Here is a 52266-nt window from a genome sequence, read left to right on the forward strand (position 1 = left end):
TGCTCTTCCAGCTCCACAAAGCCGGGTCGTTCGGTCGAGAACAGCACCTTGCGGCCGAATTCAATGGCCGTGGGCGGGTTGTAGCCTTGCATGCTGGCGATCAGCGTGCACTTCACGCATTCCAGCTCCTTGGAGCCGTCCTGGAAAATCTGTTCGATCACGCCGGCCAGCGGTTCCACCAGCGCATAGGCCAGCAAGATACCGAGGAAGGTCCCCACCAGGGCGGAAGCGATCATGCCGCCCAGCACGGACGGGGGCTGGCCCACGGAGCCCATGGTGTTCACCACTCCCAGCACGGCGGCCACGATACCGAAGGCAGGCAGCGCACCCGCCAGGCGTTGCAAGGCTGCAACAGGGCGGTGGTTTTCCTGGTGGTGGGCCTCGATCTCGTTCTCCATCAGCGTCTCAATTTCGTGCGAATTGAGGTTGCCAGAGACCATCATCCGCAGGTAGTCGGTGATGAACTCCACCAGGTGGTGGTCGGCCAGGATGTCGGGGTACTTCTGGAACAGCGGCGATTCGTTGGGCTCTTCCACGTCGGATTCGATGGCCATCAGGCCTTCCTTGCGGGCCTTCTGCAGCAGGTCATACAGCAGGGCCAGCAGGCTCATGAACCGGGCCTTGGTGTACTTGGAGCCTTTGATGGCCAGCGGAATGGCGGCAGCCGTGGCCTTCAGCACCTTGGGCTGATTGCTCACGATGAAGGCGCCAAACGCCCCGCCACCAATGGTGGCCATTTCAAAAGGCAGCGCCTTGGCCAGCACGGACATATTGCCACCGTGCAGGGCGTAGACACCGAAGATGCAGCCGAAGGCCACGAGGTAACCGATGAGGACAAGCATGGGGAGGATTCTGTCAGTCAGCAGGCCGAGCTAAGGGGGAAGAAGCGGCGGAAAAATGCGCATCTTCGGCGCTTGGGGAGGATCTTATCGAGGGAGACTTGGCTAGGCTAGAAGTGTATTCTGGTCAACAGATATTTCGATTTCTTTCATCACTTGCTATATGACAACGCTTGACCAAGCTGTGGTTGCTTCCGAGCCGGCGCCGGCCCTCTCCCATGTGCTGCATGACATCAATGTCAGGCTGATCGGGCAGAACAAGTTCCTGCCGGCGCTGACCGAGCTCATGTGCCTGGCCAAGGACCATGTGATGAGTGCCCACCTGTGGGTAGCAATCGGTGTGGTTTATGTGCGGATGTCGAATTGGTCGGCTGCCATCGGGGCGCTGGAAACGGCGATTGCGCTGGATGAACGGGTGCCGGGCGCCCACCAGTTGCTGGCGCTGGCGGTGTTCAGCATTGGCCGGCGGGAGCAAGCCTGTCAGATGGTGGATGAGGCGTGCAAGCGCTCTTCCGAAAACAACGCGTGGCTGCTGCGCGCTTATATCCACTCCCATTCCTCCCGCAGTCCGGAGGTGGCACTGAAGGTGGCCCAGGATTGGGGGCGCCGCTTTGCCGATCCGCTTACACGCAAGGCCAAGCCCCTGGTGGTGCGGGATCGCAGTCCCCGGAAAAAGCTGAAGATCGGTTACGTCACTGCCGACTTCCGGGAGCATTCGGTAGCGTTTTTCATGCAGCCCGTACTGAAGTTTCATAACCATGAGGAGTATGAGATCCATGTGTACTCCAACGGGCCCTGGGACCACTTCACGCCGCAACTGCGAATGCATGTCCGGTATTGGGAAGACGTGATGGCGCTTTCCGACAAGGAGCTCCATCAAAAAATCCGGGATGATGAAATCGATGTGCTGGTCGATTTGTCAGGCTTTACACATGGGCACAGGTTGGGAGTGTTCGCGCAGAGAGCGGCTCCTGTCCAGGTGACATGGGTGGGCTATATCCAGCCATTGGGCATGAAGGCGATGGACTACCGCCTAGTGGCATCTGGTTTGGTACCCCCTTCCCTGGCTCCGTACTACTCGGAAACACTGTTTCAGCTGCAGGCGTCGGCCTGCTACGAGCCTCCCTCCTACTCGCCCTTGTGCGAAGTCCCGCCGATGGTGCGCAATGGCTATCCGACGCTGGTATCGCCCAACAGTTCGGCCAAGATCACCGACCAGATGTTGCGGCTGTGGGCCCGCATTCTCCATGAGCGCACGGATGCGCGGCTCATCATCATGGTCAAGGAGGGGGATGCCGATGCCGCCCAGGCCGATATGCAGCCGCGTGTGGAAGCGGCGGGATTTCCGCTGGACCGGGTATCGGTGATGCACCAACAGCCACTGCACCATTTCATGGAAGTGGGGCATATTGCCGACATCATGCTGGATACGGCTCCCATATCCGGCGGTACGACCACCTTGCATTCCTTGTGGATGGGGATGCCTGTCGTTACCCTGGACGCTGAACGGGGGGTGGACGCCTGCAGTGCCTATGTGCTGCGTGAGTTGGGGCTGGAGGCGGAGATTGCACAGACCGAAGAGGAGTATGTGCAGATTGCCATGCGTTTGATGGCTGACCCGGAGCGGTTGTACGTACAGCGTGAAAACATTCGCGCACATATGGGCTCCAGCATTTTCATGGACTACGCCGCTTATGCGGCCGACGTGGAGAAAAGCTTCCGCATCATGTGGCTCAACTGGTTGCGCGGAGACAAGCGCGATTTGAGCCTGGATGTGGACGTCGACGCCGAGATGGCCCTTGCCGAAGGACGTGCCCCATGACTGCGGCGCATGCCGTTCCCACAGGAGTAGATATGCCTGAGCCAATTCCTCTGCTGGTGCCTTGTGTGCCCGCACCGCATGAGCTTCTTCCTTGGCTGGAGCGCATGCATGCTGCGCGCCATTACTCCAATTTCGGGCCATTGGTGTGCGAGCTGGAAGCGACATTTGCAACGCAATTTCAAGTCGCGGGCGCACAGGTCACCACAGTCGCCAATGCCACCCTGGGGTTGGAGCTGGTGCTGCAGGCCCTGGATCTTCCTGCAGGGTCGCGGATTTTGCTGCCGTCCTTCACTTTTGTCGCAACGGCCACCGCCGTGCTGCGTGCAGGCCATGTCCCTGTGTTGGCCGATGTGGATGCAGACAGCTGGATGCTGACCCCTGATATTGCCAGTGCCGCCCATGCCTCCATGCCGGTCGCTGCGGTGGTGCCTGTGGCGACCTTTGGCATGCCGCATGACATGCAGGCATGGCAGCAGTTTGAAGCGCAGACCGGTTTGCCCGTGGTGATCGACGCCGCTGCTGCCTACGGAAGCCAGTGGTTGCACAACGGAGAGGGTACGCTGGTTTTCAGCCTCCACACCACGAAAAGCATGCCGGCGATCGAAGGCGGCCTGGTGGTTTCCTCCCGACCTGGGCTTACGACCAAGGTGCGGCAGCTTTCCAATTTCGGTATCAACCTGGAGCCGACGGCAGGGGTGCCTGTCGGCACATTGGCCGGCGCAGGAACCAATGCCAAGATGAGCGAGTACCATGCTGCGGTAGGCTTGGCTTCGCTGCAGCAGTGGGAGCGCCATGCGCAGGATCGCAAGGCGCTCCAGGCCGATTTAATGCAATTCCTGAACCAGTGCAGCGGTCACAACCTGCAGTGGCAGGGCGATGGTACGGGTGGGCCGCTGAAGGCGCCCACATTGTTGTGCCCGCGGCTGCCCAGCGCACACATTCGCAGCCAACTGGAGCAGATCTGCGCACAGGAAAAAATCACCGTGCGCCGGTGGTACCAGCCTTTGCTGGAGCATATGCCGGCACTGCATTCGCGTTGTCTGGCACTGCCGACGCCCGTGGCCCACCAACTGGCCGATACCTTGCTGGGATTGCCCTTCTTCTTAGGGATGACGGCAGCACAGCGTGAACGCGTGGGCAATGCCGTGGCCCGTGTGCAGTGGTCGCGGCCTGCAGGGCGCCTGACGGCATGCGTTGCCCACCCCGTACCGTTGGCCGCGTGATGCCTAGCGGCTGCCGCGCTCGCACACCAGCATGATGCTGGAACAGAGATCGGGGTACTGCTGGCCAAGCTGGTAGCAGCCTTCCAGGTATTCCTTGGAAATAATGTCGGTTTGCAACAGGCGGTCCCACTGGAAGTTGGCCAGAGCCTTGAAGAAGATGCCCGACCGATGGACGACACGCAGTCCGGCGCGAGAGGCGTCGCGCTCCAGCGTATCCAGCGCGTAGGTAATCCGGTGGCCGTGCTCGGCTTCGGCCGGGGTCACTGCCGCATTGTGCGAGATCAGCCCCATCTTGACGGCAATCTGGCGCGAGGGCGCATTGGCATTGGGGCAGACCAGGAAAAACCGCCCTGTTTCACTGAGCCATTCATGGTTCACCCGCTGCAAGACCTGGACCGGATCATCGAGGTGTTCCAGTACATGGGTCATCACGATATTGTCGTACTGGCGTGGCAGGTCGATATTTTCAAACATGCCCTCGAATTGCTGGATCCGATTTCCCAGACGCTCTTGGGCAATCGCAATTGCATCGGAGGATGCCTCCACGCAGGTCACATCCTCAAAATGCTGCAGCAGGCGCTCGGTAAATTGCCCCTGGTAGCTACCGAGTTCAAGGAGATTGCCCTTCTTGAAATAGGGCGAGAAAGCCTTGATCATGTAAGGGTGCATGACATCAAAGTCAAAGCTGTACGCATATTTCTCATGCGTCGCATTGTTCTTGTCATTCAACTCACGGTTGTAATCGCGCACATTCGTCATTTTCAATTCTCCAGTACAGCCAGGCCAAATCCTCGACGGCCAAATTCATTGCCGTTGTAGATGAGGTATATTTTCCCATCGCATTCGAAAAGATGTGGGTAGCACTGCATTTCTGAATCCCAGCCTTCGTCGGAAAGATCAATGCCAGCATTGGCATCGTCACGCACCCAGTGGATCAGATCCAAGGAGTACGCGTAACCCAGGCGATAGCCGCGGCCGCTCTCCTTGCGAAAGCCATGGGCTTCGCGGTAACAGAAATACATATGGTATTTCCCCGCATGAAATATCACGGTGGGCAGCGCCTGGCATTCATTTTCATCCAACTTGGATTCAATGATGTGTTTTCCGTCTCGGTTCCAATGCAGTCCGTCGGGTGAGGTGGCCTGCGCTATTTTGTAGACGCGTTCATGTTGGCCGCTGTCAGCAAACTTCAGCCATTTCGTGCCATAGATGTACCACATGTAGAAGGTATCACCGTAGCGCTGCACAAAGGCATCTGCGACCAGAAACGGCTCATGCAGTGTCGCTGCAACAATGGGGCCGCCCAGCCCAATGCGCGAAAAAGTCTGCCCCTCATCATGGCTGATGGCTAATCCGATGGCCGCGTCGACAGGAACGGATGATTTACGGTTGCATCCCGTGGTGTAGGCAAGAACACGGTCTCCATCCTTTAATACATTGAATGGAAAAATACCATGCTCATCGAAGCACCCCAACTTCCCCAGTGGGATGACGGTATGCTGTGAGGTGCCAATAATATCCTTCATGTCCCGAGAGAAATCCACATATGCCACATGGCTGAGGTATTTTCCCGATGCATCCTTCTCCCTGGTGGAATAATAAATGCGGACCCTGTCCTGCAGAACAAGAGATTGCGGAGCCTGCGAAAATTCAACGCAGTTGTTGGGTATTTGATGCTCGACGGGATCAAATATTTTCCCTAGTTTTTTCCAGCGCATGCTTAACTCCAGATGCTTTGTTTGTCGAGAACGGCCAATCCAAAGCCTGAGCGCCCCATGCCATTGCCTTGGTACAGCATGTAGATGGACCCATCCAGTTCGAACACATGGGGATAGTTGATCATTTCAGAATCCCAGCCTTCGTTGGATAGCGGGATATCGATCAGATCGTCATTCCGTGTCCAGGTTTCCATATCTGGCGACGAGGCATAACCTATGCGATAGCCGCCTTCACGGGATGTGTAGTTGTAGATGTCGCGATAGGAGAAAAACATGTGGTATTTGCCATCGCGGTATATCACATCAGGGCATGCCTGACATTCATGCTCCCCCAGTTTATTGGGGATGAGGTCCCGGCCCACCTTGTTCCATTGAATACCGTCAGTGGATGTGGCCATGCGTATCTTATAAATAGGCTCTTTTTTGCTGTTTTCTGTGATTCGCCATTCTTTACCGGCGACATACCATAACTGCCATTGCCCCTCGAAGCGGCGAATACGTGGGCTGCCCAATAAAAAAGGCTCGTCCGGTGTGTAGGGGAGGACTGGGCCTTCGCCGAGGCGGTGAAAGCTGTCGCCGCCATCCTGGCTGACGGCCAGGCCAATGGTGGCATTGAACGGGACGGACTCGCAACGCGAAATCCCAGCGTAGTAAGCGCGTATTTCGTTTTGGTGGGAAATGACGGAAACCGGGTAAGTGCCGTGCTCGTCAAAGGTCCCTACCTTGCCCAGTTCCAGTACGGGGGTTGCACTGATCTTGAGAATGTTCAGAAGATTTTTTCTGTCCAAATCAAGATAGGCGATGTGGCTTTGGTATTTCCCGTCGGCACTGGGTGCGGGGCGTGTGCAAAAGAATACCCGGACCGTATGCGGATTGATTATGGTAGCTGGAGATTGTGCAAACTCGTGCATCCAAGCCGGAGATGCCATGCATTGCGGATCAAATATCCTGCCTAGTTTCTTCCAGTGAAACATATTTCAATATTCTCTCTGATTGTGTGAATGGCGGAAATCAGGATAGTCGGTGGTACTTCAGCATGGCACTGACATCTTGAACAGGGTTGAACATCAGTACGTCGACGATACTCAGCCAAGGCACAAAATCGTGATGGTTCTGAGGGTAAGGATGCAGTTCAGATTGGATGAACTTCAATTGTATTCCGCGGGCTTCGAATGCATCCCGGGAATACAATTCCACGCCTCCAATGGGATTGATATAGGTGGTGGCGTGGGTGGCTTGGCACATCGCCAAGACCCTGTCCTGTGATTTCAGGTCGTGATCAATAGGCAGAGCCGATGAATCCTGTATGCGTGTCGGAATTCCTATATGCTTGCATACGGCCGTGATGGAGTTTTTCAAGAAATAAAAAAGATTGCTGGAGTCATACAAAAGAATATCTTGAATGAGTGCAATGGTTTCTTGAAAATAAGGTGCTTTGCCATAAGCTCCTATGAACTGATTGAGCAGCTTCTTCCTGTCGAAGCTCTCAGATAATTCACGATGCACAATGTCCAGTGCATCGGAGTCTTTGCGCAAAGGCAAGGAGAAGGTGGCGGCCTCTCCATTGGAGAGCAGTCGGTTTCTATTGATCCAGCCTTTTTTGGTGTATTTGATGTTGTCGTAGACAATAAACTCATCCACGGCCGCGATGAGCTGAAAATATCCAATATATGGAAGAAAGTACGGCTGCATGATTCCCAGTGTCATGCCGCCCACATGCTGGAGATAGGGCATGCCAGGGCGAGAAGAGGCGCTGTCAGGCATTCAGGTGCACCCTATGGCTATGGAAGTCATAGAACTATTTTTCTTGCAGTACATAAACGCCAAGCCAGGAAGCCGTGACCCCGCATCGTCCTCTGGAAAAGCGCCACATGCCATCCAGTGCTGCAACGGTGCAACGGGTGAGAAAGGACATGAGCCCTGTTTTCTTATAGAAGGAGCGCCAGTATCGAGGACGGTATGGATCTTTGAAGAAATAAATATCTTCTAACTGCAGGAGCTTGATTTCCTGGTAAGAATTGGGCATGCCTGTTGCACCAAATGCGTGGCGAAAACTCTGCGGGAGATACGGGCGGATATGGGTGAAGTCATGATAAAACCTCTCGCCGTGGGTGGGGCTGAGGACAATGAGCTTCCCGTGGGGCGATAATTTTTGGCAAAGCTTGGGAATGAGCCCATGCAGTTCATCTGGCGAGAGGTGCTCTATCAGGTGGCTGAGGAATATGATGTCGTACGGTGGAGTGTCGGTGCTGAAAAAGTATTCAGGGTCGTAGGCCGATTGACCTTTTTGCACGGCACGTTGAATATATTCAGGATTGATATCGACGCCGCTTGCATCCATGCCAAGGCTGCAAAACAGATCCAGAAATTTCCCTGTGCCACATCCGTAGTCCAGGATGCGCAATGTGGCGGATCCTTGCTTCTTGAAATCGTGCATCAACTGGGTGACGCGTGCGAATTCAAGGCTCTGATAGTGGGCCGGCGTGCGGAGGTTCATCGTGTGCTGCCTGGAACCAGCTGCTTGATCAGCAAACCGTGGCCGTTGAGGTTGTGGACGAAAAATGCATCCCGCTGATTCCGGGCAATGGAATTCACAAAATCCGTAATGCCCTCACAGCCGAAGAAGCCATAATCATCAAATACCACCACACCGCCAGGCTGGACTCTTGGCCAAATGACATCAAATGCCTCACTGGCGGAGCCGCGCGTGTCCACATCGATGTGAGCGAGGCTGATTTCTTTGGGGAGTTGATCGAATGTGTGGTCCGGGAATATGCCAGGATAAATGTCGCACTCCAGTTGCATGCTGCTGAACAGCGATTCGACCAAATTCTGGTGCGTATCAGAATGCTCGTTGCCGGTGTAAAGCGTGTCGTGCTGCGTGTCTGATTTGGCGACACCGGTAAATGTGTCGAAAAGCGCGATGCGCTTTTGCGCGCCAGCCGCCAGCAAGGCGCCTGTACCTCCCCGCCATACACCGATTTCCACCAGATCGCCAGGGATGTGAGCGCATTGCCTTGCCAGTGTGTACAGCTCGTGGCAACGGTAAATGTCCACCATGGTGTGGCCCTTCACACGCTCGTGCAAGGCTGAAAAAACGGAATCATCCAGCCATGGTGAATAGCTGGCATATGGGATGACTTGGGTATGTGTCAACCCTGCTTTCAGTGAAGAAAATTTGGTTTTTCTCAGGCGATCCAGTACATCTTTGCGTTCCTGACGCAGAACGGCAAGAAACTCTTCAGGACGGGTAAAAAGCTCAGACATAGGATCAATTAATTGATGAAAAATTCCAGTGCATCCACATCCAGAACGGGGATTGCCTGCTTCTTGGCGACGTCAAGCCGCTCCAGGAAGGCGTTGTCGATGAAAATGGAATGCGGCTCGATGAAGTCTGCTTTGGATTCTTCATTCTGGAGATGAATGATTTTCTTGAACAGACTGGGCGGAATATGTGTGCGCTGCAGCGTCGTTTCCACATCGCCTGCGTGGCGGGTGATGAGGAAAATCTCTTTTCCCTTGGCGTGTTCTTGATACACAAAGGCCATGGCACGCGGAACGGCGGCACCATCAATGATCAAGGTGTCATCGAGATCGATGAAGATCTTGTCGTAATGGAATTCCAAACGGGCCTTGGTGGTGATATTGCGATCGATCACTTGGACAAAGCGGTGATCGAGCGTCTGCAATCTGCGGCCCATGAAGTCCTGTACCGCCATCAAAGGCAGGTTGACACCCCGGGCACGGGCTGCGGCCGTGGTGCTGGCAACGCGGCAGGAGACTTCCAGCAACTTCCAGTGTCCTGACAGATCCTTTTTGACTTGAAAGAACCAGGGGCCGCGCATGGACAGCCGTGCGTTGATGCCGTGGGCAATCTCACGCAGTTCTGCACTGGCCTCCAGTAGCTCGGAGCGCATGGTGATGCCGGCTCGCACACGCTCTCGGGTGCGTGGCCCGATCCAGATCAGTTCCTTGGTGAAGCTGGTGAAGCAGTCGACAGAAAGTTCTTGCCCCGGGAGATATTCCACCAGCAAAGGGTCTTCGATCCTCGCCATTGCGGCCTGGGCCTCGGAGGCCGTGTGGGCAATGCTGAAGCCTTGTCCACCTTGCCCGCAATCGGGCTTGATGGCCGCGGGCCAATGTGCTACATCGGCGGGGTCGGCGTAGACCGAGGGGGTGGCTGGCAGGTCTGCGAGGGCCTGGTAGGTCAGGCTCTTGCGGCGGGTGACACGGCTGGTATCCGGATCGCCGTTGACCAGGTGAAAACCCATGGTCGCGGCACGCTCCGACAAATAGGTGTGCACGGTGTCATGGGTGGCAAATACCAGATCTATTTGGAGATCTGAGAGCAGCTGGCTCCAGGCCGCATCAAATGCTGGGTCTGCAATATTGGGGAGATCGCCAAAATAGTTGGCGAATAGAAATCGTCCATGGTCGTCAATACTGGATGCGCCATATAAATCGACGTGGAGCGAGTAACGAAGCGCTTGGTGTATTTCAGATGCACCCTCTGAGCCACAAGGAAAAACAAGTACACGGATTTTTTTCATGGTTCAGAGTGCATCCATTTGCATCCCATGAGATTCAACTTCCAATGGTTTGGGCACTGGTAAAAATAAACCGCAATGCCCAGCAATCACGCTGAGAACATTGCGGCCTAGGCATTCAATCTCAGAGAAGGATTGCTTGCTTTTTATTTTTGCAGCAATTGCAGAACGTTCTGCGGGATCTGGTTGGCTTGCGACACCATGGCAGTGCCCGCTTGCTGCAGGATCTGGGTGCGGCTCAGATTGGCTGTTTCCTTGGCGAAGTCGGCATCCATGATACGGCCGCGGGCAGCGGACAGATTTTCGACCTGGATGTCGATGTTGTTCACTGCGTTTTCGAAGCGGGTCTGCACCGCACCCAGGGTAGCGCGTGCGCCATTGACCTGATCGACGGCGCTGTCGATCTTCTTCAGGGCCACCCAGGCGCCGGCTTGGGTGGTGACATCGATTTGCTCAATGCCCTTGTCGTTGATGACCGACGTTGCCGCGGCCGTGCCGCCTGCCATGTCGAAGTCTGCCTTGACGATGCCTGTCGCTGCGGCAGAGAAATTCGCAGACAGAGTGACTGCCACGGGTTCGCCGTTGGAGTCCAGCTTGCCGGACATCAATTCCACCTTGTAGGTTTCCGTGCCCTCGATCTTGGTCAGGTAGGCGGTCACGCCGGTGTCGGCCGTCTTGTTGTTGATGGCCGTCACCACCTGGCCCAGGCGCTCTTGCGGATTCTGGGCGGCCTTGATCGTTTCCAGGGTGACGGTGGTCGCATTCGGAGCAGTTCCCACCGTGATGGAGGCGAAGTCTGCAGCGCTCGCGGTGGCAGGGTTTGCCGGGATGGAGGTGCTGATGTCGGTGATGGAGGCCAGATCCACGACCGAGTTCGTGGCGGCGTAAGACGTGGTGGACAGCTGCGAAGCGCGGGTGTCTGCCAGTGCGCCCAGGGTCACGTTGTCACCGGAGTTGGCGCCCACTTGGAACACGGCGCCTGCAAACGAGCCGTCCAGAATCTTCTGGCCGTTGAAGTTGGTCTGCTTGGCCACACGGTCAATTTCAGCCGACAGCTGGCTGACTTCGGCCTGCAGGGCCTTGCGGTCGCTGTCGCTGTTGGTGGCGTTGGAGGCTTGCACGGCCAGCTCACGCATGCGCTGCAGCATATCGCCCACCTTGCCCAGCGCACCTTCTGCCGTCTGTGCCAGCGAGATGCCGTCGTTGGCATTGCGCGAGGCCACGCTCAGGCCGCGGACCTGGGTGTTCATGCGTTCGGCGATGGCCAGACCGGCGGCATCGTCCTTGGCGCTGTTGACACGCAGGCCTGAGGACAGACGTTGCATGGTGGTGTTCAGCGAGCTACCCGAGAGGGTCAGGTTTCGCTGCGCATTGATCGAAGCAATATTGGTGTTGATAGTTGCGGCCATTGCTGTTCCTCTAGTGAAAGGGCGGGTTGCATCGCATCGCTACTGAAACCGTGGGCACAAATAAGCGACAGGCAACGCTAGCGATGGGGGAATTCTTCTATGGAGGGCGGCTCGGTATAGCGGGAATAAACGCAGCAATCACCGCGCTTCTCGGTCTTTCGTGGCGGAGGCGGGGCAGAAGAGGGGGCGGGGGCTCTAGAGGGAGCAAAGCGGCCTTCGCAGGCGGATGCGAAAAAAAGCTAAAGAAATTTCCAGGGGGCCCGATAACAGTTTTGTACGGAGCAAGCACGCAGCCTCAAGGGGGTGCAAAGGTCCACAGAGACAACCGCAAGCACCGGCAAAAGCAAACGTTCATCAACTATCGCCTGGATAAAAGGAATCGCATCATGGCCATGACCATCAACACCAACACCGTTTCGATCAACGCCCAACGCAACCTGGGCCTGTCCGGCAGCTCGCTCGGCACCGCCATGCAACGTCTGTCCTCGGGCCTGCGTGTCAACAGCGCCAAGGACGATGCCGCCGGTCTGGCCATTTCCCAGCGTATGAGCACCCAGGTGCGTGGCCTGACCGTGGCTGCCCGCAATGCCAACGACGGCATCTCGCTGGCCCAGACGGCTGAAGGTGCACTGGGCAAGGTGGGTGACATGCTGCAACGGATGCGCGACCTGGCTGTGCAGTCCAGCAACGCGACCAACAGCAAGAGCGACCGCGAAGCCCTGCAGGCCGAGCTGAGCCAACTGCGTGACGAAGTGGATCGCGTGGCCAAGACCACGACCTTCAACGGCGCCAAGCTGCTGGACGGCAGCTTCACCGGCGGCGTGTTCCAGGTGGGGGCCAATTCCGGCGACAACATCACCGTGGGTGCCCTGAGCAACACCAAGGTGACCGAGCTGGGCAATTCGGTGTACGGCTCCGGCTCCACCACTGCAGCGACCGCAGAGGCTCTGCAAACCACCTTGGCGGGTAACGGTACGGTTGCTGCCGCAGACGTGACGATTGGTATCCGAGGTGCCGATTCGACCACGGTGCACACAATCACCATCAAGGCCGATGCCAACATGACCAAGGAGCAGGCGCTGGGCAAGACGATCGAGGCGATCAACTCCAAGACGGCTGACACCGGCGTGACGGCTTTCCTGGAAGAGGATGCTGCTGGTGTCATGCAGATCCAGATCCGTGCGACCGCGGAACAGGCTGGTAATGCCACGGGCGTTGCCATCACCTACAGCACGGGGACCAATGTGACCGGTACCGGTGCGAACTTGGTGGCCGCTGCAAGCGTGACCGATGCAGGCGACAAGGGTATCGACCAGCTGGACATCAGCACCCAGTCGGGCTCTTGGGAAGCGCTGCAGCGTATCGACGGTGCCATCGACTCCGTGAGTTCCGCCCGGGCCGGTCTGGGTGCCATCCAGACCCGCTTTGAGAAGTCGATCGAGAACATCGAGTCGATGAACGAAAACCTGACAGCTGCCCGTGGTCGCATCATCGATGCCGACTTCGCCAGCGAAACCGCTGCCCTGAGCCGCGCTCAGATCCTGCAGCAAGCGGGTACCGCCATGGTGTCCCAGGCCAACCAGCTGCCCCAGCAAGTGCTGAGCCTGCTGAAGTAAGAGGCACCGTACCCAGGGACACGCGAACCGCGGAACTCTGGGTACAGCGTTTGAATGAATAACCCCGTGCCCTGCACTCCCCTCTCTCGCAGGGCATGGATCCGGAATTACGGGCAGACCAACTGCCTGAAAACAAGGTGTCAATCGTTCTTGGGCTTGAGCAAGTGAGACCGTTTGGCGCTATCCATCACTGTGTGAGCGTTAGAAAAGAAGGGGAAATCAAATGGCAATGACCATTAACACCAATGTTGTGTCCATCAATGCACAACGTAACCTGGGTCTGTCGGGCAATTCGCTGTCGACCTCCATGCAACGCCTGTCCTCGGGTCTGCGTGTGAACAGTGCCAAGGACGATGCCGCTGGTCTGGCCATCTCCGAACGCATGAGCACCCAGGTTCGTGGCCTGACCGTGGCTGCCCGCAATGCCAACGATGGCATCTCGCTGGCCCAAACCGCAGAAGGTGCGCTGGGCAAGGTGGGCGACATGCTGCAGCGTATGCGTGACCTGGCTGTTCAGTCCAGCAACGCCACCAACAGCAAGAGCGACCGCGAAGCCCTGCAGGCCGAGCTGAGCCAGCTGCGTGACGAAGTGGACCGTGTGGCCAAGACCACGACCTTCAACGGCGCCAAGCTGTTGGACGGCAGCTTCACCGGCGGCGTGTTCCAGGTGGGTGCCAACTCCGGCGACAACATCACCGTGGGTGCCCTGAACAACACCAAGGTGACCGAGCTGGGCAATTCCATCTACGGTTCCGGTGCGACGGCCGCTACGGCGACCGATGCCCTGCAGACCATCCTGGCTGGTGGCGGCACTGTGGCTGCTGCAGACGTGACCATCGGTATCCGTGGCGCCAATTCGACCGCCGTGCAGACTGTCACGATCAAGGCCGATGCCAACATGACCAAGGAACAGGCTCTGGGCAAGGCGATCGAAGCGATCAACTCCAAGACTGCTGACACCGGCGTGACGGCTTTCCTGGAGGAAGATGCCGCTGGCGTGAAGCAGATCCAACTGCGTGCGACCGAAGACACCTCGGGAACCGCTACGGCCGTGGCAGTCACCTACAGCTCGGGCACCAACACGACCGGTACGGGCAACAACCTGGTGGCCGCTGGTACCCTGACGGAAGCCGGCGACAAGGGCATCGACCAGATCGACATCAGCACCCAGTCGGGTTCTTGGGAAGCCATGCAGCGTCTGGACAAGGCCATTGACAGCGTGAGCTCTGCACGTGGCCAGCTGGGCGCCCTGCAGACCCGCTTCGAGAAGGCTGTCGAAAACATCGACATCCAGAACGAAAACGTGACGGCTGCCCGTGGTCGCATCATCGATGCCGACTTCGCTTCCGAAACTGCCAACCTGAGCCGCGCTCAGATCCTGCAACAAGCCGGTACCGCCATGGTGGCCCAGGCCAACCAGCTGCCGCAGAACGTGCTGAGCCTGCTGCGTTAATCAGCCAGGCAGCAGCCATGACCTGTGATGGGCCATGGTTGCTGGCTGAATGAAAGTTTGCTTTGATGACCGCCATGGATTCATGGCGGTCTTTTTTTTGGCCAGCTGGGGCTGGCCGGTGCGTATGGCTCTTGTGGTGCCGGGATCCGACAAACGGCAGTCGAAGGCCCTCAACTATCGGAAAAACCGGCCGATATCTCAAATAGGCAAGGTGTAGGGGCTGCGGGTCAGACGTACTGTCCGGTGCTCTCCGTTTAATTCGGCCTTTTGTATTCCGGCAAGAGGTTACACAATACGGGCAGTTTCAGATCTGTGCAGACCGGCACGGATCAGCAAGGAGTATGCAATATGGGCGTTTCATCCGTAGGTATCGGCAGCGGGCTGAAGGTTGACGAGATCGTCTCTCAGCTGGTGGAGCTCGAGAAAAAACCACTGGAAACGCTGCAGTCGAAGGCGGAAATCATCAGCGCCAAGATCTCGTCCTATGGGCAGATCAAGTCGCTGATGGATGACCTCAATACCGCCGCCCGGGATTTGACCCTGGACCGCACCTGGGGTGCTTCCAAGGTGTCGTCCTCCGGTTCTGCTGCCACGGGTGCCATGACTGGGCTGGCCGCCGCCGGCTCCTACAACATCAATGTGCTGCAGCTCGCGCAGAGCCAGACCTCGGTGACCGCCAAGCTGGCCAAGGGCGCCACGATGGACGTGTCGGGGGTCATGCGTTTCAAGATTGGTAACCTGGAAACCAAGACCTTTGACCTGACCATCAATGCTTCGGATTCGCTGCAGAACGTGGCGGACAAGATCAACGGCGATACCAATATCAGCAAGTCCGTCGTGGCCACGGTTATCAAGGACAGCTCGGGCAAAGAGCAGCTGATGATCCGTTCGCGGGAAACCGGCCTGGACAGCAAGTTTGAGGTCAGCTTAGGCTCGGGCGTCGATGCCAATGGCGACTTGGAGGCGTTTGGTGCGTTGGATACCGGCAATCTGGTGACATTGGCGGGCGCAGGTGGCGTCACGACCACGCAGGCCGCCAAGAACGCCGAGATGGAACTCAACGGTGTGAAGCTGGAGTCGAACACCAACACCTTTGCCGAGACCATCCCGGGTCTGTCGATCTCGGTATCGGCAGTGGGAACCTCGCTGCTGACGATCGCGCCTGACAAGGATGCGGTGCAGGCCAGCATCCAGAAATTTGTGGATGCCTACAACGCGGTGAACGATCTGCTGTCGCAGTCGACCAAGAGCGTGCGTACCGCGGATGGCAAGACGGATGACGCCGCCATCAAGGATGGCAGCGGATTGCTGCAGGGAGATAGCAGCACGGTGAGCCTGCAGAACTCCTTGCGGATGATGCTGCAGCGCGTTTCCAGCAACGCGACAGGGGCCTACACGCGCCTGTCCGAAGTCGGCATGCAGATGCAGCAGGGCGGCAAGCTGACCGTGGATACGGAAAAGATGACTGCCGCGCTGAAAGATGTGGATTCGCTCAAGAGCCTGTTCACTGCCAAGGCCGATGCGCAGGGCGCGGGCGGCGGGGTGGCCACCAATTACAAGACGTTCACCGACGAGCTGCTGGCTTGGGAGGGGACGCTCAACAACAAGACCGACGCCTTGCAAAAACAGCTGGATAACAACGGTGACCAGCAGGACAAGGTGAATGCCCGGGCTTCGACGCTTGAGACCCGTCTGCGTGCACAGTACAGCGCGCTGGATGTGAAGATGGCATCGCTCAACGCTTTGGACTCCTACGTCAGCCAGATGGTGACGACGTGGAACAAGTCGAGTGATTGAGTTGGCTGGGCCAGCGGTTTTATTGCCAACAAATTAGGCGCACAAGGAATTACATGTTTTCGTCCACAGGTTTCAGCAAAGCGAATGCCTACCGCCAGGTAGGGGTGCACTCCGGCGTTGAAGATGCCTCCCCGCATATGCTGATTCAGATGCTGTTCGATGGCCTGTTCCAGTCGCTGAATGCGGCGCGCGGTGCCATAGAGCGCGGGGATATCGAGGAGAAGGGGCAGCTTATCTCCCGGTCCGTCCGCATCCTGCAGGAAGGGTTGATCATGGGCCTGGACATGGAAAAAGGCGGCGAACTGGCTGCAAATCTGCGCTTGCTCTATGACTACTGTGTGGCACAGTTGACCAAGGCCAATCTGCACAGCGATGCCTCGCTGGTGGAAGAGGTGATCGGTGTTTTGCAGCCTGTGGCACAGGGATGGAAAGAAATTGGTTCTCAGGTGGATACAGTCGCACGTGGAGACTGAGATGGAGATGCAGTTGTTGGATTACTACAAAGCAATCGAAGCGAAGAGCGCAGACATGCTGCAAGCAGCCCAGTCTCATGATTGGGATGCGGTGGTCGACTGCGAAAAAGCCTGTGGCGTGCTGATCAATGAACTGCGTGTCCAGGCCGAGCAGAACGTGCTGTCCGTCTTGGAGCGCAAGGAAAAGACGCGCATCATGCAGCGCATTCTGCGCAACGATGCGCAGATCCGCATCCTGGCCGAGCCCTGGTTGGCGCAGCTGGACCATCTGGGCAAGGTGCCGGCATCGGTGATGCACTGAGATCCTGTTTGATTCGACGAGCCGCAAGGCCCGCATGCCGAGAGGTCTGCGGGCCTTGTTGCATGGGCGCCAGGCTTGCTGTTGGTGGCCAGCTGCCTGGAAGAGGTGGTGGAATGTCGGCTGATGAATTGGCGAATTGGCGTGCCACGGGATGCCAGGGTGTGTGGCTGGGGTAAATAGCCGCGTGTTCTTTGCAGTGCGGCTTCCTGTGCCGCCACATCCGGGCTCTGGAAGATGCCTGTCCTTGGGTAGCCGGGATGGTGCAGTGCAGCAGGCGTTTTCCAAGGACAAAAAAAAGCCACAGATTGCTCCGTGGCTACTTGAAGTGTGAACTGTGAAGAGGAAAGGGGTGAATGCATGCGGTCGGCATGCATTCGAATGGGGTTATTACACCTGCATGTTCATTACATCGGTGTAGGCCTGGACCAGGCGATTGCGTACGTGTAGCGTGGCCTGGAAGCCGATTTGTGCTTTTTGCATGGCCACCATGGTTTCTTCCAGGCTGACCGACGGATTTTCCAGCTGCACTTCTTTTTGCAGGTGGGAAGAATGGTTCTGCGAGGCGCTGACTGAGCGCAGCGCGCTTTCCAGCTCCGTGCTGAAGCCGTTGCCCTGGGCTTCGGCCTTTTGCAGAGGTTTGGTCAGGCGGGCGGTCAGATCGCCGCCGGCAGAGACGGGTGAGGTCGCGCTATGAAGACGGAGGTCCATGGTGGGTTCCTGATGGTGACTTGAAGATGGGGCAATCGTAGGCGGGTGGGGAAAGTGCATCTGGGGGAATAAAGCGGGAAAGCCGCGCCTTATTGGGGGAACGCCGGCGGGGGGGATTTCGCATACTCGGCACCACGTTGGGCTCCGTGTCGGGCCCGCACTTTCTGTTTGTGGAAGAACCCATGTCCGCTGTCGCACAAGTCCCTGTTGCCGAGAACCCGCCTCCCGCAGTCACGCAGGCGCCTGCCAGTTGGCAGCAGCGCATCAGCGACATGGACCGCGGCCAGCGCCTGCGCTGGGGTGCGGTTGCCGCTGTGGCCGTGGCCGCTGTGGCTGCGGCCTTCTTCTTCAGCCGCCAGCCGGATTACCGGGTGCTGTTCTCCAACCTCAGCGACAAGGATGGCGGCGCCATCGTGGCGCAGCTGGCGGGCATGAACGTGCCTTACAAGTACACCGAAGGCGGTGGCGCCATCATGATTCCGGCCGACCGCGTGCATGACGTGCGCCTGAAGCTGGCCACGCAAGGCCTGCCCAAGGGTTCGGTGTCGGGCTTTGAGATCATGGAGGGCAGCAAGTTCGGCATCACCCAGTTCCAGGAGCGTGTGAACTACCAGCGTGCGCTGGAAGGCGAGCTGACACGTTCCATCCAAGGCCTGTCGGCGGTGCAGAACGCCCGTGTGCACCTGGCCCTGCCCAACCAGAATGGTTTTTTCCGTGAGCAGCAAAAGCCTTCGGCTTCGGTGCTGCTGACGTTGTACCCCGGCCGTGTGCTGGACCGCACCCAGATTGCCGGCATCGTGCACCTGGTCTCGTCCAGCGTGCCGGAGCTGCTGCCCACGGCGGTCAGCGTGCTGGATGACAGCGGCAAGCTGCTGTCGCAGGCACCGGATGGCAAGGACAGCCCGGTCGATCTGCAGCAGCTGATGTTCCAGCAGCAGCTGGAAAAGCAATACACCCAACGCATTCTGGACATCCTGGAGCCCGTGGTGGGCAAGGGCAATGTCAAAGCCCAGGTGACGGCCGAGCTGGACTTCTCGCAGTCCGAGTCCACCACCGAGCAGCACAACCCCAACCAGGGCCAGGCGCCCAGTGCGGTGCGCAGCCAGCAGGTGGTGGAGAGCACCGGTGAGCAAAAGCCCCAGCCACCGACTGGCGTGCCCGGCGCCACCAGCAACCAGCCGCCCCAGCAGAACCAGGCGCCTATCAACAGCAACAATGCTCCGGTGCTGCAGGCTGCCAATGGCACGCAAAAGGCCGATTTCATGACCATCCCCGGCAGCAAGCGCGAGTCGGTGACCAATTTTGAAGTGGACAAGACCGTCAGGGTCACCCGCAACAGCACCGGTGGCATCAAGCGCATGACGGCCGCAGTGGTGGTCAATTACCTGCCCGTGGCGGCCGCCGAAGGCGAAGGTGCTGCGGCACCGAAGGCGCTGCCGGCAGAGCAGCAAGCCCAGATGCTGGCCCTGGTGCGCGAGACCATTGGCTACAACGCCGATCGCGGGGACTCGGTCAACCTGATGAACGCACCTTTCCGTGTGGAGAAGGTGAATGTCGAAAACCTGCCGCTGTGGCGCCAGCCTGAAACCATTGAGCTGGCCAAGACCCTGGCCTGGCCTGTGGGTCTGGGTGTGGCCGCTGCCGTGGTCCTGCTGGGTCTGCTGCTGCGCCGCCGCAAGCAGAAGAAGCAGGAAGCGACTGCCGTGGATCTGCTGGCTGCCGAAGAGCTGGAACGCCCCGCATTGGCCGCGCCGCTGAAGCCGGGAGAGCCTTCGCCCGAGCAGATTCGACTCGAGCAGGCGCGTGCCCTGGCCAAGCAGAACCCGATTGCGGTGGCCAACATCGTCAAGACCTGGATCAGCGGCGAGGCGTCCTGAAGCGACTCCTTGATTCCACACCACATACAAAGAGAATCTTATGGATGACCGTGGCCTGAACGACGCCGCCATTTTGTTGATGTCCCTGGGCGAGGAGGAGGCGGCCGAGGTGTTCAAACACCTGTCTCCCAAGGAAGTGCAGAAGCTGGGTGAAACCATTGCCCGCATGCGCGCCGTGTCCAAGGAGAAAGTGGATTTCGTGATCGCCCGCTTCACGGACGATTGCGCAGCCCAAAGCCTGCTGGTGGAAGATGCCAGCGGCTATGTGAAGTCGGTGCTCCGGCGCGCGCTGGGCGACGACAAGGCCGCCCTGCTGCTGGACCGTATCCTGCAGGGTGGCGACGTCTCGGGCATTGAAAGCCTGAAGTGGATGGACCCGGTGTCCGTGGCCGAACTGCTGCGCAACGAACACCCGCAGATCGTGGCGGCCATCCTGGTCCACCTGGAGCATGAACAGGCGGCGGCCGTGCTGATGCAGCTGCCCGAACGCCTGCGCAGCGAAGTGATGCTGCGTGTGGCCACGCTGGAAGGTATCCAGCCCTCGGCCCTGAAGGACCTGAACGAGGTGCTCTACAAGGTGCTGGCAGGTGGCGACAAGATCCGCAAGACATCGCTGGGCGGTGTGAAGACCGCTGCCGAAATCATCAACCAGCTGGGCGGCAATGCCGATGTGGCGGTGCTGGACACCATCCGCAACTACGACGCCGACCTGGCGCAGAAGATCATGGACAAGATGTTCGTGTTCGACGACCTGGTCAAGCTGGACGACCGCTCGCTGCAGCTGGTGCTGCGCGAAGTGCCGTCCGAGACCCTGATCGTGTCGCTCAAGGGCGGCTCGATGGAGGTGCGCGACAAGATTCTGGCGAATATGTCCATGCGTGCTTCGGCAGCCCTCAAGGAAGACCTGGAGTCCCGCGGCCCCATGCGCCTATCGGAAGTGGAAGCGCAGCAGAAGGAAATCCTGAAGGTGGTGCGCCGTCTGGCCGAAGAGAACCAGATCACCATCGGCGGCGGTGCCGAAGACAGCTTCGTGTGAGGACGTGGCCATGACAAGTTCCACCCACCACTACGCACGTTTCATCCCCAGCGAAGAGATCGATGCCCAGTCTGTGCGCCACTGGCAGTTCGGCGATGTGCAGAAATCCGCGCCGGGCGCGGCGCTGCAGCCCCTGCACGAGCTGGCCACGCTGACGGACCTGCTGCCACCCCCTGCCCCGCAAGGCATTGCGGCGCAGGCACTGGCCGAAGACGCGGTGGTGGCGGAAGAGGAAAACGCCGTCCAGCTGCGCGAAGAAGAGGTGCATGCCCAGCTGGAGCAGGCACGCCAGGAGTCGCATGACGCAGGCTATGAGGCCGGCATGCAGGCTGGCCATGGGCTGGGGCTGGAAGAGGGCAAGCAGCAAGCGGGTGCCGAATGGCAGCACCGTTTTGATGATTACATGGCCCAGCAAGGCCGCCAGGCGGCCGAACAGCTGCAGGCCTTGCTCCAGGCTGCACAGCGTGACGTGCAAGGCATGCAGCAGCACATGGCACCTGACGTGTTGCAACTGGCCTGCGACATTGCGCGCCAAGTGGTGCGGCAGGAGTTGCGCAGCAATCCCCAGGCCTTGCTGCCGGTGGTGCGCGAGGCGCTGGACATGATGTCGGCTGAATCCAAGCCCGCCACGGTGCGCCTGAATCCCCAGGATTGGGAGCGCCTGCAGGAGCCGCTGAAGGCCGCACACCCGCAACCCAAGATCGAATGGCTGGCGGATGCCAGCGTGAAGCCGGGCGACTGCCTGGTGGAAAGCGCTGGCGCACAAGTGGATGGCAGCCTGGAGCGCCGCTGGCAGCGTGCCGTGGCCGCGCTGGGTCTGGTGTCTACCTGGTACGACGGAGCACCTGCCCATGGCCAATGACACCGATATGCCCGTGGCCGATCAGTTGCAGCGGTTCTTGCAACTGGGCCGTGAGCGGCTCAAGCAGCCATTGCCGCTGCACAGCCACGGCACCCTCACCCGCTTGACGGGCCTGGTGCTGGAAGCGTCGGGCCTGCGCGTGCCGGTGGGCTCGCAATGCCATCTGCAGATGCCCGGGCAGGAACCGGTGCTGGCCGAGGTGGTGGGTTTTGCCGGCGATCGCGCTTTTCTGATGCCGGCGGGGGACATCCAGGGTCTGTCTTGCGGTGCGACCGTGACACCGGCCGAGCCCTATGTGCCGCCGTTGCAGCTGAGCGACACCGAAGTGCCGGTGCTGGCCAAAGGCGTGCTGCGGCTGCCCATGGGGGATGGCCTGCTGGGGCGGGTGGTGGATTCGCAAGGCGTTCCGCTGGACCATGCCGGACCGCTGGCGAATGTGCAGGCCGAGACCCTGGACCGCGAACCCATCAATGCCATGGAACGTGCCCCGGTGCGCGAAAGCCTGGACACCGGTGTGCGGGCCATCAACGCCCTGCTGACCGTGGGGCGTGGACAGCGTTTGGGTCTGTTCGCCGGTTCGGGCGTCGGCAAATCGGTGCTGCTGGGCATGATGGCCCGCTATACCAAGGCCGATGTCATCGTGGTGGGCTTGATCGGCGAACGGGGCCGCGAAGTCAAGGAATTCGTGGAAGATATTCTGGGTGCGCAGGACCGCTCGCGCGCCGTGGTGGTGGCCGCGCCGGCCGATGCGCCGCCGCTGCTGCGCATGCAGGGCGCCAATTACGCCACCGCCATTGCCGAGCATTTCCGTGACAAGGGCCAGCATGTGCTGCTGCTGATGGATTCGCTCACCCGCTACGCCCAGGCGCAGCGTGAGATTGCCTTGGCGATTGGTGAGCCGCCGGCCACCAAGGGCTACCCTCCGTCGTGTTTTGCAAAGCTGCCCGGCCTGGTGGAGCGCAGCGGCAACGGTTTGCATGGCGTGGGCTCGATCACGGCGTTCTATACCGTGCTGTCCGAAGGCGACGATCAGCAGGATCCGATTGCCGATGCGTCGCGCGCCATTCTGGACGGACACTTTGTGCTGTCGCGTGCGCTGGCGGAACAGGGGCATTACCCGGCCATCGACATCGAGCAATCCGCGTCGCGGGTCATGCACAACGTGGTCACGCGTGAGCACTTCGATCTAGCTAGGCGGTTTAGGGCTGTCTATTCCTGCTATCAAAAGAGTAGGGATTTGATACAAGTAGGGGCTTATATGAGTGGTTCCGATCCCGCGGTGGATGAAGCCATTCGACTGCAGCCATCCATGGTGCAGTTTCTGCAGCAAACCATGTTTGAGGCGGCGCCCATGGAACAGAGTCTGGTGGACATGGCTGCGGTCCTGGAACAGCAGTGAGCAAATAAAGGGAGATGCTGATGTCATCACTTCACGCTTTGATGGTGGCCATTGAAATGGCCACGCGCAAACGCGATGAGGCCCGCCAGGCCTTGCGCGAGCGCCAGCGTGCGCATGCGGCTGCACAGTCCCAGATGGAGCAGCTGGAAAGTTACACGGAAGAAATGCGCCAGCGCTGGGCGCCGCAGGAAGGTGCTGAACTGAAGCTGGAGGTGATGTACCACCACGAGCAGTTCATGGCACGGCTGCAGCATGCGATCGGCTTGCAGACCCGGGTGATGCAGGACCAGGCGATCCGTCTGGAGGCTGCCCAGAAGGCCCTGATGGCCACCGAGCTGCGCCTGTCCAGCCTGAACAAGGTGGTGGAGACGCGCCGCCGTGACATTGCCCTGGCGCAGCTGCGCCGGGAACAGAAGCAGACGGACGAGCGGGCTGCGCTGCAGTTCATCGGCCGCACTTTCGGCATGCAGTTCCAGGAGGCCTGAGCATGGAGACATTGCCATCGACCCCGGCCCCCGGCAAACGCGCCACGGCCGCAGAAGGACTGGCGGCCCTGCAGCGCAAGCCACGGGCTGCAGAGGGTGACAGTGACAGCGCGGGGCAGACCTCTGCCGCCGGCTTTTCCCGGCTGCTGCGGGCGGCCGCGCAACCGGAAGCCAGCGATGCGGCGTTGACGGACTTGGGCGCAACAGGGGCGGACCCCAGCCTGGGACTGATGGTGCAGCAGACTTTGCCGCAACCGGAGGTCGCGGTGGAGGGAGATGCGACGTCCATGACCCTGATGGTGGGCGATGCGGCCTGGACGGTGCAAAGCCTGGTCGGGCAGACGGCCCGCATGGACCAGTCCGCCGATGTGGCCGTGCGCAATGGCTCCCACCTGCAGACGCGAATGGACGCGGGCGACCCCTTGGGTTTGATGCGCAGCGCGGCCCAGAGCGCGCAGGGTGCTGCGTCCCAGGTGCCGGTGGTGGCGCAGGGCGTGGCCCAGGCCTTGGGTGGCGGCGTGATGCAGGCGGTGGCACAAGGCGATGTGGCCGGGGCTGCCGCATGGAATGCCGTCAGCGATACTGCACAGTCCGTAGTGGATGCCATGGCCGATGCCGTGAAGTCTGACGACGGCGACGCGCTGTCGCGCGGCGAGCGTGGCAGCGAAGGGCGTGTCAGCCTGCAAGGCCAATGGACGGCCACCGACCGCCAGGCACAGCCTGCCGAGGTGATGCAGCGCCTGCTGGGACAGATGTCGCAATTCCTGTCGGCCACGGGCGCTACCGAGGCCGCGGGGCTGCGCCGTGCCGGCAGCAAATCGGTCGATGATGCGGCCGCTTCTGCCCAGGACGCCGCCGCCGTGCCTCCAGGCGCCGGGATTGGTGCTGGAACAGGGCGTTTGCAGGACAACGCCGTGGCGCAGGCCGCAGCCGGCCAGCAGACGTCCAACGGAGATGCGCAGGGTGCGCAGGCCGAGCCGGACATGGCGTTCTGGATGAATTCCCGCCAGCAACGCGCCGAAGTGGTGCTGGACCGGGACGGCGCGCCGGTCCGCGTGCAGGTCACCATGGAAGGCAGTACCGCCCATGTGACGTTCCGCAGCGACGAGCAGGCCACCCGGTCCATGCTGGATGCCAGTGTGGCCCAGCTGCGTGACATGCTGGCCGCCCAGGGGGTGGAGCTGGCAGGGGTGCAGGTGGGGGCACAGGGCAGTGGCAGCTCGCAAGGCGGTTCCTCTGGTGCGCAGGAGGCTTTCATGCCCGAGGGCGCCCGCCGCGTGCGCCTGCCGTCACAGGCGGGGGCCGAGCAGACGCCCGGCCTGCAGCGTGCGGGCAGTGGCAGCCGCCAGGGGGTCGATATTTTTGCGTGAACGGCAAAAAACACGCTCTGTATACAAGAGCGAAGCCACCAGGGGCGCCGAGTGCGCCCCTTGTCACGTCTGCTGCACTGCAAGGCCGCGGCAGCCAGGATTCACGGCGGCGCGGGTGCTGCAATGCAACAAAAAAGACGGTTTTCTGCCCATTGGTGCGGAACACCGGGCGTGAGCGGCAGGGATTGGGCGATGTTTCGGCGCTTTATTCTGGCTATGATTTCGACCGTGCCCGGAATAATTGGCACCCAAAGGCCCGTATCAGGCCTGAGCCAGCGTAGTGCGGCGCCCTGTCCAATGGCCGGATCAGTCTGACAAATCAGGCTGTGAAGTCCGCGCAGGGCGATGTCACCCGCCGGCTCGGCGCCGGGCAGTCCCATTTTCCACGCAAGGAATCACACGTGTCCGCCACTTCTTCTGCAGCATCTCCTGGCAAAGAACCTGCCAAGAGCAAAAAACTGATCGTGATCGGTGCCGTTGTCGCTTTGCTGGTGATCGTCGCGGCCGCGCTGGGCCTGTTTCTGGTGAACAAGCAACGCCATGCCGCCGATGATGATGCGCAGGAGTCGAAAGCCGCCGCCGTGCTGGTGCCGACTTTCCTGCCCATGGAAAACATGGTCGTGAATCTGGCCGATACCGGCGGTGACCGCTTTGCGCAGATCGGCATCACGCTGGAGCTGCAGGATGAAAAGACCTCGGCCTCCGTCAAGCAGTACATGCCCAGCATCCGCAATGGGGTGCTGATGCTGGTGTCGCAGCGCACGGCCGAAGAGCTGCTGCGCCGCGAAGGCAAGGAAAAGCTGGCGGCCGACATCCTGGCCGAAGTCTCGCGTCCGCTGGGCGTGCGCCCAAGTGCCGCACGCGTCGAGCATGACGCCGACGATGGCGAGGAAGAAGAGCGTCCCCGTCGCCGTGCCAATCCGGTGCGCCGCGTGCTGTTCTCCAGCTTCATCATTCAGTAAGCAAGCGCGGGAGTACAGGGCATGAGTGATTCTTTTCTCTCGCAAGAGGAAGTTGACGCCCTTCTGGAAGGGGTGACCGGCGAGAGCCAGAAGTCAGACGCTGGCGACGTCGATGAAGCCAACGTACGCAACTACGACATCTCCAGCCAGGAACGCATCGTCCGCGGACGCATGCCGACCATGGAAATCGTGAACGAGCGTTTTGCGCGCAACTTCCGTATCGGCCTGTTCAACTTCATCCGCCGCAGCCCCGAAGTTTCGGTGGGCACGGTGAGCGTGCAGCGTTACAGCGCTTTCCTGCGCCGTCTGGCGGTGCCGACCAATTTCAACATCGTGGCCATCCGCCCCTTGCGCGGCAATGGCCTGGTGGTCTGCGATCCCTCGCTGGTGTTCGGCATCATCGATACGCTGTATGGCGGCGCAGGCCGTCTGCAGACCCGTATCGAGGGCCGCGATTTCTCCGCCACCGAGCAGCGTGTGATCAACCGCCTGGTGGATGTGATCTGCGAGGAATACAAAAAGGCCTGGCACGGCATCTATCCGCTGGAGCTGGCCTACCAGCGCTCGGAAATGCAGCCGCAGTTCGCGAACATCGCCACGCCCAGCGAAATCGTGGTGTCCACCGCGTTCCAGCTGGAAATCGGCGACATCTCCGGCTCCATCCACATGTGCTATCCGTATGCCACATTGGAGCCGATTCGCGACATCCTGTATTCGTCCACGCAGGGCGACTCCATGGAAGTGGACCGCCGCTGGGTCAAGGTGCTGACGCGGGAAATCCAGTCGGCCGAAGTGACGCTGGTGGCCGAGCTGGCCCGCGCCGATGCGACCGTGGAGCAGCTGCTGGCCATGAAGCCGGGCGACTTTATCGAATTGGACCGTGAGCCACGTATCAAGGCATCGATCGGCGGTGTGCCGGTGTTCGATTGCCAGTACGGGACTTACAACAACAAATACGCCATCCGCGTGGAGCAATGCCTGCGCGGGGTGGATGCAAACTGGACGGGAGATAAGAATGGCAACTGACCAAAATACCGACGCCGCAGGCGCGGGCGCAGGCGATGATCCGTTTGCCGATTGGGCCGAAGCACTGGGCGAGCAGAAAAAGGTCGATGACCAGCAGTCCGTGCTGGATGCCGAACAAGGGGGCCCGCTGAGCGGCGAACCCGCTTTTGCCCGCGGCACGGAAGTGCCGGTCAACGACATCAACATGGTGCTGGACATCCCGGTCCAGCTGTCGGTGGAGCTGGGCCGCACCAAGGTGCCCATCAAATATATCCTGCAACTGGCCCAGGGGTCGGTGGTGGAACTGGACGCGCTGGCCGGTGAACCCATGGACGTGCTGGTCAATGGCTACCTGATCGCCCAGGGCGAAGTGGTGGTGGTGAACGACAAGTTCGGTATCCGCCTGACCGATGTGGTCACGCCGTCCGAACGCCTGCGCCGCGTCAGCCGTGGATAACTCGGCGACCGCGTCCGTCTCCAGCTTCCAGACCATTGCGGTGCTGGTGCTGTTCATCGGCGTGATGGCGGTGTTGCCCTGGTTGCTGCGCCGCTGGCAGCAGCGCCAGATGGTGGCGCGGGGCGGGCAGGGCGTGCAGACCCAGGTGCTGTCCTCGGTGGCACTATCCCCCGGCCAGCGCATTGTGGTGGTCGAGGTAGGCCAGGGCGGGCACAGCACGCGCCTGGTGCTGGGTGTCACGGCCCAGAACATCCACTGCCTGCATGTGCTGGGCAGCGCCGCGCCGGCGGGCGCAGCGGATGCGGCGGCGGCTTCCTCCGCCTCGTTTGCTGGCGCCATGGAACAACTTCAGCAGGCCAGCAGCCAGCCGGCTGCCAGCACACACCCTTGAAGCCCGCGGCGGCGCAGCCTGCGCTGCCGGGTGCACAACCTGATTTCTTTCTGGACCCCCTTCCATGTCTCGCACTTCCCTTTTGGCCAAGCTGGCAGCCTGCGCGCTGACCTGTGCGGTGGTGCCGCAGATGGCCTGGGCGCAGAACGCGCCCAGCCTGCCGCTGCTGGTGGGTTCGGGAGGTGGCGGCACCAATTTCTCGGTGCCCATCCAGACCCTGCTGTTCTTTACGGCACTGTCCTTTCTGCCGGCGATCCTGCTGATGATGACGGGCTTCACCCGCATCGTCATTGTGCTGAGCCTGCTGCGCCAAGCGCTGGGCACGCAGTCCTCACCGCCCAACCAGGTGATCATCGGCCTGTCGCTGTTCCTCACGCTGTTTGTAATGGGGCCCACGCTGGACCGGGTCTATGAGGATGCCTACAAGCCTTACAGCAGCGGCGCCATCACCTTCGAGGCGGCGGTGGGCAAGGCCGAGCTGCCGATGCGCGACTTCATGCAGCGCCAGACCCGCCAGTCCGACTATGCGCTGTTCGCCCGCCTGGCCAAGCTGCCGGCGGACACCAAGATTGAAGATGCGCCTTTCCGCGTGGTGGTGCCGTCGTTCGTGATCAGCGAGCTCAAGACCGCGTTCCAGATCGGGTTCATGATCTTCATTCCCTTTCTGATCATCGACATGGTGGTGTCTTCCATCCTGATGTCACTGGGCATGATGATGCTGTCGCCCGTGCTGGTGGCGCTGCCCTTCAAGATCATGCTGTTCGTGCTGGCGGATGGCTGGAATCTGCTGATCGGTTCGCTGGCTTCCAGCTTCGCCATCTAGAAGGAGCGTCCATGAATGCCCAGTCGGTACTGACCTTTGGCCGCGAAGCCCTGACCTTGCTGCTGATGATTTCCCTGCCCGTGCTGCTGACGGTGATGGCCGTAGGTCTGGTGGTGAGTATTTTCCAGGCGGTGACGCAGATCAACGAAAACACCTTGTCCTTCGTGCCCAAGCTGGTGGCGGCGGTGCTGGTGTTCCTGGTTGCCGGGCCGTGGATGCTGAGCACGGTGGTGGACTTCATCCGCCGCACCATCGAAAACATTCCGCTGGCGCTGGGCTGACGCGCAGCGGCTCCCGGTTTCGGCACATATTCACAGGCGGCACACGGTGTTTGGCTTTTCCGAGCAGCAGATCATGGCCTGGCTGTCGCCGATCATCTGGCCGTTTCTGCGCACGCTGGCCATGTTCTCGGTGGCGCCGGTCTTCTCGCAACGAGCCATCCCGGCGCGGGGCAAGGTGGCCATGGCCTTTGTGGTGGCGCTGGGCGCCCAGGCCACGCTGATCGACCAGCCGGTGGTCAGCGTCAATTCCCCGGATGCGCTGGGCACGGTGCTGCAGCAAGTCGGCGTGGGGCTGGCTATCGGTTTTGCCGCACGCCTGGCTATCGCGGCCGTGGAAGTGTCCGGTGAACTGGTGGGCCTGCAGATGGGCCTGAACTTTGCCTCTTTCTTCGATCCGGTCAGCAATGCGCAGCTCAGCGCCATCTCGCGTTTTCTGGTGCAGATCTTCACGCTGCTCTTCATTGCGATCAACGGCCACCTGGTGGTGCTGATGGCGGTGATCAAGAGCTTTGACGCCTTCCCGGTGAACGGGCATTTCATGCAGTCGGTCTCCCAGATGCGCATCCACGAGCTGGGCAGTGCCATTTTTTCCAGCGCGTTGTGGATCGCCTTGCCCATGATGGCGCTGCTGTTGTTCGTGAACCTGACCATGGGCATCATCTCGCGCATTGCGCCGCAGATGAATATTTTTGCCGTGGGCTTTCCCGTCACGCTGACGGTGGGCATGCTGGGCATCACTGCCACGCTGCCGATGATGGAGCAGCCGCTGCTGCGCATGTTCGAACAGGCCCTGGGCGTGTTTGGCGCGGTGTCGTTCTAGGCGTGGCGCAGCGCTGAGCGGCGCACGGCGGGACGCTATCAGCGCTGCGGGCGCGCGCCGAAACAGAACGGCATGCTTTTCTCATGCATCCGCAGTGCCTGCGGTGAGGCTGCCTGTTTTTTGAGCAGATCTGGCAGCGGGTGCGGGCCAGGTGCACCGCTGCAGCACTGTCGGCAGTGGCTCAGACCAGGTTGTTGCGGATGGCGTAGACCGTCAGCTCGGCATTGTTGGCCAGTTGCAGCTTTTCCAGCACGCGGGCGCGGTAGACGCTCACCGTCTTCGGGCTGAGCATCAGCTCTTCGGCGATATCGGTCAGCCGCCGGCCAGTGGCAATTTTCTGCAGCGTCTGCATCTCGCGTTCGGACAGGGTTTCGTGCAGCACCTCGGCCTGGGGCTGGGCCACGCTCTCGGCCAGCATCTGTGCGACTTCGGCTGTCAGGTATTTGCGCCCCTGCATGACCATGCGCACGGCCTCGATCAGCTGCACCGGATCGCCCGCCTTGTTGGCATAGCCCTGGGCCCCGGCCTTGAGGCTGCGCAGCGCGTACTGGTCTTCGGGGTACATGGAGACCATGATGACCTTGATCTCCGGGTGCGTCTCACGCACGCTGGCCAGCACTTCCAGTCCGTTGCGACCGGGCATGTTGATGTCCAGCAGCAGCACTTCACAGGCCGCGGTGCGCAGGGCCTCGCGCAGTTCGGTGTAGCTGGCGGCCTCGGCGGTGACGCGGATATCGGTGGCTTCTTGCAAGGTGTCCCGGATGCCGCGGCGCAGCACGGCATGGTCGTCGCATAGCACTACTTGGATCAAAGCATTTCCTTGGCAAATTCAGCACCAGACGCCGATGGTAGTGGGATGGAGACAATGATGCTGCTGCCTTTCCCTATTTGGCTGCTGACATCCAGCCATCCCCCCACGGTGCGGGCGCGTTCGGCCAGGCCGCGCAGGCCGAATGCCTTGGGCTTGTCGCGCTGGGCAGGAGCGATGCCGCAGCCGTTGTCGCGCACCTCGACCGTCAGCACGCCCTCGGCATCCGACATCTCGATGTGCACGGCCGTGGCCTGGGCGTACTTGGAGACATTGGTCAGCGCCTCCTGGGTGGTGCGGTAGGCGACCAGCTGGATGTTGGACGCCAGATTGTTGTGTAAAGGCGACAATCTCAGCGCCACGGGAATGCCGGTGCGGCGCTCGAACCCTTCAGCCAGCCACTGGATGGCGGCGGCCAGGCCCTGGTCCAGCACCGGGGGGCGCAGGTCCAGCATGATGCGCTGGCTGGCGCCCAGCGCATGCTGCAGCATCTCCAGTGCGGACTGGGCGTGCTGCACCACCTGGGGCTGGGTGGCGGTGTTGCGTGCAATCCATGACAGGTCGAACTTCACGGCGGTGAGCGCTCCACCGATGTCGTCATGAATTTCCCGGGCGATGGCGGTGCGCTCCTGCTCGATCGAGGTCTGCAGGTGCTCCGTCAGCTCTGCCAGACGCCGTTCCGAGGCGGCCAGCTCGGCGGCTGCCAGCTCGCGCGCGCGCCGGGCCTCGTGCACTTCCAGGGCCCGCTCCAGCACGTGGGGCAGCCGCGCCATATCGTCCTTGAGCAGGTAGTCGGAAATCCCCAGGCGGATGGCGTCGACAGCCGCCGCCTCGCCAATGGCCCCGGACAGCAGGACAAAAGGAGGGCAGGGTGATATCTGTTGTGCGCCTTCCCAGGCGTCGATGGCGGTAAACCCGGGGAGGTAGTAGTCCGCCAGTACCAGATCATAGGGACGGGCGGCCAGTGCCTCCAGGAAAGCCGAAAGCTGATCGACGCAATCGATCTGGCAGACCCGTTGCGCACGGCGCAAAGTCAGTGCTGCCAGACGTTGATCGGCTTGTGAATCCTCAAGGTGGAGGATCAGGAGGGGTCTATCTGTTGGATCAGGACCCAGAAGGGGCGCTATCATAGGATACATCTTGGAACAAACGTGCAGGCTGGCGGTACGCTACAGCTCTGAAGTTAGGGCTCATTCCCCTGCACGTCCACAGCAGAGCCACAAGGTGATGCGCCTGCGCAGGTGCCCACCGGGTGAACTCCTGTCCAAGCTTTGCACCTGCCCCTGAATGGAGAAACGATGCATTCAACGCTATCACCGACCGGAGAACCTGCTGTTCAGGTGCCTGTCATGGTTGCGGCGGAATTGCAGGATTCCCTGTTGGTCGTCATGCGCGACCTTCATCGACTGGAAGGGCTCCTCAATCATGCCACGTCCAATTTGCTGGAACGGTTTTCTGAAGCCAACGGCCTGCTCTCGGGTACCGGCGCAGTGGACCGCAACGAGCTCGAAGCCGCCCGCCATGCGTTGCGCAGTGCCGTCACGGAACTGCAATTCCATGACATGGCCACCCAGTTGATCTGGCACACCACCCAGGTGTTGCAGGGGTGTGCATTCCGGCTTGCGGCGGAAACCATGGGCGTGGAAGAAGGGGAACTGCCTTCGGAGCCTGCACAATCCATGATGCCGGAACGCCCTAACCCTGTGACCCAAAGCGAAATGGACGCGGGTTCGGTGGATTTGTTCTAAGACGCTGTCCTGTTTACTAATTCCAAAGTCAGTTGGAGCCCATACATGCAATCGATCCTCGCTGTAGATGACTCACCATCCATGCGCAAGATGGTGTCGTTCACCCTGTCCGGCGCAGGCTACAAAGTCGTCGAGGCCGTGGACGGCATGGACGCGCTGGAAAAAGCAGAAGCACAACAGATAGATCTTGTGTTGGCTGACCAGAACATGCCACGTCTGGATGGCATTGGCCTCACCAAGAAACTGCGCGAGCATCCGCGCTTCAAGAACACCCCGATTCTGATCCTGACCACCGAGTCCAGCGACCAGATGAAGCAGGCTGGGCGCGCAGCTGGCGCTACCGGCTGGCTGGTCAAGCCGTTCGATCCGAACCGCCTGATCGAAGTCATTCAAAAAGTAATCCGCTAAGCAGCGGCGCAGCAGGCGATCACAGGAGCCTACATGGTGGACACTCATACAGATGCTGGGGGCGGGGCGGATTTCGACCTGACCCAGTTCTATCAGATCTTTTTCGAAGAGGCCGGGGAAAACCTCGACCAGATGGAGCAGATGCTGCTCAACCTGGACTTGTCGGCCGCCAACGACGAAGAACTCAACGGCATCTTCCGTTGTGCGCATTCGATCAAAGGGGGCTCTGCCACCTTTGGCTTCTCCGATGTGGCCGAGCTGACCCACAAGATGGAGTCGCTGCTGGACCGCCTGCGCCGCCACGAAATCACGCCCATCCCCGAGATGGTGGATGTGTTGCTGGAATCGGCCGATGCCTCGCGCAGCCTGCTGGCTCGCCACCAGGCGGGCGGCGAGGGCGAAGCCCTGTCGACGTCCGATCTGGTGCGCCGCATCACGGAACTGGCCGCCGGCAACGGCGCGGTGCCCGCTCCGGTGGCAGCCCCTGTGGTGGCGGTCCCGGTGGCACCACCGCCTCCCGCGCCGGCCCCGGTGGCCGCCGTCCCGGTGGGCGGTACCCGTGCGCTGGAGATTCGCATCGGCCCCATGGACAATCTGGATCTGGCCGATGCCATCAAGGAGCTGTTCCGCGATATCCCGGGCCTGGGCACCATCGAAGACCTGCCTTGTACCGATGCCGGCTGTCGCCTGTTCGGTGTGCAGACCCAGTCCAGCGATGAGGACCTGCTGGACCTGTTCGCTTTCCACGTCGCCAAGGAGCAGGTGCAGATCCGCGGCCAGGCCTCCCAGGCGGCCCCGGTGGCTGCGGCTGCTTCGCCGCAGGCGGTGGCCGTGGAAGCAGCCTCTGCACCGGTGGAAGCCGCTGCGGCGCTGGCCGCCGACATGGTGAGTGGTAATTTCGGCATCTTCCCGGGTGCGCCCGGCGATCCGGAAACACGTCCCGCGCTGGCACCAGCCAAGGCCTCTGCCGCGGCCAAGCCGGCCGTGGCGGCCACCATGGAGTCCACCAGCATCCGCGTGGCCCTGGGCAAGGTCGACCAGCTGATCAACCTGGCCGGCGAGCTGGTGATCACCCAGGCCATGCTGGCGCAGAACAGCCGCACGCTGGACCCGGCCGCCAACCAGCAACTGCTGGCCGGTCTGGCGGATCTGGACCGCAACACGCGTGACCTGCAGGAATGCGTGATGTCGATCCGCATGATTCCCATGTCCACCGTCTTCAGCCGTTTCCCGCGCATGCTGCGGGACCTGGCCAACAAGATGGGCAAGAAGTTCGACCTGGTGTTGCAGGGCGAAGCCACTGAGCTGGACAAGGGCCTGGTGGAAAAGATCACCGACCCGCTGACCCACCTGGTGCGCAACTCGCTGGACCATGGCATCGAAATGCCCGAGCAGCGCATTGCGGCCGGCAAGTCCGAAGCGGGTACGCTGACCCTGGCGGCTTCCCACCAGGGCGGCTCCATCGTCATCGAAGTGCGCGATGACGGCCGTGGCATGAACCGCGAAAAGATTCTGCGCAAGGCCCGTGAGCGCGGCATGGATGTGTCGGACAGCCTGCCCGATGCCGATGTCTGGCAGCTGATCTTTGCCCCCGGCTTCTCCACCGCCGATGTCGTGACCGATGTGTCGGGCCGCGGCGTGGGCATGGACGTGGTGAAGAAGAACATCACCGCGCTGAACGGTACCGTGGAAATCGACTCGGCCGAAGGCGTGGGCATGCGTGTGGCGATTCGCCTGCCGCTGACCCTGGCCATCATGGACGGCATGTCGGTGGGCGTGGGCCAGGAGGTCTACATCCTGCCGCTGTCTTCGGTGGTGGAGTCCTTCCAGGTCAATCCGAACGATGTGAACACCGTGGCCCAGGGCTCCCAGCTGGTCAAGGTGCGCGACGAGTACATGCCCGTGATCGCCATGGAAAAGACGTTCCGTGTGCCGCGCGCCGAAGGGGAAAAGAGCAGCGACATCATGGTGGTGGTCGAGTCCGATGGCAGCCGGGTGGCATTGCTGGTGGACGAACTGCTGGGGCAACATCAAGTGGTGGTGAAGAACCTGGAGTCCAATTACCGCAAGGTGCCGAATGTGTCGGGTGCCACCATCCTGGGTGATGGCACCGTGGCCTTGATCCTGGACACCATCAGCATGGTGAACCGGGCGCGTTACTGATACCGGATTGCAGGCGATCCACAACTAGCAAAGGCCAGGCCCCCAGCGGGCCGCCAGGAGAATTGAAATGAATGTGATGGGCAAAAATACCGAGTCTGCGGCCACCGGCACCCGCGAATATCTGACCTTCCGTCTGGGTCAGGAGGAATACGGCATCGACATCCTCAAGGTGCAGGAAATCCGCGGCTACGAACAACCCACCCGCATTGCCAATGCACCGGAATTCATCAAGGGCGTTGTGAATCTGCGCGGCACCATCGTGCCAATCGTGGACATGCGCCTGAAGTTCAACTGCACGGAAGTGGAATACAACAGCTTCACGGTGGTCATCATTCTGAACCTGCGTAACCGCGTGGTCGGCATTGTGGTGGACTCCGTGAGCGATGTGATGGAGCTGGCGCCGGACGCCATCCGCGCGGCACCCGATATCGAAAGCGCCATCGACAACGGCTGTATCCTGGGCCTGGGCTCGGTGGGCGAGCGCATGCTGATCCTGCTGGACATCGAAAAGCTGATGTCCAACGTGGACATGGGCCTGGTGGCTCCGGCCGAGTAAAGGGCGCTGCGGCGGATTAGCTAGCCAACGGCCCGCCCCCTGTCGTGGGCTGTTGAATTTGAACGCCTTGCGGGCGTTGGGATTTTTTGACCCTTTCATCCATGCGTACTTCTGCTTCTTCGTTGTCCACGGATGCCGGGTCGGCATCCGGCATGCCGGCCTCCATGGGGGGCGGGGCTGCGCAGCGCGAGTTCGCCTGGACCAATGCCGATTTCACCCGCGTGCAGGCGCTGATCTACAAGCACGCCGGTATCAGCCTGCACGATGGCAAGCACGCCATGGTGTACAGCCGCCTGTCGCGCCGCCTGCGCGATACGCGGCTGGACAGTTTTGACGACTACCTGTCCTGGCTGGAAAAGCAGCCAGGCGATGCCCCGGAATGGCAGGAATTCGTCAATGCGCTGACCACCAATCTGACCTCGTTCTTTCGCGAGCAGCACCATTTCGAGATCTTTGCGCAGCACCTGCGCAGCAAGCAGCAGCCGTCGTGGAAGGTCTGGTGCAATGCCGCATCGACCGGGGAGGAGCCTTATTCCATCGTGATGACGGCCCAGGAAGCGCTGGGTGCCAATGCGCAGTTCAAGCTCACGGCCAGCGACATCGATTCCAAGGTGCTGGCCACGGCATCGAACGGTGTCTACCGCCTGGACAATGTGAAGAACCTGAGCCAGGAGCGTCTGCGCCGCTTCTTCATGAAGGGCAAGGGGGCCAACGAAGGCATGGTGCGCGTCAAGCCGGAGCTGCGCCGCGCATGATTGACTTCATGCAGGTCAATCTGATCAAGGACGACTGGCCCTTCCAGGAGTCCTTCGATGTGGTGTTCTGCCGCAACGTGATGATCTACTTTGATGCGCCCACGCAGCGCCGTGTGCTGGAGAAGATCCACCGCGTGCTCAAGCCGGGTGGCATGCTGTTTGTGGGGCATGCCGAGAATTTCAGCGAATCGCGCGACCTCTTTACCTTGCGCGGCAAGACCGTGTACGAGCGTCGCTGAACGGGCTGCGCCGGTTATTGGAACAAAGGTCCACCATGAATCCTCTGCGAAAAGGCGTACCGATGTCGTCCAATCCCTTGGGGGGCGGCTTTGGCTCGTCCCTTGCCTTTGGTGAGCGCCGGGGTCCCGTGCCCAAGATGGCGCCGCCGAGTGCCCCGGTGTTCCACCGGCCGGCGGCCGCACAGCCGCCCGCGCCGCCGTCGTCACTGGAGGCGCTCAAGCGCCGTACGCCCAAGCCGGGCGAGGCCTCGTTCTTCTATTTCGATCCGCATTTCCAGTTCAACGCCGTCAAGGTGTTGCCGGGCGAGTATTTCGTGACGGGCGAGAACATGGCCATCGTCACGGTGCTGGGCTCGTGCATTGCTGCCTGCCTGTGGGACCGCACCCTGAACATCGGTGGCATGAACCACTTCATGCTGCCCGATGGTGATGCTGGCGATGTCTCCGGCCGCTACGGCTCGTATGCGATGGAGCTGCTGATCAACGAGATGATGAAGCTGGGCGCGCGCCGCGAGACCATGCAGGCCAAGATCTTTGGCGGCGGTCAGGTGATGGCCAACTTCACCACCATGAATGTGGGTGAGCGCAACACCGATTTCGTCACCCAGTATCTGAATACCGAGCGCATCCCCATCGTCTCCGAGGATGTGCTCGACATCTATCCACGCAAAGTGGTCTACTTTCCGACCACCGGCAAGGCCCTGGTCAAGCGCTTGGCGCATGCCCACCCCGAAGAGCTGGTGGCGCAGGAACGTCGCGGCAATGCCGCCACGGTGGCACAGTCCAATGCCGGCGGCAGCGTAGACCTGTTTTGAGAGAGGTTTGAGGGAATGAGCAAGAAGATCCGTGTGATCGTGGTCGACGACTCCGCGCTGGTGCGCAGCCTGCTGGCCGAGATCATCAACCGACAAAGCGATATGGAGTGCATCGGCACGGCCAACGACCCGTTGATTGCCCGCGAAATGATCCGCGAACTCAACCCCGATGTGATCACGCTGGACGTGGAAATGCCACGCATGGACGGTATCGACTTTCTCGGCCGCCTGATGCGCCTGCGCCCCATGCCGGTGCTGATGATTTCCACGCTGACCGAGCGCGGTGCCGAAGTGACCATGCGCGCGCTGGAACTGGGTGCCGTGGACTTTGTGGCCAAGCCCCGCGTGGGGGTTGCCAATGGTCTGCAGGACCTGGCCAACCAGATTGTGGACAAGATCCGCGTAGCGGCGGTGGCCCAGGTGCACCGTGCGGTGCCCGCGGCCCGTCCGGCCATGGCGCCTGCGGCCAAGGGGGCTGCACCGGGTGTGGCGCCCGCTCCCGTGTCGTCGGCCTCCTTGCTGGGCCGTCTGTCCACCGAAAAGGTGATTGCCATCGGTGCCTCCACCGGGGGGACCGAGGCCATCAAGGAAGTGCTGGTGCAGCTGCCGGCCGACTCCCCGGCCATTGTCATCACCCAGCACATGCCGCCTGGCTTTACCACCAGCTTTGCTGCACGCCTGAACGGGCTGTGTCAGATCACGGTGAAGGAAGCCGTGCAGGGCGAACGTATCCTGCCCGGTCATGCCTATATCGCTCCGGGCGGCAAGCAGTTCTCCATTGCCCGCAGCGGCGCCAACTATGTGGCCGTGGTCAATGATGAGCCGCCGGTCAACCGGCACAAGCCTTCCGTGGAAGTGCTGTTCAAGTCCGTCGCCGCCTGCGTCGGCCGCAATGCCTTTGGCGTGATGCTGACCGGCATGGGGGCCGACGGGGCCGCCGCGATGCGCGAGATGAAGGACGCCGGCAGCTACAACTATGTGCAGGACGAAGCCAGCTGCATCGTCTTCGGCATGCCGCGCGAAGCCATTGCCCATGGTGCCGCCGATGAGGTGCTGCCGCTGACGCAGATTGCCAGCGCTCCAGTGCCGCCATCAGTGCCGCTTCGATCTCTCCATCCCGCAGCTGCAGTTGCACCGCACGGGCGTTGTCGGTGGCATACAGGCTGCCATCGGCCAGGGTGGCTTGGATGGTGGCTTGCTCCGTTTCCAGTGCCGCAATCTGCGCCGGCAGCTGTTCCAGCTCGCGCTGTTCCTTGTAGCTGAGCTTGCGCTTGGCGGCGGGAGCGGCGGCCGGGGCTGAGGTGCTGGCGGTGGCCGCTTCCTTGGCGGGGGCGGGTTTGGAGGCTCCGGCCTTGGCCGCCTGTTCGGCCGCCGCCTTGCTGCGCTTGGACTGGACCAGCCAGTCCTGCACGCCGCCTTCGTACTCGCGCCACTGGCCATTGCCTTCGGCGGCAATGGTGCTGGTGACGACGTTGTCCATGAAGGTCCGGTCGTGGCTGACCAGGAAGACGGTGCCGTCGTAGTTTTGCAGCAGGTCTTCCAGCAGCTCCAGTGTGTCGATGTCCAGGTCGTTGGTGGGTTCGTCCAGCACCAGCACATTCGTGGGGCGGGCGAACAGCCGTGCCAGCAGCAGGCGGTTGCGTTCACCGCCCGAGAGGCTGCGTACAGGCGAGTTGGCCCGGGCCGGGGAGAACAGGAAGTCCCCCAGGTAGCTTTTCACATGCTTGCGCTGGTTGCCGATCTCGATCCATTCGCTGCCGGGGCTGATGAAGTCTTCCAGCGTGGCATCCAGGTCCAGCGCATTGCGCATCTGGTCAAAGTAGGCCACGGTGATGTTGGTGCCCTGGCGCACCGTGCCCCAGGGGCTTTCGCCGGGCTCGGGTGCAGGGGCGTTGGCGGGGGCCGGGTCGGGCTGCAGCTGGCCCAGGATGAGCTTGAGCAGCGTGGTCTTGCCGGCGCCGTTGGGGCCCAGCAGGCCGATCTTGTCGCCGCGCAAGATGGTGGCACTGAAATCATCGACGATCACGCGGTCGCCAAAGGCCTTGCTCACGTGGGTCAGCTCGGACACCAGCTTGCCGCTTTTCTCGCCGCTGCTGACATCCATCTTCACGCTGCCCTGGGCGGTGCGACGGGCCGCATGTTCGCTCCGCAGTTCCTGCAGGCGCACGATGCGTGCGGTGGCACGGGTACGGCGGGCTTCCACGCCCTTGCGGATCCAGATTTCTTCCTGGGCCAGCAACTTGTCGGCCTTGGCATTGATCACGGCTTCCTGTGCCAGCTGTTCCGCCTTGTTGGTCACATAGGCCGCGAAGTTGCCGGGGTAGGAGGTCAGCTCGCCACGGTCCAGCTCGACGATCCGGGTGGCCACGTTGTCCAGGAAGGAGCGGTCGTGGGTGATGAGCACAATCGCCCCCTTGAACTCCTTGAGCAGACCTTCCAGCCATTCGATGGAGTCCAGATCCAGGTGGTTGGTGGGCTCGTCCAGCAGCAGCACATCGGGTTGTGTCACCAGGGCCTGGGCCAGTGCCACGCGCTTGCGCACACCGCCCGACAGATTGCTGATCAGCGCATCGGCCTTCAGGTGCAGGCGTTGCAGGGTTTCCTCCACGCGCTGCTCCCAGTTCCAGGCATCTTGCGCCTCGATGCGGGACTGCAGGGCGTCCAGATCCACGCCGTCGGCGCCGGACAGGTACTGATCGCGCAGTGCAGCCACTTCCGCCAGCCCGGTGGAAGCGGCCTGGAACACCGTGTGCTTCGGCTGCAGATCGGGCTCCTGTGCCACATAGGCAATGCGTACGCCCGTCTGCACTTGCAGATTGCCGTCGTCCGGGTGGGCCAAGCCTCCCAGAATCTTCAAGAGCGAAGACTTTCCAGCGCCGTTGCGGCCGATCAGCCCCACGCGTTCATTGGTTTCCAGGGAGAAGCTGGCGTGATCCAGCAGTGCCACATGCCCGAAAGCGAGCTGTGCGTCCAGTAAGGTGATGAGTGCCATGTTGCCGCCATTATCCAAGGCAGCGCGCAGCGCTGCCTTGGAAAGGCTGTGGCCGGTCTGCACCAGGATGGTGAGAGTTCGGGATAACCCGGAAATCCCGTGCTATGATCCGTCTCCTGCCAAGTTGCAAGCCATCGGTAAGCAACGGAAGGAAGTCAAAAAATTTTTCCGAAGTTCTTCAGATTTCGGCATACAATGCAAGGCTTCGCTGCTGAGAGCTACCGGCTACGGCGGTCAGGAGGATCAAAAAATTCTTTGATCTGCACGATGAAAGTTGTGCTACAATACAAGGCTTCGCTGATCGCAGCGGACTGAATTCAAAACAGAGATTCTGGTTTGAATCGCATCATTAAAAATGTACAGCCGATAAGCGTGGGCGTTTGAAGGCGATTGCCAAATGTTCTTCGGAACTAAACAAACGCTCACAAAAACAGTAATGAGGAAAGAGAAATCTTTCTTGATTCCGTCAAGTGAGTGAGTAGTCGAAAGACTTTAAATTCAAGATCGAACTGTAGAGTTTGATCCTGGCTCAGATTGAACGCTGGCGGCATGCTTTACACATGCAAGTCGAACGGCAGCACGGACTTCGGTCTGGTGGCGAGTGGCGAACGGGTGAGTAATACATCGGAACGTGCCCAGTTGTGGGGGATAACTACTCGAAAGAGTAGCTAATACCGCATGAGAACTGAGGTTGAAAGCAGGGGATCGCAAGACCTTGCGCAACTGGAGCGGCCGATGGCAGATTAGGTAGTTGGTGGGATAAAAGCTTACCAAGCCGACGATCTGTAGCTGGTCTGAGAGGACGACCAGCCACACTGGGACTGAGACACGGCCCAGACTCCTACGGGAGGCAGCAGTGGGGAATTTTTGGACAATGGGCGAAAGCCTGATCCAGCAATGCCGCGTGCAGGATGAAGGCCTTCGGGTTGTAAACTGCTTTTGTACGGAACGAAAAGCTTCGGGTTAATACCCTGGAGTCATGACGGTACCGTAAGAATAAGCACCGGCTAACTACGTGCCAGCAGCAGCCGCGGTAATACGTAGGGTGCAAGCGTTAATCGGAATTACTGGGCGTAAAGCGTGCGCAGGCGGTCTTGTAAGACAGAGGTGAAATCCCCGGGCTCAACCTGGGAACTGCCTTTGTGACTGCAAGGCTGGAGTGCGGCAGAGGGGGATGGAATTCCGCGTGTAGCAGTGAAATGCGTAGATATGCGGAGGAACACCGATGGCGAAGGCAATCCCCTGGGCCTGCACTGACGCTCATGCACGAAAGCGTGGGGAGCAAACAGGATTAGATACCCTGGTAGTCCACGCCCTAAACGATGTCAACTGGTTGTTGGGTCTTAACTGACTCAGTAACGAAGCTAACGCGTGAAGTTGACCGCCTGGGGAGTACGGCCGCAAGGTTGAAACTCAAAGGAATTGACGGGGACCCGCACAAGCGGTGGATGATGTGGTTTAATTCGATGCAACGCGAAAAACCTTACCCACCTTTGACATGTACGGAATCCTTTAGAGATAGAGGAGTGCTCGAAAGAGAGCCGTAACACAGGTGCTGCATGGCTGTCGTCAGCTCGTGTCGTGAGATGTTGGGTTAAGTCCCGCAACGAGCGCAACCCTTGCCATTAGTTGCTACGAAAGGGCACTCTAATGGGACTGCCGGTGACAAACCGGAGGAAGGTGGGGATGACGTCAAGTCCTCATGGCCCTTATAGGTGGGGCTACACACGTCATACAATGGCTGGTACAAAGGGTTGCCAACCCGCGAGGGGAGCTAATCCCATAAAGCCAGTCGTAGTCCGGATCGCAGTCTGCAACTCGACTGCGTGAAGTCGGAATCGCTAGTAATCGTGGATCAGAATGTCACGGTGAATACGTTCCCGGGTCTTGTACACACCGCCCGTCACACCATGGGAGCGGGTCTCGCCAGAAGTAGGTAGCCTAACCGTAAGGAGGGCGCTTACCACGGCGGGGTTCGTGACTGGGGTGAAGTCGTAACAAGGTAGCCGTATCGGAAGGTGCGGCTGGATCACCTCCTTTCTGGAAACAAGCAATCAAGTTTGAACGTCCACACTTATCGGTTGTTGGAACAAGCCAGGTGGCTCGCTGATGAAGCGGGCTGCATGGAATGGGTCTGTAGCTCAGCTGGTTAGAGCACTGTGTTGATAACGCAGGGGTCGTTGGTTCGAGCCCAACTAGACCCACCATTAGGTTCCGATGCCAGTGCAAGAGGATCCCGGGGATTAGCTCAGCTGGGAGAGCACCTGCTTTGCAAGCAGGGGGTCGTCGGTTCGATCCCGTCATCCTCCACCAATGAAAAAGATAGCGCCCAAAGGTGCTACAATCATTGGCTCGGCATATGAGAGTTCAATACAAAAGCAGTCTTGCAAAGACTGCTTTTGTATTGATCGATCCGATCAATAGGCTGTTCTTTAAAAATTCATAGAGTCGAAAATCAGCGTTGCTGGTGGAAAGCATGAAAAATGCACCGTGCCACCAGCAACGATTTTGATTGCGTCAACACGAATTCAAACTTTGAATTCAAGTAATGACGAATCATTCTCTAGGCGCAAATCGAAAGATTTGCACCGAAGAATCATTCACATTACGGCATAACGCGTAAGGTGAGAGACCTTACAAGTCTTTGAAAACCGAAATGGCGACCATCTCGCAAGAGAGGTCAAAGTTATAGGGTCAAGTGACTAAGAGCATGTGGTGGATGCCTTGGCGATTACAGGCGACGAAAGACGTGATAGCCTGCGATAAGCTTCGGGGAGCTGGCAAATAAGCTTTGATCCGGAGATTTCTGAATGGGGAAACCCACCTAGCAATAGGTATCGGCAGCTGAATACATAGGCTGTCGAAGCGAACCTGGAGAACTGAAACATCTAAGTACCCAGAGGAAAAGACATCAACCGAGATTCCGATAGTAGTGGCGAGCGAATTCGGAACAGCCTTCTAGTGATAGTCAGACGGTTAACAAAACGGAATGGAAAGTCCGGCCATAGTGGGTGATAGCCCCGTATGTGAAAACCGACTGGTGGTACTGAGCTAGAGAAAAGTAGGGCGGGGCACGAGAAACCCTGTCTGAATATGGGGGGGGACCATCCTCCAAGGCTAAATACTCGTAATCGACCGATAGTGAACCAGTACCGTGAGGGAAAGGCGAAAAAAAGAACCCCGGGAGGGGAGTGAAATAGATCCTGAAACCGCATGCTTACAAAAAGTCGGAGCCTCGTAAGGGGTGACGGCGTACCTTTTGTATAATGGGTCAGCGACTTACATTCAGTGGCAAGCTTAACCGAGTAGGGGAGGCGTAGAGAAATCGAGTCCGAATAGGGCGTCCAGTCGCTGGGTGTAGACCCGAAACCAAGTGATCTATCCATGGCCAGGATGAAGGTGCCGTAACAGGTACTGGAGGTCCGAACCGACTGATGTTGCAAAATCAGCGGATGAGCTGTGGATAGGGGTGAAAGGCTAAACAAACTTGGAAATAGCTGGTTCTCTCCGAAAACTATTTAGGTAGTGCCTCAAGTATTACCTGCGGGGGTAGAGCACTGTTTAGGCTAGGGGGTCATGGCGACTTACCAAACCTATGCAAACTCCGAATACCGCAGAGTACAGCTTGGGAGACAGAGCACCGGGTGCTAACGTCCGGACTCAAGAGGGAAACAACCCAGACCGCCAGCTAAGGTCCCTAAAATTGGCTAAGTGGGAAACGAAGTGGGAAGGCTAAAACAGTCAGGATGTTGGCTTAGAAGCAGCCATCATTTAAAGAAAGCGTAATAGCTCACTGATCGAGTCGTCCTGCGCGGAAGATGTAACGGGGCTAAGCCAGTTACCGAAGCTGCGGATGTGCAATTTATTGCACGTGGTAGGAGAGCGTTCTGTAAGCCTGTGAAGGTGCCTGGTAACGGGTGCTGGAGGTATCAGAAGTGCGAATGCTGACATGAGTAGCGTTAAAGCGGGTGAAAAGCCCGCTCGCCGTAAGCGCAAGGTTTCCTACGCAACGTTCATCGGCGTAGGGTGAGTCGGCCCCTAAGGCGAGGCAGAGATGCGTAGCTGATGGGAAACAGGTCAATATTCCTGTACCGATCAATAGTGCGATGTGGGGACGGAGAAGGTTAGCTCAGCCAACTGTTGGATATGTTGGTTCAAGCCTGTAGTCGTGGTCCTTAGGCAAATCCGGGGATCTTAGATGAGGGGTGATAACGAGTGTGCTTGCACACGAAGTGAGTGATACCCTGCTTCCAGGAAAAGCCACTAAGCTTCAGCTATTGACGACCGTACCGCAAACCGACACTGGTGCGCGAGATGAGTATTCTAAGGCGCTTGAGAGAACTCAGGAGAAGGAACTCGGCAAATTGATACCGTAACTTCGGGAGAAGGTATGCCCCTAGTAAGTGAAGTTGTACAAATGGAGCTAAACGGGGTTGCAAAAATCGGTGGCTGCGACTGTTTAATAAAAACACAGCACTCTGCAAACACGAAAGTGGACGTATAGGGTGTGACGCCTGCCCGGTGCTGGAAGATTAAATGATGGGGTGCAAGCTCTTGATTGAAGTCCCAGTAAACGGCGGCCGTAACTATAACGGTCCTAAGGTAGCGAAATTCCTTGTCGGGTAAGTTCCGACCTGCACGAATGGCGTAACGATGGCCACACTGTCTCCTCCTGAGACTCAGCGAAGTTGAAATGTTTGTGATGATGCAATCTCCCCGCGGAAAGACGGAAAGACCCCATGAACCTTTACTGTAGCTTTGTATTGGACTTTGAACGGATCTGTGTAGGATAGGTGGGAGGCTTTGAAGTGTGGTCGCTAGATCACATGGAGCCAACGTTGAAATACCACCCTGGTGCGTTTGAGGTTCTAACCTAGGTCCATTATCTGGATCGGGGACAGTGCATGGTAGGCAGTTTGACTGGGGCGGTCTCCTCCCAAAGCGTAACGGAGGAGTTCGAAGGTACGCTAGTTACGGTCGGACATCGTGACGATAGTGCAATGGCATAAGCGTGCTTAACTGCGAGACTGACAAGTCGAGCAGATGCGAAAGCAGGACATAGTGATCCGGTGGTTCTGTATGGAAGGGCCATCGCTCAACGGATAAAAGGTACTCTGGGGATAACAGGCTGATACCGCCCAAGAGTTCATATCGACGGCGGTGTTTGGCACCTCGATGTCGGCTCATCTCATCCTGGGGCTGTAGTCGGTCCCAAGGGTATGGCTGTTCGCCATTTAAAGAGGTACGTGAGCTGGGTTTAAAACGTCGTGAGACAGTTTGGTCCCTATCTTCCGTGGGCGTTGCAGATTTGAGGAAGCCTGCTCCTAGTACGAGAGGACCGGAGTGGACACACCTCTGGTGTATCGGTTGTCACGCCAGTGGCATTGCCGAGTAGCTACGTGTGGAAGAGATAACCGCTGAAAGCATCTAAGCGGGAAACTCGTTTCAAGATGAGATCTGCCGGGGCCTTGAGCCCCTGAAGGGTCGTTGTAGACCACGACGTTGATAGGCTGGGTGTGGAAGCGCAGTAATGCGTTAAGCTAACCAGTACTAATTGCCCGAGCGGCTTGACCCTATAACTTTGACTGCCAGTAGGTAGTACAAGACTGTTATGCCAAAGTAGGCGCAATCGAAATACAAGCTGATTTACAGACTCTATGAATTGACTGGGTAGTGCACAGCACTGCCTGGTGACAAGTTATGCCTGATGACCATAGCGATTTGGTACCACTCCTTCCCATCCCGAACAGGACAGTGAAACGAATTTGCGCCGATGATAGTGCGGGTTCCCGTGTGAAAGTAGGTCATCGTCAGGCTCTTACAGCAAGAGCGCCCAGTCGAGCGACTGGGCGCTTTCTTTTCCCTTTGAGTGCATCGAAGAGAAAAGAAAGCGTTAAAAGCGCAAAAGCACGATGAAAGTTGTGCTACAATACAAGGCTTCGCTGATCACAGCGGACTGAATTCAAAGCAGAGATTCTGGTTTGAATCGCATCATTAAAAATGTACAGCCGATAAGCGTGGGCGTTTGAAGGCGATTGCCAAATGTTCTTCGGAACTAAACAAACGCTCACAAAAACAGTAATGAGGAAAGAGAAATCTTTCTTGATTCCGTCAAGTGAGTGAGTAGTCGAAAGACTTTAAATTCAAGATCGAACTGTAGAGTTTGATCCTGGCTCAGATTGAACGCTGGCGGCATGCTTTACACATGCAAGTCGAACGGCAGCACGGACTTCGGTCTGGTGGCGAGTGGCGAACGGGTGAGTAATACATCGGAACGTGCCCAGTTGTGGGGGATAACTACTCGAAAGAGTAGCTAATACCGCATGAGAACTGAGGTTGAAAGCAGGGGATCGCAAGACCTTGCGCAACTGGAGCGGCCGATGGCAGATTAGGTAGTTGGTGGGATAAAAGCTTACCAAGCCGACGATCTGTAGCTGGTCTGAGAGGACGACCAGCCACACTGGGACTGAGACACGGCCCAGACTCCTACGGGAGGCAGCAGTGGGGAATTTTGGACAATGGGCGAAAGCCTGATCCAGCAATGCCGCGTGCAGGATGAAGGCCTTCGGGTTGTAAACTGCTTTTGTACGGAACGAAAAGCTTCGGGTTAATACCCTGGAGTCATGACGGTACCGTAAGAATAAGCACCGGCTAACTACGTGCCAGCAGCCGCGGTAATACGTAGGGTGCAAGCGTTAATCGGAATTACTGGGCGTAAAGCGTGCGCAGGCGGTCTTGTAAGACAGAGGTGAAATCCCCGGGCTCAACCTGGGAACTGCCTTTGTGACTGCAAGGCTGGAGTGCGGCAGAGGGGGGATGGAATTCCGCGTGTAGCAGTGAAATGCGTAGATATGCGGAGGAACACCGATGGCGAAGGCAATCCCCTGGGCCTGCACTGACGCTCATGCACGAAAGCGTGGGGAGCAAACAGGATTAGATACCCTGGTAGTCCACGCCCTAAACGATGTCAACTGGTTGTTGGGTCTTAACTGACTCAGTAACGAAGCTAACGCGTGAAGTTGACCGCCTGGGGAGTACGGCCGCAAGGTTGAAACTCAAAGGAATTGACGGGGACCCGCACAAGCGGTGGATGATGTGGTTTAATTCGATGCAACGCGAAAAACCTTACCCACCTTTGACATGTACGGAATCCTTTAGAGATAGAGGAGTGCTCGAAAGAGAGCCGTAACACAGGTGCTGCATGGCTGTCGTCAGCTCGTGTCGTGAGATGTTGGGTTAAGTCCCGCAACGAGCGCAACCCTTGCCATTAGTTGCTACGAAAGGGCACTCTAATGGGACTGCCGGTGACAAACCGGAGGAAGGTGGGGATGACGTCAAGTCCTCATGGCCCTTATAGGTGGGGCTACACACGTCATACAATGGCTGGTACAAAGGGTTGCCAACCCGCGAGGGGGAGCTAATCCCATAAAGCCAGTCGTAGTCCGGATCGCAGTCTGCAACTCGACTGCGTGAAGTCGGAATCGCTAGTAATCGTGGATCAGAATGTCACGGTGAATACGTTCCCGGGTCTTGTACACACCGCCCGTCACACCATGGGAGCGGGTCTCGCCAGAAGTAGGTAGCCTAACCGTAAGGAGGGCGCTTACCACGGCGGGGTTCGTGACTGGGGTGAAGTCGTAACAAGGTAGCCGTATCGGAAGGTGCGGCTGGATCACCTCCTTTCTGGAAACAAGCAATCAAGTTTGAACGTCCACACTTATCGGTTGTTGGAACAAGCCAGGTGGCTCGCTGATGAAGCGGGCTGCATGGAATGGGTCTGTAGCTCAGCTGGTTAGAGCACTGTGTTGATAACGCAGGGGTCGTTGGTTCGAGCCCAACTAGACCCACCATTAGGTTCCGATGCCAGTGCAAGAGGATCCCGGGGATTAGCTCAGCTGGGAGAGCACCTGCTTTGCAAGCAGGGGGTCGTCGGTTCGATCCCGTCATCCTCCACCAATGAAAAAGATAGCGCCCAAAGGTGCTACAATCATTGGCTCGGCATATGAGAGTTCAATACAAAAGCAGTCTTGCAAAGACTGCTTTTGTATTGATCGATCCGATCAATAGGCTGTTCTTTAAAAATTCATAGAGTCGAAAATCAGCGTTGCTGGTGGAAAGCATGAAAAAAATGCACCGTGCCACCAGCAACGATTTTGATTGCGTCAACACGAATTCAAACTTTGAATTCAAGTAATGACGAATCATTCTCTAGGCGCAAATCGAAAGATTTGCACCGAAGAATCATTCACATTACGGCATAACGCGTAAGGTGAGAGACCTTACAAGTCTTTGAAAACCGAAATGGCGACCATCTCGCAAGAGAGGTCAAAGTTATAGGGTCAAGTGACTAAGAGCATGTGGTGGATGCCTTGGCGATTACAGGCGACGAAAGACGTGATAGCCTGCGATAAGCTTCGGGGAGCTGGCAAATAAGCTTTGATCCGGAGATTTCTGAATGGGGAAACCCACCTAGCAATAGGTATCGGCAGCTGAATACATAGGCTGTCGAAGCGAACCTGGAGAACTGAAACATCTAAGTACCCAGAGGAAAAGACATCAACCGAGATTCCGATAGTAGTGGCGAGCGAATTCGGAACAGCCTTCTAGTGATAGTCAGACGGTTAACAAAACGGAATGGAAAGTCCGGCCATAGTGGGTGATAGCCCCGTATGTGAAAACCGACTGGTGGTACTGAGCTAGAGAAAAGTAGGGCGGGGCACGAGAAACCCTGTCTGAATATGGGGGGGACCATCCTCCAAGGCTAAATACTCGTAATCGACCGATAGTGAACCAGTACCGTGAGGGAAAGGCGAAAAAAAGAACCCCGGGAGGGGAGTGAAATAGATCCTGAAACCGCATGCTTACAAAAAGTCGGAGCCTCGTAAGGGGTGACGGCGTACCTTTTGTATAATGGGTCAGCGACTTACATTCAGTGGCAAGCTTAACCGAGTAGGGGAGGCGTAGAGAAATCGAGTCCGAATAGGGCGTCCAGTCGCTGGGTGTAGACCCGAAACCAAGTGATCTATCCATGGCCAGGATGAAGGTGCCGTAACAGGTACTGGAGGTCCGAACCGACTGATGTTGCAAAATCAGCGGATGAGCTGTGGATAGGGGTGAAAGGCTAAACAAACTTGGAAATAGCTGGTTCTCTCCGAAAAACTATTTAGGTAGTGCCTCAAGTATTACCTGCGGGGGTAGAGCACTGTTTAGGCTAGGGGGTCATGGCGACTTACCAAACCTATGCAAACTCCGAATACCGCAGAGTACAGCTTGGGAGACAGAGCACCGGGTGCTAACGTCCGGACTCAAGAGGGAAACAACCCAGACCGCCAGCTAAGGTCCCTAAAATTGGCTAAGTGGGAAACGAAGTGGGAAGGCTAAAACAGTCAGGATGTTGGCTTAGAAGCAGCCATCATTTAAAGAAAGCGTAATAGCTCACTGATCGAGTCGTCCTGCGCGGAAGATGTAACGGGGCTAAGCCAGTTACCGAAGCTGCGGATGTGCAATTTATTGCACGTGGTAGGAGAGCGTTCTGTAAGCCTGTGAAGGTGCCTGGTAACGGGTGCTGGAGGTATCAGAAGTGCGAATGCTGACATGAGTAGCGTTAAAGCGGGTGAAAAGCCCGCTCGCCGTAAGCGCAAGGTTTCCTACGCAACGTTCATCGGCGTAGGGTGAGTCGGCCCCTAAGGCGAGGCAGAGATGCGTAGCTGATGGGAAACAGGTCAATATTCCTGTACCGATCAATAGTGCGATGTGGGGACGGAGAAGGTTAGCTCAGCCAACTGTTGGATATGTTGGTTCAAGCCTGTAGTCGTGGTCCTTAGGCAAATCCGGGGATCTTAGATGAGGGGTGATAACGAGTGTGCTTGCACACGAAGTGAGTGATACCCTGCTTCCAGGAAAAGCCACTAAGCTTCAGCTATTGACGACCGTACCGCAAACCGACACTGGTGCGCGAGATGAGTATTCTAAGGCGCTTGAGAGAACTCAGGAGAAGGAACTCGGCAAATTGATACCGTAACTTCGGGAGAAGGATATGCCCCTAGTAAGTGAAGTTGTACAAATGGAGCTAAACGGGGTTGCAAAAATCGGTGGCTGCGACTGTTTAATAAAAACACAGCACTCTGCAAACACGAAAGTGGACGTATAGGGTGTGACGCCTGCCCGGTGCTGGAAGATTAAATGATGGGGTGCAAGCTCTTGATTGAAGTCCCAGTAAACGGCGGCCGTAACTATAACGGTCCTAAGGTAGCGAAATTCCTTGTCGGGTAAGTTCCGACCTGCACGAATGGCGTAACGATGGCCACACTGTCTCCTCCTGAGACTCAGCGAAGTTGAAATGTTTGTGATGATGCAATCTCCCCGCGGAAAGACGGAAAGACCCCATGAACCTTTACTGTAGCTTTGTATTGGACTTTGAACGGATCTGTGTAGGATAGGTGGGAGGCTTTGAAGTGTGGTCGCTAGATCACATGGAGCCAACGTTGAAATACCACCCTGGTGCGTTTGAGGTTCTAACCTAGGTCCATTATCTGGATCGGGGACAGTGCATGGTAGGCAGTTTGACTGGGGCGGTCTCCTCCCAAAGCGTAACGGAGGAGTTCGAAGGTACGCTAGTTACGGTCGGACATCGTGACGATAGTGCAATGGCATAAGCGTGCTTAACTGCGAGACTGACAAGTCGAGCAGATGCGAAAGCAGGACATAGTGATCCGGTGGTTCTGTATGGAAGGGCCATCGCTCAACGGATAAAAGGTACTCTGGGGATAACAGGCTGATACCGCCCAAGAGTTCATATCGACGGCGGTGTTTGGCACCTCGATGTCGGCTCATCTCATCCTGGGGCTGTAGTCGGTCCCAAGGGTATGGCTGTTCGCCATTTAAAGAGGTACGTGAGCTGGGTTTAAAACGTCGTGAGACAGTTTGGTCCCTATCTTCCGTGGGCGTTGCAGATTTGAGGAAGCCTGCTCCTAGTACGAGAGGACCGGAGTGGACACACCTCTGGTGTATCGGTTGTCACGCCAGTGGCATTGCCGAGTAGCTACGTGTGGAAGAGATAACCGCTGAAAGCATCTAAGCGGGAAACTCGTTTCAAGATGAGATCTGCCGGGGCCTTGAGCCCCTGAAGGGTCGTTGTAGACCACGACGTTGATAGGCTGGGTGTGGAAGCGCAGTAATGCGTTAAGCTAACCAGTACTAATTGCCCGAGCGGCTTGACCCTATAACTTTGACTGCCAGTAGGTAGTACAAGACTGTTATGCCAAAGTAGGCGCAATCGAAATACAAGCTGATTTACAGACTCTATGAATTGACTGGGTAGTGCACAGCACTGCCTGGTGACAAGTTATGCCTGATGACCATAGCGATTTGGTACCACTCCTTCCCATCCCGAACAGGACAGTGAAACGAATTTGCGCCGATGATAGTGCGGGTTCCCGTGTGAAAGTAGGTCATCGTCAGGCTCTTACAGCAAGAGCGCCCAGTCGAGCGACTGGGCGCTTTCTTTTCCTTTGAGTGCATCGAAGAGAAAAGAAAGCGCGTTAAAAGCGCAAAAGCACGATGAAAGTTGTGCTACAATACAAGGCTTCGCTGATCACAGCGGACTGAATTCAAAGCAGAGATTCTGGTTTGAATCGCATCATTAAAAATGTACAGCCGATAAGCGTGGGCGTTTGAAGGCGATTGCCAAATGTTCTTCGGAACTAAACAAACGCTCACAAAAACAGTAATGAGGAAAGAGAAATCTTTCTTGATTCCGTCAAGTGAGTGAGTAGTCGAAAGACTTTAAATTCAAGATCGAACTGTAGAGTTTGATCCTGGCTCAGATTGAACGCTGGCGGCATGCTTTACACATGCAAGTCGAACGGCAGCACGGACTTCGGTCTGGTGGCGAGTGGCGAACGGGTGAGTAATACATCGGAACGTGCCCAGTTGTGGGGGATAACTACTCGAAAGAGTAGCTAATACCGCATGAGAACTGAGGTTGAAAGCAGGGGATCGCAAGACCTTGCGCAACTGGAGCGGCCGATGGCAGATTAGGTAGTTGGTGGGATAAAAGCTTACCAAGCCGACGATCTGTAGCTGGTCTGAGAGGACGACCAGCCACAC

At 58.6% G+C, this 52266-nt stretch carries 38 protein-coding genes, 2 tRNA genes, 7 rRNA genes and 3 pseudogenes (2 of these 50 only partly in view); 37 read left to right on the forward strand and 13 right to left on the reverse strand.

Annotated elements, in window-relative coordinates:
- Positions 1–842, reverse strand: partial view of a flagellar motor stator protein MotA gene (gene motA / locus CT3_RS02120; RefSeq protein WP_066541733.1) — the 5' portion only. The gene continues 19 nt to the left of window position 1, outside the view; 842 of the gene's 861 nt are visible here — the first part of the coding sequence; the start codon lies at positions 840–842; its stop codon lies beyond the left edge, outside the window.
- Between the two features lie 160 nt (positions 843–1002).
- On the opposite strand from motA, the gene CT3_RS02125 reads away from it, so the two are divergent.
- Positions 1003–2661: an O-linked N-acetylglucosamine transferase, SPINDLY family protein gene (locus CT3_RS02125; RefSeq protein WP_066541735.1), complete on the forward strand. Its 1659-nt coding sequence runs from the start codon at positions 1003–1005 to the stop codon at positions 2659–2661.
- 32 nt (positions 2662–2693) lie between these two features.
- Entirely contained in the window at positions 2694–3884 is a 1191-nt protein-coding gene (locus CT3_RS02130; RefSeq protein WP_066541737.1) for a DegT/DnrJ/EryC1/StrS family aminotransferase, read from the forward strand.
- Between the two features lie 3 nt (positions 3885–3887).
- Here CT3_RS02130 and CT3_RS02135 read toward each other — a convergent pair whose 3' ends face one another.
- The 8 genes from CT3_RS02135 to CT3_RS02170 form a co-directional block, all read right to left on the reverse strand.
- Positions 3888–4643, reverse strand: coding sequence for a class I SAM-dependent methyltransferase (locus CT3_RS02135; RefSeq protein WP_066541739.1), 756 nt, complete (start codon positions 4641–4643; stop codon positions 3888–3890).
- Positions 4644–4645: 2 nt separating this feature from the next.
- Positions 4646–5602, reverse strand: a complete 957-nt coding sequence (locus CT3_RS02140) for a glycoside hydrolase family protein (RefSeq protein ID WP_066541742.1) — start codon at positions 5600–5602, stop codon at positions 4646–4648.
- Between the two features lie 2 nt (positions 5603–5604).
- A complete protein-coding gene (locus CT3_RS02145; protein ID WP_066541743.1) occupies positions 5605–6576 on the reverse strand; it encodes a glycoside hydrolase family protein in 972 nt (323 codons plus the stop codon).
- 37 nt (positions 6577–6613) lie between these two features.
- A complete protein-coding gene (locus CT3_RS02150) occupies positions 6614–7366 on the reverse strand; it encodes a WbqC family protein (RefSeq protein WP_218568143.1) in 753 nt (250 codons plus the stop codon).
- Positions 7367–7400: 34 nt separating this feature from the next.
- Positions 7401–8099, reverse strand: coding sequence for a class I SAM-dependent methyltransferase (locus tag CT3_RS02155; protein ID WP_066541744.1), 699 nt, complete (start codon positions 8097–8099; stop codon positions 7401–7403).
- Complete coding sequence (locus tag CT3_RS02160; protein WP_066541745.1) at positions 8096–8869, reverse strand: TylF/MycF/NovP-related O-methyltransferase; 774 nt, start codon at positions 8867–8869, stop codon at positions 8096–8098. The genes CT3_RS02155 and CT3_RS02160 overlap by 4 nt, the downstream gene beginning before the upstream one ends.
- Before the next feature lie 8 nt (positions 8870–8877).
- Positions 8878–10152 (reverse strand): ATP-grasp domain-containing protein, encoded by a 1275-nt coding sequence (locus CT3_RS02165; protein ID WP_066541746.1) that lies wholly within the window; start codon positions 10150–10152, stop codon positions 8878–8880.
- A gap of 143 nt (positions 10153–10295) precedes the next feature.
- A complete protein-coding gene (locus CT3_RS02170; protein WP_066541748.1) occupies positions 10296–11558 on the reverse strand; it encodes a flagellin in 1263 nt (420 codons plus the stop codon).
- Between the two features lie 386 nt (positions 11559–11944).
- Here CT3_RS02170 and CT3_RS02175 point away from each other — a divergent pair, with 386 nt between their 5' ends.
- The 5 genes from CT3_RS02175 (at position 11945) to CT3_RS02195 (ending at position 17198) form a co-directional block, all read left to right on the forward strand.
- Complete coding sequence (locus CT3_RS02175; RefSeq protein WP_066541750.1) at positions 11945–13174, forward strand: flagellin N-terminal helical domain-containing protein; 1230 nt, start codon at positions 11945–11947, stop codon at positions 13172–13174.
- Positions 13175–13397: 223 nt separating this feature from the next.
- On the forward strand, positions 13398–14627 hold the full coding sequence (locus CT3_RS02180; protein ID WP_066541751.1) for a flagellin: 1230 nt from the start codon (positions 13398–13400) through the stop codon (positions 14625–14627).
- 348 nt (positions 14628–14975) lie between these two features.
- On the forward strand, positions 14976–16424 hold the full coding sequence (fliD, locus tag CT3_RS02185) for a flagellar filament capping protein FliD (protein WP_066541752.1): 1449 nt from the start codon (positions 14976–14978) through the stop codon (positions 16422–16424).
- 53 nt (positions 16425–16477) lie between these two features.
- A complete protein-coding gene (fliS, locus tag CT3_RS02190; RefSeq protein WP_066541754.1) occupies positions 16478–16897 on the forward strand; it encodes a flagellar export chaperone FliS in 420 nt (139 codons plus the stop codon).
- Position 16898: 1 nt separating this feature from the next.
- Positions 16899–17198, forward strand: a complete 300-nt coding sequence (locus tag CT3_RS02195) for a flagellar protein FliT (protein WP_066541756.1) — start codon at positions 16899–16901, stop codon at positions 17196–17198.
- A gap of 387 nt (positions 17199–17585) precedes the next feature.
- On the opposite strand, the gene fliE is transcribed toward CT3_RS02195, so the two are convergent.
- Positions 17586–17906 (reverse strand): flagellar hook-basal body complex protein FliE, encoded by a 321-nt coding sequence (fliE, locus tag CT3_RS02200; protein WP_066541758.1) that lies wholly within the window; start codon positions 17904–17906, stop codon positions 17586–17588.
- A 182-nt stretch (positions 17907–18088) separates the two neighbouring features.
- Between fliE and fliF the strand changes: the two genes are divergently transcribed.
- The 13 genes from fliF to fliR all read left to right on the forward strand — a co-directional run bounded on the left by fliF (position 18089) and on the right by fliR (position 29674).
- On the forward strand, positions 18089–19783 hold the full coding sequence (fliF, locus tag CT3_RS02205) for a flagellar basal-body MS-ring/collar protein FliF (RefSeq protein ID WP_066541824.1): 1695 nt from the start codon (positions 18089–18091) through the stop codon (positions 19781–19783).
- A 40-nt stretch (positions 19784–19823) separates the two neighbouring features.
- Positions 19824–20819: a flagellar motor switch protein FliG gene (gene fliG, locus CT3_RS02210; protein WP_066541760.1), complete on the forward strand. Its 996-nt coding sequence runs from the start codon at positions 19824–19826 to the stop codon at positions 20817–20819.
- Positions 20820–20829: 10 nt separating this feature from the next.
- A complete protein-coding gene (locus CT3_RS02215; RefSeq protein WP_066541762.1) occupies positions 20830–21681 on the forward strand; it encodes a FliH/SctL family protein in 852 nt (283 codons plus the stop codon).
- Between the two features lie 7 nt (positions 21682–21688).
- Positions 21689–23080, forward strand: a complete 1392-nt coding sequence (fliI, locus tag CT3_RS02220; RefSeq protein WP_066541826.1) for a flagellar protein export ATPase FliI — start codon at positions 21689–21691, stop codon at positions 23078–23080.
- A 20-nt stretch (positions 23081–23100) separates the two neighbouring features.
- Entirely contained in the window at positions 23101–23565 is a 465-nt protein-coding gene (gene fliJ / locus CT3_RS02225) for a flagellar export protein FliJ (RefSeq protein ID WP_066541831.1), read from the forward strand.
- 2 nt (positions 23566–23567) lie between these two features.
- On the forward strand, positions 23568–24935 hold the full coding sequence (locus CT3_RS02230) for a flagellar hook-length control protein FliK (RefSeq protein WP_066541764.1): 1368 nt from the start codon (positions 23568–23570) through the stop codon (positions 24933–24935).
- A gap of 401 nt (positions 24936–25336) precedes the next feature.
- On the forward strand, positions 25337–25897 hold the full coding sequence (locus CT3_RS02235; RefSeq protein ID WP_066541832.1) for a flagellar basal body-associated FliL family protein: 561 nt from the start codon (positions 25337–25339) through the stop codon (positions 25895–25897).
- A 21-nt stretch (positions 25898–25918) separates the two neighbouring features.
- Positions 25919–26923, forward strand: coding sequence for a flagellar motor switch protein FliM (gene fliM, locus CT3_RS02240; RefSeq protein ID WP_066541766.1), 1005 nt, complete (start codon positions 25919–25921; stop codon positions 26921–26923).
- Positions 26913–27359, forward strand: a complete 447-nt coding sequence (gene fliN / locus CT3_RS02245; protein ID WP_066541768.1) for a flagellar motor switch protein FliN — start codon at positions 26913–26915, stop codon at positions 27357–27359. The genes fliM and fliN overlap by 11 nt, the downstream gene beginning before the upstream one ends.
- Positions 27352–27750 (forward strand): FliO/MopB family protein, encoded by a 399-nt coding sequence (locus tag CT3_RS02250; RefSeq protein ID WP_227657851.1) that lies wholly within the window; start codon positions 27352–27354, stop codon positions 27748–27750. The genes fliN and CT3_RS02250 overlap by 8 nt, the downstream gene beginning before the upstream one ends.
- A gap of 64 nt (positions 27751–27814) precedes the next feature.
- Positions 27815–28573, forward strand: a complete 759-nt coding sequence (fliP, locus tag CT3_RS02255; protein ID WP_066541770.1) for a flagellar type III secretion system pore protein FliP — start codon at positions 27815–27817, stop codon at positions 28571–28573.
- Between the two features lie 11 nt (positions 28574–28584).
- Positions 28585–28854: a flagellar biosynthesis protein FliQ gene (gene fliQ, locus CT3_RS02260; protein ID WP_066541772.1), complete on the forward strand. Its 270-nt coding sequence runs from the start codon at positions 28585–28587 to the stop codon at positions 28852–28854.
- Positions 28855–28927: 73 nt separating this feature from the next.
- The gene (gene fliR, locus CT3_RS02265) at positions 28928–29674 is read left to right on the forward strand and encodes a flagellar biosynthetic protein FliR (protein ID WP_066541834.1); all 747 of its coding nucleotides are present in this window, start codon (positions 28928–28930) and stop codon (positions 29672–29674) included.
- Between the two features lie 181 nt (positions 29675–29855).
- Here the strand turns inward: fliR and CT3_RS02270 are convergent, their stop codons facing one another.
- Together CT3_RS02270 and CT3_RS02275 are read right to left on the reverse strand one after the other, a co-directional pair.
- Positions 29856–30485, reverse strand: a complete 630-nt coding sequence (locus CT3_RS02270; protein ID WP_066541774.1) for a response regulator — start codon at positions 30483–30485, stop codon at positions 29856–29858.
- Positions 30482–31612: a hybrid sensor histidine kinase/response regulator gene (locus tag CT3_RS02275; RefSeq protein ID WP_066541776.1), complete on the reverse strand. Its 1131-nt coding sequence runs from the start codon at positions 31610–31612 to the stop codon at positions 30482–30484. Before CT3_RS02275 ends, CT3_RS02270 begins: the two co-directional genes overlap by 4 nt.
- A 168-nt stretch (positions 31613–31780) precedes the next feature.
- Here CT3_RS02275 and CT3_RS02280 point away from each other — a divergent pair, with 168 nt between their 5' ends.
- The 7 genes and pseudogenes from CT3_RS02280 to CT3_RS02310 all read left to right on the forward strand — a co-directional run.
- The gene (locus tag CT3_RS02280) at positions 31781–32230 is read left to right on the forward strand and encodes a hypothetical protein (RefSeq protein WP_066541778.1); all 450 of its coding nucleotides are present in this window, start codon (positions 31781–31783) and stop codon (positions 32228–32230) included.
- A 45-nt stretch (positions 32231–32275) separates the two neighbouring features.
- Positions 32276–32638: a response regulator gene (locus CT3_RS02285; RefSeq protein ID WP_066541780.1), complete on the forward strand. Its 363-nt coding sequence runs from the start codon at positions 32276–32278 to the stop codon at positions 32636–32638.
- 33 nt (positions 32639–32671) lie between these two features.
- Positions 32672–34801, forward strand: coding sequence for a chemotaxis protein CheW (locus CT3_RS02290; protein ID WP_066541782.1), 2130 nt, complete (start codon positions 32672–32674; stop codon positions 34799–34801).
- 67 nt (positions 34802–34868) lie between these two features.
- The gene (locus CT3_RS02295) at positions 34869–35357 is read left to right on the forward strand and encodes a chemotaxis protein CheW (RefSeq protein ID WP_066541784.1); all 489 of its coding nucleotides are present in this window, start codon (positions 34869–34871) and stop codon (positions 35355–35357) included.
- A 152-nt stretch (positions 35358–35509) separates the two neighbouring features.
- A pseudogene (locus CT3_RS02300) lies at positions 35510–36351 on the forward strand (CheR family methyltransferase).
- A gap of 137 nt (positions 36352–36488) precedes the next feature.
- Positions 36489–37166, forward strand: a complete 678-nt coding sequence (gene cheD, locus CT3_RS02305) for a chemoreceptor glutamine deamidase CheD (protein WP_066541836.1) — start codon at positions 36489–36491, stop codon at positions 37164–37166.
- Positions 37167–37181: 15 nt separating this feature from the next.
- Positions 37182–38246: pseudogene (locus CT3_RS02310) on the forward strand (protein-glutamate methylesterase/protein-glutamine glutaminase); the annotation flags it as partial.
- Here CT3_RS02310 and CT3_RS02315 read toward each other — a convergent pair.
- Positions 38224–40158: pseudogene (locus CT3_RS02315) on the reverse strand (ATP-binding cassette domain-containing protein); the annotation flags it as partial. The pseudogenes CT3_RS02310 and CT3_RS02315 sit on opposite strands and share 23 nt — an antisense overlap.
- Between CT3_RS02315 and CT3_RS21120 the strand changes: the two are divergent.
- The 10 genes from CT3_RS21120 to CT3_RS02370 all read left to right on the forward strand — a co-directional run.
- Entirely contained in the window at positions 40148–40417 is a 270-nt protein-coding gene (locus CT3_RS21120; RefSeq protein WP_127446179.1) for a hypothetical protein, read from the forward strand. The pseudogene CT3_RS02315 and the gene CT3_RS21120 overlap by 11 nt on opposite strands.
- Before the next feature lie 247 nt (positions 40418–40664).
- Positions 40665–42198, forward strand: a 16S ribosomal RNA gene (locus tag CT3_RS02320).
- 90 nt (positions 42199–42288) lie between these two features.
- A tRNA-Ile gene (locus CT3_RS02325) sits at positions 42289–42365 on the forward strand.
- A gap of 485 nt (positions 42366–42850) precedes the next feature.
- A 23S ribosomal RNA gene (locus CT3_RS02335) occupies positions 42851–45733 on the forward strand.
- Between the two features lie 128 nt (positions 45734–45861).
- Positions 45862–45974: ribosomal RNA gene (gene rrf / locus CT3_RS02340) — 5S ribosomal RNA — on the forward strand.
- Between the two features lie 335 nt (positions 45975–46309).
- Positions 46310–47841 (forward strand): 16S ribosomal RNA (locus CT3_RS02345).
- A 90-nt stretch (positions 47842–47931) separates the two neighbouring features.
- A tRNA-Ile gene (locus CT3_RS02350) sits at positions 47932–48008 on the forward strand.
- A 487-nt stretch (positions 48009–48495) separates the two neighbouring features.
- Positions 48496–51379, forward strand: a 23S ribosomal RNA gene (locus CT3_RS02360).
- A 128-nt stretch (positions 51380–51507) separates the two neighbouring features.
- A 5S ribosomal RNA gene (rrf, locus tag CT3_RS02365) occupies positions 51508–51620 on the forward strand.
- A 336-nt stretch (positions 51621–51956) separates the two neighbouring features.
- Positions 51957–52266 (forward strand): 16S ribosomal RNA (locus tag CT3_RS02370); it runs 1222 nt beyond the window's last position.
- The 16S, 23S and 5S rRNA genes sit together here with 2 tRNA genes alongside, the layout of an rRNA operon.

Source organism: Comamonas terrigena NBRC 13299 (assembly GCF_006740045.1).
Lineage (GTDB): Bacteria > Pseudomonadota > Gammaproteobacteria > Burkholderiales > Burkholderiaceae_C > Comamonas > Comamonas terrigena.

What these genes read in the sequence shown, in the direction of transcription:
- CT3_RS02125 (WP_066541735.1), top strand. Translation starts at nt 1,003, where the DNA reads ATGACAACGCTTGACCAAGCTGTGGTTGCTTCCGAGCCGGCGCCGGCC.
- CT3_RS02130 (WP_066541737.1), top strand. Translation starts at nt 2,694, where the DNA reads ATGCCTGAGCCAATTCCTCTGCTGGTGCCTTGTGTGCCCGCACCGCAT.
- CT3_RS02135 (WP_066541739.1), bottom strand. Translation starts at nt 4,643, where the DNA reads ATGACGAATGTGCGCGATTACAACCGTGAGTTGAATGACAAGAACAAT.
- CT3_RS02140 (WP_066541742.1), bottom strand. Translation starts at nt 5,602, where the DNA reads ATGCGCTGGAAAAAACTAGGGAAAATATTTGATCCCGTCGAGCATCAA.
- CT3_RS02145 (WP_066541743.1), bottom strand. Translation starts at nt 6,576, where the DNA reads ATGTTTCACTGGAAGAAACTAGGCAGGATATTTGATCCGCAATGCATG.
- CT3_RS02150 (WP_218568143.1), bottom strand. Translation starts at nt 7,366, where the DNA reads ATGCCTGACAGCGCCTCTTCTCGCCCTGGCATGCCCTATCTCCAGCAT.
- CT3_RS02155 (WP_066541744.1), bottom strand. Translation starts at nt 8,099, where the DNA reads ATGAACCTCCGCACGCCGGCCCACTATCAGAGCCTTGAATTCGCACGC.
- CT3_RS02160 (WP_066541745.1), bottom strand. Translation starts at nt 8,869, where the DNA reads ATGTCTGAGCTTTTTACCCGTCCTGAAGAGTTTCTTGCCGTTCTGCGT.
- CT3_RS02165 (WP_066541746.1), bottom strand. Translation starts at nt 10,152, where the DNA reads ATGAAAAAAATCCGTGTACTTGTTTTTCCTTGTGGCTCAGAGGGTGCA.
- CT3_RS02170 (WP_066541748.1), bottom strand. Translation starts at nt 11,558, where the DNA reads ATGGCCGCAACTATCAACACCAATATTGCTTCGATCAATGCGCAGCGA.
- CT3_RS02175 (WP_066541750.1), top strand. Translation starts at nt 11,945, where the DNA reads ATGGCCATGACCATCAACACCAACACCGTTTCGATCAACGCCCAACGC.
- CT3_RS02180 (WP_066541751.1), top strand. Translation starts at nt 13,398, where the DNA reads ATGGCAATGACCATTAACACCAATGTTGTGTCCATCAATGCACAACGT.
- fliD (WP_066541752.1), top strand. Translation starts at nt 14,976, where the DNA reads ATGGGCGTTTCATCCGTAGGTATCGGCAGCGGGCTGAAGGTTGACGAG.
- fliS (WP_066541754.1), top strand. Translation starts at nt 16,478, where the DNA reads ATGTTTTCGTCCACAGGTTTCAGCAAAGCGAATGCCTACCGCCAGGTA.
- CT3_RS02195 (WP_066541756.1), top strand. Translation starts at nt 16,899, where the DNA reads ATGGAGATGCAGTTGTTGGATTACTACAAAGCAATCGAAGCGAAGAGC.
- fliE (WP_066541758.1), bottom strand. Translation starts at nt 17,906, where the DNA reads ATGGACCTCCGTCTTCATAGCGCGACCTCACCCGTCTCTGCCGGCGGC.
- fliF (WP_066541824.1), top strand. Translation starts at nt 18,089, where the DNA reads ATGTCCGCTGTCGCACAAGTCCCTGTTGCCGAGAACCCGCCTCCCGCA.
- fliG (WP_066541760.1), top strand. Translation starts at nt 19,824, where the DNA reads ATGGATGACCGTGGCCTGAACGACGCCGCCATTTTGTTGATGTCCCTG.
- CT3_RS02215 (WP_066541762.1), top strand. Translation starts at nt 20,830, where the DNA reads ATGACAAGTTCCACCCACCACTACGCACGTTTCATCCCCAGCGAAGAG.
- fliI (WP_066541826.1), top strand. Translation starts at nt 21,689, where the DNA reads ATGCCCGTGGCCGATCAGTTGCAGCGGTTCTTGCAACTGGGCCGTGAG.
- fliJ (WP_066541831.1), top strand. Translation starts at nt 23,101, where the DNA reads ATGTCATCACTTCACGCTTTGATGGTGGCCATTGAAATGGCCACGCGC.
- CT3_RS02230 (WP_066541764.1), top strand. Translation starts at nt 23,568, where the DNA reads ATGGAGACATTGCCATCGACCCCGGCCCCCGGCAAACGCGCCACGGCC.
- fliM (WP_066541766.1), top strand. Translation starts at nt 25,919, where the DNA reads ATGAGTGATTCTTTTCTCTCGCAAGAGGAAGTTGACGCCCTTCTGGAA.
- fliN (WP_066541768.1), top strand. Translation starts at nt 26,913, where the DNA reads ATGGCAACTGACCAAAATACCGACGCCGCAGGCGCGGGCGCAGGCGAT.
- fliP (WP_066541770.1), top strand. Translation starts at nt 27,815, where the DNA reads ATGTCTCGCACTTCCCTTTTGGCCAAGCTGGCAGCCTGCGCGCTGACC.
- fliQ (WP_066541772.1), top strand. Translation starts at nt 28,585, where the DNA reads ATGAATGCCCAGTCGGTACTGACCTTTGGCCGCGAAGCCCTGACCTTG.
- fliR (WP_066541834.1), top strand. Translation starts at nt 28,928, where the DNA reads ATGGCCTGGCTGTCGCCGATCATCTGGCCGTTTCTGCGCACGCTGGCC.
- CT3_RS02275 (WP_066541776.1), bottom strand. Translation starts at nt 31,612, where the DNA reads ATGATAGCGCCCCTTCTGGGTCCTGATCCAACAGATAGACCCCTCCTG.
- CT3_RS02280 (WP_066541778.1), top strand. Translation starts at nt 31,781, where the DNA reads ATGCATTCAACGCTATCACCGACCGGAGAACCTGCTGTTCAGGTGCCT.
- CT3_RS02285 (WP_066541780.1), top strand. Translation starts at nt 32,276, where the DNA reads ATGCAATCGATCCTCGCTGTAGATGACTCACCATCCATGCGCAAGATG.
- CT3_RS02290 (WP_066541782.1), top strand. Translation starts at nt 32,672, where the DNA reads ATGGTGGACACTCATACAGATGCTGGGGGCGGGGCGGATTTCGACCTG.
- CT3_RS02295 (WP_066541784.1), top strand. Translation starts at nt 34,869, where the DNA reads ATGAATGTGATGGGCAAAAATACCGAGTCTGCGGCCACCGGCACCCGC.
- cheD (WP_066541836.1), top strand. Translation starts at nt 36,489, where the DNA reads ATGGCGCCGCCGAGTGCCCCGGTGTTCCACCGGCCGGCGGCCGCACAG.
- CT3_RS21120 (WP_127446179.1), top strand. Translation starts at nt 40,148, where the DNA reads ATGAGTGCCATGTTGCCGCCATTATCCAAGGCAGCGCGCAGCGCTGCC.